This window comes from Pseudoalteromonas sp. SCSIO_11900, from assembly GCF_000576475.1.
In the GTDB taxonomy this organism is placed as follows: domain Bacteria; phylum Pseudomonadota; class Gammaproteobacteria; order Enterobacterales; family Alteromonadaceae; genus Pseudoalteromonas; species Pseudoalteromonas tetraodonis.
Genome location: NZ_KK070023.1, coordinates 1,096,663 through 1,154,333 on the forward strand (window position 1 = coordinate 1,096,663; position 57,671 = coordinate 1,154,333).

Genomic DNA, 57,671 nt, shown 5'->3' on the forward strand with positions numbered 1-57,671 from the left:
AGCTCTCTCATTGACCCTTTACGATTTCCATATGAAGAATTAACAGAGGTTTATACTCAACGCTGGGAAATTGAGCTGGCGTTTAGAGAAATAAAGCAGGGATTGAATCATAGCAAACACACGTTACGTAGTAAGAAACCAGACATGGTACGTCAAGAGCTATGGGGGTTATTACTCGCTTACAATTTAATACGTATCGTCATGCTTGATGCAACTAAAGATGAGGATATTTTGCCTACACAGCTAAGCTTTAGCCAATCTATGCGACAGGTTATCGCTTTCTTTATGTTTACGCCAATACATAGTGCAAGTAAGTTGCCTATTCATTACGATGAGTTACTGACAACACTTAGATTGTTTATCTTACCCGATAGGTTACCAGATAGGCATTATCCAAGGGTGATAAGAAAGAAGCCGAATAAGTACCCCTATAAAAGAAAATGCCAGTCAGTTCTTAACTGACTGGCATTACGCTTTGGCGGGTTTTTATTGTTCAAATAAAATATTAGATAGATAATGCTTAATTCGCTGCATGATTGTATTAACTTTCGTTAAATGTCGTCATTGATATGGTTAATAAAGCAAAAAATCCTCTCTATATGCATTAAAATCCTCGGCAATATTATCATTATTATAAGCAGGATTTTATGACTACATTAAACAACCAGAACCTTCTGCAACTTCGTTTTATTAACCAAGCAAATATTGATTTGGTTAAGCCTTCTTTTGATAACCTACCTGCAAATCCGTATGCAGATGGTGAATTTCGTAAGCGTCGTTACTCGGTAATTAAATTTCAAAATGGTGAGCTAAAACTTCAAGCTGCCAAAGCGTTTGTTCAAGACGATTCTATTAATACCTTTCAGGGTAATGTTGAGCGTACTTATGAAAACTTAGAGCAGAGCTTACTTGAGTCTCAAGGTATGAAAAGCATTGTAAGTGAGTTTTGTGAGCTTACCGGCATTGATGAAGACCGTGATATTGAAATACATCAATTTAGAATGCTTGCCATTGATAGCGATACGCCTGCAGCCCCAGAAGGTGTGCATCAAGATGGGTTTGAGCATGTTTGTGTATGTGGTGTTTCACACGAAAACCTTGAGGGCGGCGAACTGCTAGTATACGAAAACAAGCAAGCTGAACCGTGTTTTAAAATGGAAATTAAAGACGGTATGTTTGCACTAATTAATGACCGTCAGGTATGGCATAACGCCACGCCAATGAACAAAATTGATGCTAACAAACCAGGTTACCTGGATTGCTTTGTACTAACTGCTTAAGAGAAATAAAATGAATTTAATGCAATTGCGCGCGCAATTTCCTGCTTTAATGCAAACCGTTGATGGTAAGTCACCAATATTTTTAGATGGCCCAGGCGGCTCTCAAGTGCCGCAGTCTGTATTAAATGCAATGACTGCTTATTTAGGGTACTACAACTCAAACTTAGGCGGTGCGTTTTTTTCAAGTGATAAAACGGTTGAGCTGATGGCGAATGCGCGTCAAGCCGCGGCTGATTTGTTAAATGCGCCCAGTGCACAAAATATTGTGTTTGGCCCTAACATGACTAGCCTGACCTTTAGCTTTAGCCGTGCTATTTCACGCGATTGGCAAGCCGGTGATGAGATTATTGTGACCAATGCTGATCATTTTTCAAATGTGTCGTCATGGCAGCAAGCCGCAGAAGATAAAGGCGTTAAGGTTCAAACCGCTTTAATTAACGAGGCTGATTGCAGCTTAGATATGGCGCATTTTGAAAGCCTATTAAACAGTAATACTAAATTAGTTGCCGTTACGTATGCCTCAAACACCACGGGATCTATTAACGACATTAAACGTATTATAGAGCTTGCTCATAATGTGGATGCGTTGGTGTATGTTGATGCGGTGCATTATGCGCCACATGAACTGATTGATGTACAAGCGTTAGGTTGCGACTTTTTAGCTTGTTCTGCATATAAGTTTTTTGGCCCGCACTTAGGCATGGTTTATGGTAAAACTGAGCACTTAGAAGGGTTTACACCTTATAAAGTAGAGCCAGCAAAAGATGTTGCACCAGGTCGTTGGGAAACCGGCACGCAAAGTTTTGAGGCACTTGCAGGCTTTATTGCGGCGGTTGATTACATAGCGGCGATTAGCAAACTTGATGACAGTCACTCACGCCGAGAAAAATTACGTGTTGCGTTTGCTAAAACAAAACAACATGAAATGGCATTGAGTGAATACTTTTTAACGCGTTTAGTTAATTACCCGCGTATCAAGCTATTTGGCATTGATGATCTTGAGCGCTTAAATGAGCGTACGCCAACGTTTGCTTTAACCTTTGAAGGGCTAGATCCGCGTGAGGTGTCTGAGTTTTTAGGTAAACAGCATATTTGTGTGTGGGATGGTAATTTTTATGCACAAGGCTTATGCAAGCAGTTAGGCGTACTTGATAAAGGCGGCGTAGTGCGTATTGGCTGTATGCATTACAACACAACAGCTGAGCTAGATAAGTTATTTGATTTATTTGATGATTTACTAGGTTAAAGCCTTACCCATTCAGCACTTTAAAAGCCATAAGTAAAAAACTTGTGGCTTTTTTATTGTCTGATTACTTAGCTTTTTGGCGTTCCATAAATTTGCTCTGCTCGATTAAACAAAACCCATGAGGTTAAAATATACTTATCGTTTGATACTGGCTTATTGCCTCTATGTGTATGCGTAAAGTAGCCTGGGGCAACCACCATACTGCCCTTTTTAGGGGCTATTTTACGATTTTGATAATAAAACTCGGTTTCTCCGCCTTCTTCAACATCATTTAAATAAAACATAAATAACAACACTCGATGCAGTGCTTCATTATGCTGTAGCTGCGGATACACCTCACTGTGCCAATACGGATAACCGCCTTTATTTACTTCGTATTTTTGCGCTTGAATATTACCGAGTCTAAAAATTTGCTGCACCAATAAGGGGAGTTGTGGTTTACCTACCTCGTCATAGTTGGCGTGAGTTAAATCAACCGGTTGTCCTGTTTTTGGGTGGTATACCTTTAAACCAAATGCCCCAATCATCATAAAAATATGTTCTTCAATGTAGTTGAAAACATACTGTGCAGTGGTTTGTTGAATATGTTTTAATTGTTCTGCGTATTCAGGATGATTGTTTAGGTATAAGTCGTGGCTATCTTTTTTATTAAGATCAACACCGCCCGATGTCATCCCTTGTTTAATATGCGGGCTTTGAGAAAAGGTAGTGATAAAGTTATCGCAAAATTCATTACTGAGCGCGTTGTCATACACGCGGATAAAGTCCGTCATGAGTTACCTGTTTAATTATTATTGGATTATTATGTTTACTGAAAAAGTGATACCGCGTTTTAGCGAAACGGATGCACTCGGACACATCAACAATACCGTACTCCCCGTATGGTTTGAAGCGGCCCGAGTACCTATTTTTAAATTTTTTACGCCAGATCTAAATCCACACAACTGGAAGTTAATCATTGCTAAAGTTGAAGTGTCGTTTGTTGGCGAACTATTTTATGCCCATGAGGTGACAATTAACACTAGCATAGAGCAAATTGGCAATAGTTCATTTGTGATCCGCCAAGAAGCATGGCAGCAAGATAAGTGTTGCGCCATTGGTAAAACGGTGATGGTACGTTATGACTTTGCTAGCAAAACAAAGCAACCACTTTCGACTGATGAAAAAGCCGCATTAACACAGCACCTTGTAGCAGTTAGTTAATCGCAGCTTAACTATGACAAGCTGGATGTTTAGTTAAATATTGCCCCAAGGCAATGACTTGTTTTTCTGAAAAGCGCAGCCCAAGCTTTGTTCGTCGCCAAAGTATATCTGCGCTGGTTCTTGCCCATTCATGGTTTACTAAGTAATCAACTTCTTGCGCATACAGACCATGACCAAAGTGATAACCTAAATCACCGATTGATTGGCTGTTCCCCAGTAATTGATAACTAAGCGTGCCATAGCTGCGAACCATACGTTTTAATGTGTCGATTGCCAGCCAAGGGTAGCTACTTTCTAACTGAGCGGTAAGGTATGTTTGGTTACTAAAGTCGCCGCCTGGTAAAGGGGCATCTTTGGTCCAAGAGCCACTCATCTTTGGGTAAAAAGGCGCTAACTTATTAACGGCGTTTTCTGCAAGCTTTCGATAGATAGTAATTTTACCACCAAACACACTTAATAAAGCGGCATGATCGGTGTCGTTGTTTAATATCAGCTTGTAATCGCGGGTGACGGCTTGAGCATCTGTTGATTTGTCATCTAATAGTGGCCGCACCCCACTAAAGCTGTGCACAATATCGGCCGCGCTTATTGCGTTGTTAAAGTAATGGTTAGTGATACTGATGAGGTACTGTATTTCTTGCTCACTAATTTTTACATCAGTAATATCGCCGGTGTACTCTTCATCTGTGGTGCCAATCAGTGAGTAATCTTGCTCATAAGGAATGACAAATACAATGCGATTATCTTTATTTTGTAAAATATAGGCAGCTGGCTCATTGTGGAGTCGGGGCACTACAATATGACTGCCTTTCACAAGGCGAATAGTGTGCGGTGTGGGCTGGGTAAATACATCTTCAAATAATGACGCGACCCATGGGCCTGCGGCATTTACAACACTTTTTGCCTTTATATTTAGGTGCTGCTTGCTGGCTTGTTGCTGTAAAATCACATCCCAATAATCTGCGTTACGCGTTGCTTTAATGCAGCGGGTGCGTGTTACAATGGTGGCGCCTAAATTATGAGCAGCTTGGGCGTTTAAAATCACTAAACGCGCGTCATCAACCCAGCCATCGGCGTATTCAAAGCCATGGGTTATACTGTTGTTAAGGATACTATTGCTGTCAAATTTAATCGTTTTTGAGGCAGGTAAGGTGTCACGTTTCGCTAGGTGATCGTAAATAAATAACCCCACACGAATTATCCAAGAAGGACGTAAGTGTGCTTGGTGCGGTAGCCTAAAAGAAAGCGGCCACATAATATGCGGCGCTTTTTTTAATAGCACTTCACGCTCACGTAATGCCTCTCTTACCAATCTAAATTGATAATTCTCTAAATAGCGCAGCCCGCCATGAATAAGCTTACTGCTATTAGAGGAAGTAGCTGAGGCTAAATCGTTTTGTTCACACAATAATACTTTTAAACCGCGACCACTGGCATCGGCTGCTATTCCGGCGCCATTAATACCGCCGCCAATAATGAGTAAGTCATATTCGTTGTCGTGTGCGCTCATAGATTTTACTCACTCTCGCCGTCAGTGCTATTAGAAAGTCTTACTTGTGCAATGCAATGTAGCCACTTTGCGTATAAATCGTTGCGCTCTTCACTGCTCATGGTCGGTTCAAAACGACGATCGCTGTTCCACATGCTGGCAAGCTGCGCAGTTGATTCATAAAGCCCAGTTTGCAAACCGGCTAAGTAAGCAACCCCTAACGAAGTGGTTTCGGTTAGAGTAGGGCGCTCAACGCTTGCGCCTAAAATATTGGCTAAAAACGCCATTGCCCAATTATTATTTGCCATGCCGCCATCAACTCTTAGAATACTAGGGCGGAGTCCGTCACCTTCCATGGCTTTTTGTAGATCTTTGGTTTGATAACCCACCGACTGCAAGGCAGCTGCAACAATAGTGCTAATGCCAGAGTCTCGGGTTAGGCCCAAAATTGCGCCTCGGGCATTTGCATCCCAATAGGGCGCACCTAAGCCTGTAAACGAGGGAACCAAGAATACCCCATGATCCAAGGGAACATCTTTGACGAGGGCTTCACTTTCTCCCGCGTTTTCTAATAACTTTAAGCCTTCTACTATCCACTGCATGGTGGCACCAGCCATAAAAATACTCCCTTCAATCGCATAGGTGGGTTTGCCGTTGAGCCGATACGCAAGAGTGGTTAATAAACGATTATTTGATTTTAGTGCTTTATCACCTGTGTTAAGCATTAAAAAGCAGCCTGTTCCGTAAGTACTTTTTGCCATACCTTCTTCAAAACAAGCTTGACCAATTAAGGCGGCTTGTTGATCGCCTGCTATACCGCAAATTGGAATTTCACCACCAAATAGCTCGCTTGCAGTCACCCCAAAGTCAGCCGCTGAGTCCATTACCTCAGGTAGCATCGACGCTGGAATATTAAATAAAGCCAGTAACTCTTCATCCCAGCATTGCTGATGAATGTTAAACAGTAATGTACGAGAGGCATTGGTAGCATCGGTTTTGTGAGCTTTACCGTTAGTGAGTTGCCATAGCAAGTAGGTATCTATCGTACCAAATGCTAGTTCACCTGCGTGTGCTTGCTCTTTAGCGCCTTTGACGTTATCTAAAATCCAACGAATTTTGGTTGCAGAAAAGTAAGGATCGAGCACTAAACCGGTTTTATCATTCACCATTTGTGTATGCCCAGCATGACGTAAATTATCGCAATAATCACTGGTACGTCGGTCTTGCCACACAATCGCATTGTAGATAGGTTGCCCGGTTTTTTTATTCCACACTAAGGTGGTTTCTCGTTGGTTAGCAATGCCAATAGCAATAATGTCGGCGGCAGTGACTTGTTGCTGCGATAATACGTTTTTAACGCTGCTTAATACGGTTTGCCAAATATCTACAGGGTCATGTTCAACCCAACCATTTTTCACAAAGTGTTGAGGGAAGGTTTGTTGAGCCGTGTCAAAAACCTCGGCATCTTTAGTGTATAAAATAGCTCGAGAGCTTGTCGTTCCTTGGTCAATCGAGAGTATGTATTTAGACATAAAAAATAGTGTTGTTTAATTTAGATAAAGACAGCTTGTCTTTAAGCTAAACGAATAGCAATGCTTTTGCACCATAATGGTTAAAATTATAGATGAGCGAAAGGTAGGGGAGAGAGGTGAACACTCAATTCTGGCGCCTACAATTTAATAGGCGCCAAATAACAACAATTAATTAGCATCCGTTAATTGTTGATGTAGCCAATCTTTTAATACCATTCGGTCGTGTTTTAACTGCTGCATGGCTTCGTCATCTATGGGTGAGTCTTGTAGCTCAAGTACTCGAATTTCTTTATCGATTTCATTATATTGCTTTGCTTTGGTTGCAAAGTTTTCATCGTTTGCATTAAGTTTTGCAATAGTTTGCGTGTAATCAGGAAAATCTTTGGTTAATGAATGGTCTTCGCCTAACATAGGTTACTCCTTAAATGGCTGTTGCATAATGCACGTCACGTTATATAAAAATGATCAGTGACTTGGGGTGACCCCATACAACAGAGCTTGGGCTGATCTAAAATAAATCAACCGTTATTGGTTGTTAGTGTGTCTATTTATGTTTGTTGGGCTGCAAAACGCTGACACCTGCAAAGGCTTCAGTTAGAATATGCCTGCGACAGGCCCTAATTACTTTGAGTACTTTATTGCATGCTTTTAATGATCGATAACTACGACTCGTTCACCTATAACTTGGTACAGTATTTTCAGCGCTTAGATCAAGACGTGTTGGTAAAACGTAACGACCAAATAACGCTGAGTGAGATCAAACAGTTAAACCCAGATCATATTGTGATTTCTCCAGGGCCTAAAAACCCGACTGAAGCGGGAGTGTCGTTATCTGTGGTAGAGCAGTTTAAAGGAGTTTATCCTATATTAGGTATTTGTTTGGGGCACCAAACCATTGCTCAAGTGCTAGGTGGTAAAGTAGTGCGAGCTAAACAGGTTATGCATGGAAAAACATCGCCTATTTATCATCAGCATCAAGGTATGTTTAAAGGTTTACCTAACCCGCTGACAGTGTGCCGCTACCATTCTTTAATTGTTGAAGCACACTCATTGCCTAAAGAACTAGAAGTCACAGCGTGGACTCAAAGCAACACTGGGCAGCGTGATGAAATTATGGGATTATTACATAACGAGCTCGCGCTCGAAGGCGTGCAATTTCATCCTGAAGCAATTTTGACAGAGCAAGGCTTAGCTTTACTTGATAACTTTTTAACACGCTTCTAGGCTTATACCTGCAAGCTATTTACTTTTTCCCCTAAGATAGAGCTTATGACTGACACATTGCAGCAACAGCGTATTGTTAACGTGCTACATCAACGAGCGCATGATTTGCTACTGGGTCATAGTTTTGCCAACCAGCAAATAGGCTTTATTCATACCTTAGATCTCAATGATGGTAAACCGGTTAAAAATCGTACCTTATTAGAAGTTGAAGTGGCCGCTCAGCAAAAGCGTCAACAAAAAAGTACTTCACATCAAAAGTTACAGGCAAAAACCAGTCAAAAATTACATACGGTTATTGAAACCGTGATTGCTAAACGTCTTGAAGACATCGATTTTGTGATTAAAGACACCATTGGCATAGAAGATAACGTGTGCGCCATACTTGATATACTGGCTACTCGCGCCGCCTCGGTTGGCCGTTTAGAGCCGCTAGTTAACGATTTAAACTGGCTTGGACGAGAGCTGGTTACCTTAGTTAATTTACCTTTTTATCGTAAGCAACGCAGTAAAGGCACCTCAGTCAAAGTAGATACCCCAGCGTTGGCATTACGTTATTTGGGCTTAGATAACCTGCAACTTGTAGTGCCTACTTTTGCAGTACGCCATTGGATGCCACATAGCACAGAACCCTTCACGTTATTAAAGCGCAGGTTAAAAGACAACACCATGTCGTGTGCAATTGCAGCGCAAACGCTTGCCCAGCTTAACGGGGTAAACCCAATGCATGCGTTTACATTGGGCATGTTACTTAATGTAGGGCAAATTGCTTTAGTGCGCTTATACCTAAAAGTGTTTGATCAGGTATGGCAGCGCAAAGTACTGCGTGCTCGTGAAGAAGGTGATAAAAACTTACACACCGCGCTATTAGAGCTAAAACCAGATCCGTTATTTTTAACAACACTGCTACACGAAAAATCACTGCTTGTTAGCGCTAAGGTGATTGAGAGCATGTCATTTAAATATTTGCCGTTTGACAGTGTTATGCAGCAGTTAGTGAATGGAGTAGCAAAGGGCGATAGTTTATTTCCATTAGCGCAAGTAATTTTAAAAGCGCGTTGTTACTCTCAATACTTAAATTTAAAAGAGCACCAGCTTATTGAAGACGATGAATTACAAAGCTGGTTTAGCTATTATCAGTTCACTAAAAAAGAGTTAGATACCTTACAAACGGGTAATTTTACTAATTTGGTACTCCAAATCGATTAAATCTGTTAATTTTTTTGCGACTATTCATTCACTTTAATTCTACTTCTTCATGTGCTGTTGGTTTATAAGCGCCATGCCTTTTTCGTTGTAGAGGCGCTTACTAAGGTAAGCATGCGTTATTTTTAGCTGCCAAATAGTTATTCACTATCTATGAAATAATATCTTAAGCCCTTTATTTTAAAGGGGTACATGAAAGTTTTTGAAGAGACATAACTCCAAATTTCTGAAATAATGAGCGCCTGAAAATTGAACCACAACGTAGTTTCAGGCAAATATAATCGTATTAATTTTGCCCACCTATTTGGTTATTAACAATAATCACACCCCTATTCTACTGCTTTGTGATGCACACAATTAAGAGGAAATAAAATGACAGTCAATCGCGAATTATTTGATCACGTAATGGTTCCTAACTACGCACCTTCAAGCGTAATTCCAGTTCGAGGCGAAGGCTCTCGTGTATGGGATCAACAAGGACGAGAGTTTATCGACTTTGCTGGTGGTATTGCCGTTAACTGTCTTGGCCATTGCCATCCTGCATTAGTGGGCGCATTAAAAGAGCAGGGCGAAAAAATTTGGCATTTATCTAATGTAATGACCAATGAGCCAGCGCTTCGCTTAGCTAAGAAAATGGTTGATGCGACTTTTGCAGAAAAAGTTTACTTTGCAAACTCAGGCGCAGAAGCAAACGAAGCGGCACTTAAATTAGCGCGTCGTTTTGCGCTTGATAAATTTGGCGCGGAAAAGTCGCAAATTATCGCCTTTAATAAAGGTTTCCATGGTCGTACCTTCTTCACGGTTACTGTAGGCGGTCAAGCGGCTTACTCTGACGGTTTTGGTCCTAAGCCAGGCGACATTGTTCATTGTGACTACAATGACCTTGCCGCATTTGAAGCGTTGATTAGCGATAACACCTGTGCGGTAATGATGGAGCCAATTCAAGGCGAAGGCGGTATCATTTCGCCAACTGACGAATTTGCTCAAGGCGTTCGTGATTTATGTACTAAGCACAATGCATTGCTAATTTTTGATGAAGTGCAATCAGGTGTTGGCCGTACAGGTGAGCTATATGCATACCAAGGTTTAAACGTAGTGCCTGATATTTTAACTTCAGCAAAAGCTCTCGGTGGCGGTTTCCCAATTGGCGCTATGCTAACAACCACTGAAATTGCACAGCACCTCAAAGTAGGTACTCATGGTTCTACTTACGGCGGTAACCCATTAGCGTGTGCAGTTGCAGAAGCCGCATTTGATACTGTAAATAACCCAGAAGTTTTAGCGGGCGTTAAAGCAAAGTCGGCGTTATTTACTGAGCTATTAAATGCCATTAACGATAAGTACAACGTATTTAGTGAAATTCGTGGCCAAGGTTTATTAATTGGTGCTGTGGTAAACGAGCAATACAAAGGCCGTGCAAAAGAGTTTTTAGTTGCCGGTACTGAGCATGGCTTAATGTCATTGGTTGCTGGTGCTGATGTGGTTCGTTTCACTCCTTCTTTAGTCATACCTGAAGCGGATATTCGCGAAGGTATGGCACGCTTTGAAAAAGCAGTAGCCCACGTTGTAAATGCGTAATTGCTAATTCAACTGCTTTAGGGGCAAACGTAGTTTGCCTTGCAGTTCCTATTTACCGTTATATAAGGGAGTAAGCGGATTCATGATGATCCTTCGCCCAATCCAAAAAAGTGATTATGCAGCTTTAGTAACCATCGCCGACGAGTCGGGACATGGCTTTACTTCTTTGCCTAATAATGAAGAGTTATTACAAAAGAAGATAGCGCATTCAGTTAACTCATTTACAAAAACAACATCACAACCAGGTGATGAGGGTTACTTATTTGTTCTTGAAGATACTGAAACTGGTGAAGTAGTCGGTACTTCAGGTATTGAAGCCGCAGTTGGCTTAGATGACGCATTTTATCATTATCATTTGAGTAAAGTGATTCACTCTTCGCGCACGCTAGATGTGTATAAAGCGGTAGATATTCTCACCCTTTGTAATGACTACACTGGGGCGACAGAGCTGTGCACACTGTTTTTAAAAGACGGCTATCGTAAAAATTGTAACGGTAAGCTGCTTTCAAAAGCGCGTTTTATGTTTATAAAACAGCATCAACAGCGCTTTGCACAAACCGTTATTGCAGAAATGCGCGGTGTATCTGACGAAAACGGTAGTAGCCCATTTTGGCAGTGGCTTGAAGAGCACTTTTTCTCTATGGACTTCCCAACGGCAGATTATCTGACGGGAATAGGGCAAAAAGTATTTATTGCTGAGCTTATGCCTAAATACCCAATTTACGTCAACTTATTGAGTAAAGACGCGCAAGCGGTTATAGGTCAAGTGCATGACAATACGCGCCCTGCAATTCAACTATTAAAAAGTGAAGGTTTTACTTTTAATGGTTACGTTGACATTTTTGATGCGGGTCCAACCGTTGAAGCAAAAGTAGATAACATTGCGACAATTCGCAATGCACAAAACTTTAGCGTTGAAATTGGCGAAATGACAGGCGATACCATGGTGTTGTTAGCCAATGACAAACTTGAAGACTTTAGAGCAACAGTAGCGCCAATGGCATTTGACGAGCGCTCAAACAGCCTGGTATTAACACAGCAACTTGCTGATGCATTACATTTGAAATCGGGCGATTTTGTTACTGCTACCCCAGTTTAATTTAGGAGAAAGTATATGACTCATCCTGCACAATTTATTAATGGTCAATGGTCACCAGGCCAAGGAACAGAATTTAACTCAGTTAACCCTGCAAATAACGATGTTATTTGGCAGGCATCAGCTGCAAGCGCTGAGCAAGTAGATAGCGCGGTAGCCTCTGCGCGTGAAGCATTTTATAGCTGGGCTGATAAAAGCTTTGCGCAGCGCTTAGAAATTGTAAAAACCTTTGCTGCAACGTTAAAAGAGCATAGCGAAGAGTTGGCTGTGGCAATAGCTCAAGAAACAGGTAAGCCACTTTGGGAAACGCGTACTGAAGCGGGTGCCATGGTCGGAAAAATTGCCATTGCTGAAAAAGCATTTTTAGAGCGTACCGGCGACGTTGAAAACGCGATGCCGCAAGGCCGTGCGATGATCCGCCATAAGCCACACGGTGTTGTTGCTGTATTTGGTCCTTATAACTTCCCTGGGCATTTACCAAATGGCCACATTGTACCTGCACTTTTAGCTGGTAATACCGTGGTATTTAAACCGTCTGAACTAACACCTATGGTGGCTGAGCTAACCCTTAAACTATGGGAAAAAGCCGGTTTACCAGCAGGGGTTATTAACCTTGTACAAGGTGAAGTTGAAACAGGTAAAGCATTGGCATCACACAAAGGCATTGATGGTTTATTCTTTACTGGGTCTTCTCGTACGGGTCATATTTTACATGAGCAGTTTGCAGGTCAACCAGGTAAGATTTTAGCGCTTGAAATGGGGGGTAATAATCCGCTGATCGTTAAAGATGCAGAAGATACGCTTGCTGTTGTGCACGATATTGTGCAATCTGCGTTTATCTCAAGTGGCCAACGCTGTACGTGTGCGCGTAAATTGTTTTTACCAACAGGTGCTAAAGGCGATGAAATTTTAGCTCGCCTAATTACAGCGACTAAAGCAATCAAAGTTGGTAACTATGACGATGCTGACCAACCATTTATGGGCTCTATGATTTCAACGGCCGCTGCCGCTGGAATGGTTAAAGCACAAGATGAGTTAAAGGCCATGGGTGGCGAAGTGCTAGTTGAACTTGAGCACACAGCAAACACTGGTTTTGTTACACCGGGTATCATTGAGTGTACAAATATCAATGACTTCCCAGATGAAGAGCATTTTGGTCCGCTTCTAAAAGTATTCCGTTTTGATGACTTTGACCAAGCAATTGATAAAGCAAACGACACGAGCTTTGGTTTATCAGCAGGCCTACTCAGTGATAACCAAGCCGATTACGATCATTTCTTACGTCGTATCCGTGCAGGTATTGTTAACTGGAACCGTCCAATTACCGGTGCATCAAGTGCAGCGCCGTTTGGCGGTATTGGTGCCTCAGGTAACCACAGAGCAAGCGCTTATTATGCCGCTGACTACTGTGCATACCCTGTTGCGTCTGTGGAGCTTGAAAAAGTAACCATGCCAGCAACATTAAGCCCAGGTTTAAAAATCGATTAATCGATTTTTAAACTAGTAATAAATCACTAAAAAAGCAGCTTCGGCTGCTTTTTTAGTACTGCAATCTCACAAAGCTAGCAATTATCAGTGCTTTCTGCTTAAATTAAGCAACCAGTATTTTCAAGGTAAGTAGACAATGGTTTTAAACAGGCAAGGGTACGATGACTTAATAATGTACCTAACTCAGAACTTAGCGTTGTTTGAAAAACCAGGTGAAATAAAGCCAGGTGCACCAACGGTTATTGAGTTAATCGAAGATGTAATTGCCGAAAATGTCATACGCATTTGTCAACAACACCCCGATCTATCTACAGAGCAGCGTAGTCAAATTGTACGCGAAGTTGATGGCATTGTTTACGACTTACAAGAAGTACTCAGCAGTGTGACTTCTCACACCGCCACAGTTGAACAGCATGCTTTTATTGATGAGTTTGCAGGGCTAGTCAAAAACTTATTTGATAACGCTATTAGTTAATATTTCCCCCTTTAAAACCACGCTTTATTCGCTATTTAATTTTAAATGCGTGCGAGTGTCTGCGTGTAATGAATATAAATTATTGAGATGAAACAATGCAAGCAAATGTAAAATGGGTTGAAGGTAATACTTACATCGGTCGCTCTAATAGCAATCATAATGTCGTGTTTGATGCGGGCAGTGACGGAGCAGCACCTAGCCCAATGGAAATGGTATTGATGTCGGTTGGTGGTTGTTCATCGGTTGATGTGGTGAGTATTTTAAAAAAAACTAAGCAAGAGTTCTCATCAGTAGATGTGCAGTTAACCGCTGAACGAGCAGAAACAGCCCCGCGCGTGTTCACCAAAATTAATTTACACTTTGTTGTAACCGGTAATAATGTATCTGAAAAGCACCTAGAAAGAGCGGTTTCGCTTTCGGCAGAAAAGTATTGTTCAGTTGCATTAATGCTTGATAAAACAGTAGAAATTACCCACAGCCATGAAGTTGTTCAAGAACAGGCAAAATAACGCTTTTTCCGTGAGTAAAATTCGTATAAAATCCGCGAACTTTTCATTCTGCAGGTGCAGATTTCACTAATTTATAGGTTGGTTTATATGAACAAACCCTTCGATAAACTTAAACTTCATGGCTTTAATAATTTAACTAAAAGCCTAAGCTTTAGTATTTACGATATTTGCTATGCAAAAACAGAGCAACAACGTAAAGAATATATAGAATATATCGATGAGCAGTATAGTGCAGATAGACTAACCGACATTTTAGGTGATGTGGTTGATATTATTGGTGCCAATATTTTAAATATTGCACGTCAAGATTACGAGCCACAAGGTGCCAGCGTAACTATCTTGGTTTCAGAAGAGCCAGTAGAAGAGCAGCAAAATTATGATGCTGACGAAGCACCAGGGCCGTTACCTGACTCAGTGGTTGCACACCTTGATAAAAGTCACATTTGTGTTCACACGTACCCTGAAGCACACCCTGATGATGGTATTTGTACTTTCCGTGCTGATATTGAAGTATCAACCTGTGGCATTATTTCGCCGCTTAAAGCGTTAAACTTCTTAATCCATAGCCTTGAGTCTGATGTGGTAACGATTGATTACCGTGTGCGTGGTTTTACCCGTGATGTAAACGGCGTTAAACATTACATTGACCATGCAATTAATTCGATTCAAAACTTCATGACAGAAGATACCAAAGAAGCGTACCAAATGATGGACGTGAACGTGTATCAAGAAAACCTGTTCCATACCAAAATGATGCTAAAAGAGACCGATTTAAATACGTATTTATTTGGTTTATCTACTGATGATTTGTCAGATGACGAAGAAGAAGAGATTCGCTCAAAACTAACGCGTGAAATGCAAGAAATATTCTATGGCCGTAACCTGCCAGATACAGAATAATAGCAACGAATTAAATAAAAATGGCGCTCATTGAGCGCCATTTTTATTTGTCTGAGAAAGCTCAAGTAAATGAGCAGGGCTTTTGTAAAAAATACTTGCTTAGCTAAGCATGCTGTACAGTAACGCACACACAGCTAATGAACCGACAGCCAGTACAAATAAGGTACTTAAACGGTTACGGTATTTTTGTAAGCTAGGCACTTTGTAAACTGCAATCATTGGCATAATGAATAAAATCATCGCAATGATTGGGCCTGATAACTGATCCATCATATCTAGTATGCTTGGGTTTTTAACCGCGCAGAACCAAATAGCGAAAAACATCAGTACCGCACCCACTTTGTCAGCCACTTTAGGGCTCATGCTTGAGTGTTTAGTCACTAACCCAGTAAAGCTTTCGCGTGCCCCTAAAAAGTGACCTAAAAACGACGACATAATCGCAATAAAAGCAACCAAAGGTCCCAGCGTTGCAATGAATGAGTTTTCTGTAATATTAGCCAAGTAAGATAAAACAGAGACGTTTGCCGCTTTTGCTTCAGCCATTTGCTCACCTGTAAGCGATAACACGCATGAGAACACAAATAACAAAACAAAGGTGATCAGTAATAAGCTAGTACGCTTTAAAATCGCTTCTGACTTAGAGGTTGCTAGGTCACCGTAATGGCTACGTTGTTTATTAACAAAGCTTGAAATAGCCGCTGCATGGCTAAACGAAAACACAATAATAGGAATCGATAACCAAAGTGTTTTGCTAAAGCTACCTAGCCCAGGCAAAGTCGTATCGGGCATTTGCCAGCTTGGGATTAAATACAAAGACAAAAAGAATAAAATACCTACTAACGGGTAAACTAAAATAGCAAAGGCGCGCAGCATTAAGCGCTCACCGCCCATCATTAAGCCAATCATTAGCGCAACTAAAATACCCGATAAAGCAACGCGTGACGGCGACTCCATCCCTAATTGATTGACCATAAAGCTGTCTACCGTATTGGTTAAGCCCACACCGTAAATAAGCAAAATAGGGAAAATCGATAAAAAGTATAACAAGGAGATCAGTCGACCCGCATTTACTCCAAAGTGCTCTTCTACTACATCGGTAAAGTCAGCCTCTTTATTTTTTGACGATAATACAAAACGCGCCAAACCACGGTGCGCCAAAAAGGTCATTGGAAAGGCTAAGCTTGCTAGAATAATCAGCGGCCAAAACCCGCCTATACCAATATTGATAGGTAAAAATAAAATGCCCGCGCCCACTGCGGTACCAAAAAGGCTTAAAGTCCACTGCGTATCATGCAGGTTCCATTTTGATTTTGACGTGTGTGTGTCTTGTGATGATGCATTTGAAAGCGTTGCACCTTGAGATGTTGTCATGTGTGTGTATCCATTATTTATAATAATAATTGCGCCGAAGAATATAGTTTTTAGGCACTCATTTCATGTGTTTTTATGTCTTGGATATAAATTTGTTGTAGCGTATTAGTTACTGACTGTCACGAATACGAAACAGCGTTTAAAAGCTGCGCAATTAGTGTAGGAATATGCCGCGAAATGCGTGAATAATGTTCACTTTTTTGAGTTAAGAGTGTGGGGAATATATTTATATGTATTTGTTAAAGTGCTAAGTGCTTGTTGGGTTTCGTTCCACTCAACCCAACCTACGGTGTTTAAATTGCCATTGAGCTACTCACGACTCTAAGCCCGTAGCTCGCAACTCTTAGCTTTTATTCTTCCACCGCACTCACTACAAAATACGGGTTCAAATATTTATCTTTGGTGTTATATAAAAGCGGGCTGCCATCAAGTTGAGTTACTTTTGCACCGGCTATTTCGGCGATGGCGTGGCCTGCTCCGGTATCCCATTCACAAGTTGGGCCTAAGCGCGGGTAAATGTCGGCGCTGCCTTCGGCGACTAAACACAGTTTGAGTGAGCTGCCTTTTGACACCATTTCAACCTCATCAAAGCGTTTTACAAATTCAGCTAAATCAGGGGAAGGGTGCGAGCGGCTGCCGACTACACGAATAAGGCCTTTGTTAGGTTTGGTAGTGACTTTAAGCTCGATGCGCTCATCGCCTTTATCTTTAAAAGCACCAATGGCTTCGGCGGCTAAATAAGATACACCCAGTGCAGGGGCATCAACCACGGCTAAAACCGGTTTGCCATTTTCGATTAGGGCAATATTGAGGGTAAACTCGCCGTTCTTTTTTATAAATTCTTTGGTGCCATCGATTGGGTCAACCAGCCAGTAGCTTTTCCATGTTTGGCGTACATCCCAACCAATATCGGCACTTTCTTCACTAAGCACAGGGATATCGGGGGTGAGCTTTTTTAGTCCTGCACTAATGATTTTATGAGCTGCTAAGTCGGCGTCGGTTACAGGGCTTTCATCGGCTTTGTACTCAACGTTAAAGTCTTTATTGTAAATACCCATAATCGCGCTGCCCGCTTTGCGGGCGAGAATAAGGGTTTCTTCTAGCAGTTCAGTTTGGTTCATTACATGGGCCTATAGTATATGCTGATGTTTTAGATACGTTATCAGTTGAGCTACCGATTGGTCTAGGGTGTTTTTACTGGTATCTAAAATTATTTCAGGATTAACCGGCGGCTGATAGGTTGAATCAATCCCGGTAAAGTGTTTAATTTCACCGGCGCGTGCTTTTTTGTATAAGCCTTTTGGGTCGCGGCTTTCGCACACCTCAAGAGGGGTGTCGATAAAAACTTCGATAAATTCACCTTCATCTACTAACTCACGAACCATGTCACGCTCAGCTTTAAAAGGAGATATAAACGCAGTAAGGACTAACAAACCAGCGTCAACCATTAGCTTGGCTGTTTCGCCTACGCGGCGGATATTTTCAACGCGATCGGCATCACTAAAGCCCAAATCTTTACATAAACCATGGCGAACATTGTCGCCATCAAGTAGGTACGTGTGCGCACCTTGCTGATTGAGTGCCGCTTCTAGTGCATTAGCAACGGTGCTTTTACCTGAGCCAGAAAAACCAGTAAACCATATAATAGCGCTCTTATGCTTTTTTTGTTTGCTGCGCTGTACTTTAGTGGTGGCGTAATTATGCCAAACAATATTGTTATCCATTTGCTGTGTCTCTTTATGCTATAAGCGCGGGCATTAAAACGGAAATACCAGCGGGATCAAAGTTAGTACGGTAATTGAATAAATAATAGAAAGGGGTAGCCCCATCATTACATAGTCTTTTAGTCGGTAGTTACCCGCGCTATAAACCATTAAGTTAGTTTGATAACCAAAAGGTGAAATAAAGCTGGCTGAGGCGCCAAATGCAACCGCCATAATAAACGGCAAAGGTTCTACGTTAAAACCAATAGCCAATGAGTAGGCAACCGGAAACGACAGTGCCGCTGCGGCGTTATTAGTGATCAATTCAGTAAATAACACCGTCATTAAAAAGATAGCGATAAACGCGCCATAAGGGCCAAAGTCGCCTAGCACTACAAACATGGCGTCTGATATTTGCCCAGCCAGGCCTGTGCCTATCATCAGCTTAGCTAAACCTATGGCACTACCTACTACGGCAAGTAACTCAATAGGAAAGCGGCGTTTTATTTCGCTCAGCTTAATCGTGCCACACAGCATTAGGCCAATAAGTAACACTAACAAGCCTTTAACCAGGGGCACGGCGCCTAAAATACTTAACCCCAGCACACCTGCAAAACTTAACAATACAATGTTTGATTGTTTTGCATCGAGGTGGTTTTGTAAATCAAGCCCTGAAATATACACAAATTCGCGTTTTAAGTTCGTGAGGCTATAAAAGCTTTTTCCTGGTGCGAGGATTAATGAATCACCCGCTTGTAATCGCACTTGGCCAAGCCCACCTCGTAAGCGATCATGCCCACGTCGAATAGCAATAACGGCCGCATGAAACTGCTCTCGAAAGCGGGCTTCTTTTACTGTTTTGCCAATTAACTTAGACGACTGGCTAACCACAACTTCAACGAGGTGTTCTATGTCTTTTTCGTGTTTGTCGTGCACCACTTTTAAGCCATCAAAGCGAGTAAGCAAAGGTACCGATTTTATGTCGCCCACAAACAACAGAACGTCGTCTTGTTGAATAATATGTTGGGGGGTCACGGCGCAAATGCGATTGCCATCGCGAATAATTTCAGCCAAAAACAAGTCTTTTAAATCACGTAAACCGTTTTCTTCTACGGTGCGGTTTATTAGTTTAGAGCCGGTTTGTACTTTCCCTTCTAAATAAAAAGGCACCACTTCTTGGCTATTTTTACCGTTGTCGGGCAGGCATTTTAGCATCACCAAAATAGTGATTAAGCCAACACTGAGTGCGCCTAAACCCACTAATGTAAAATCAAAAAAGCCTAATGGTGCCATCCCCGCATCTACTGCAAAGCCATTTACGATTAAGTTAGTAGAGGTACCGATGAGTGTAATAGTACCGCCTAAAATTGCGGTGTACGACAAGGGTAGCAACAGCTTTGAAGGGGAGTGGTTTGGGTTATCTTTTATAGCGGTAATTAAAGAAGCAACCACCGCAGTATTGTTAGTAAAGGAAGACAAAAATGCCGTAGACAGCCCTAATTTAGTTACTGACTTAACTAAACTACCATTGGATAACGATTTGGCTAAACGCTGAATAAGCGTGGTTTTTTCTATCGCTATCGACACTAAAATTAATAACACTAAAGTAATTAATGATGAGTTAGTGTAATTAACCAGCATGCTTTCTAAATCTATTAACCCAGTTAGATAGCTTGTGCCTATGGCACTTACAAATAACCATGCAGGATTAATACGGGTGCCAAAAAGGCACCCGACTAAAAGCAACATAATGCCTGTTAAAATGAGCTGTTCTACCATGCTTTAAATGTTCCTAACAGGCGTTCATTAACGTTATAGCTTTGAAATATCAAGCGCTTGCCAATGCGGGAAGTGCTTGCGTACGAGGGCGTTAAATTCAACTTCAAAGTCGCTGTATTGTCCTGCGTTTTCTTCACTTTGCAGTACCTGTTCTATCATTCCTGCTGCAACCGTTAAGTTTGATAAGCGATCAATAAGAATAAACGAACCGGTTTCATGATTATGATGGTACTGGTCGGCTAAAATAGTCTCGGTCAGCTCCAGTGTCACAATCGCAATTTCGTTTAACTGCAATGAATCTGCACTGCCATGCTCTAGCGTGTTTACATCAATAGTGTGATCAATTTTTGTGACCGTGGCCGAGGTGTTTTTGCTGCCAAGTTTAAGGTTGTAGCTTTTACCAAGCACCAATGGCGACTCGTGCATCCACACAATCTTAGCCTGTAATTGGTTGGTTACTTGAGCTTGCGAATTCGCAGGTACAATAACGTCTCCTCGGCTAATATCTATTTCAGTATTAAGAGTAACCGTAATTGCTTGGCCAGCTTGTGCAGTATCTAGGTTGCCATCAAAAGTAACAATTTCTTTAATATGTGATGTTTTACCTGATGGCAGTACCTTTACTTCATCACCTACACGTAATTTACCCGATGTAAGCGTGCCTTGAAAACCACGGAAGTTTAGATTAGGGCGTACCACGTATTGCACCGGAAGACGCGCTTCAAAACCGGTGTCGATTTCAGCGGCTGGTGAATCTTCTAACAGCTCAAGCAACGGCTTGTCAGTGTAATAAGGAGTGTGCGCAGAGCGAGTTACTACGTTATCGCCTTTAAGCGCCGACATAGGCACAAACTTAATATTTGATACGTTAAGTTGCTCGGCAAATTTTAAATAATCGGCTTTAATTTTTTCATAAACGGTTTCGTCAAAATCAACAATATCCATTTTGTTAACCGCAACCACAAACTGTTTAATGCCTAATGAGTCACAAATAAAGCTATGGCGCTTAGTTTGTACCTGCACGCCATAACGTGCATCCACTAAAATAATGGCAACATCACTGGTTGATGCACCCGTTACCATGTTACGGGTGTACTGCTCATGCCCTGGGGTGTCGGCAATAATAAACTTACGCTTAGCGGTTGAAAAGTAACGGTACGCTACGTCAATTGTTATGCCTTGCTCACGCTCAGCTTGTAGGCCATCTACTAACAGTGCTAAATCAAGATCTTCACCGGCGTTACCCACTTTTTCGTTATCTTTATGAAGCGCGGCTAGCTGATCTTCATAAATTTGGTGACTGTCGTGTAATAGGCGACCAATGAGGGTTGATTTACCGTCATCCACACTGCCACAAGTCAGCATACGCAATAAGCTTTTATCTTGTTGACGTGCTAGGTAAGCGTCTATACCAATTTCTTTTACTTCATTAAATGTATCGTTATTTAGGTTAGACATTAGAAATACCCCTCACGTTTTTTCTTCTCCATAGAGCCTGCTGAATCATGATCAATCACTCGACCTTCACGTTCAGATGACGATGAAAGCAGCATTTCTTCAATAATTTCGGTTAGATTGCTGGCCGTTGATTCAACGGCGCCAGTGAGTGGATAACAGCCTAAGGTTCGAAAGCGAACCGACTTCATTTGCGGTACTTCACCTTCATTAAGTGGCATGCGATCGTCATCAACCATAATTAAAGTACCATCGCGCTCTACTACAGGGCGCTCTTTAGCAAGGTAAAGTGGCACCATTTCGATATTTTCTTGATATATGTATTGCCAAATATCTAGTTCAGTCCAGTTAGACAGCGGGAATACACGAATGCTTTCTCCTGGGTTCACTTGGCTGTTATAGGTATTCCAAAGCTCAGGACGTTGGTTTTTAGGATCCCAGCGATGGTGTTTATCACGAAATGAATACACGCGCTCTTTAGCCCGTGATTTCTCTTCATCACGGCGTGCGCCACCAAATGCTGCATCAAAACCGTACTTGTTGAGCGCTTGCTTTAGCCCTTGAGTTTTCATGATATCTGTATGTTTACCCGAACCATGGGTGAATGGGCCTACACCCATTTCGATGCCTTCAGGGTTTTTGTGTACGATTAAATCAAAGCCATACTCTTTGGCTAAACGGTCGCGAAACTCAATCATTTCACGAAACTTCCAGTTGGTGTCTACGTGTAATAACGGAAACGGAATTTTTGCAGGGTAAAATGCTTTACGAGCTAAGTGCAAAAGTACCGATGAGTCTTTACCGATTGAGTAAAGCATAACTGGGTTCTCAAACTCAGCGGCGACTTCGCGCATGATTTTGATACTTTCAGCTTCAAGTTGCTGAAGGTGAGTTAAAGCCATTGTTGGTCGTCCTACTAAAATGATTAAATTAAAATCTGTTAAATTACGCCACGTCTGTAAGCGGTTGAGCAAAGCTACTGATCTGCGCTTTTTCACCAAACCAGTGTAATTCTTGATGCAGCGAAGCTACTTCACCAATAATCAGTAACGCGGGTGAAATAATTTGATGCTGCTCAATGAGCTGCGCTAATTGGCCTAACTGTCCTGTGACAACACGTTGATTTTTGCGTGTACCGTTTTCAATTATGGCCACTGGTGTTGTTGCTGCTCGCCCATGTTTTAATAGCTCGGCTTGAATATGCGGCGATTTAATTACCCCCATATAAATAGCCAGTGTTTGGTTTTTTTGTGCAAGCGACTGCCAATTAAGCTCTTGGCCTTCTTTTTTACAGTGTCCGGTAACAAACTGAATAGCTTGGGCATGGTCGCGATGCGTTAAAGGAATACCTGCGTAGGCACTACATCCGGCGGCTGCCGTTATACCTGGCACTATTTGGTAATTTACGTTATTGGCTGCCAGTACTTGTACTTCTTCGCCACCACGGCCATAAATAAATGGGTCACCCCCTTTAATTCGGCACACTTTTTTACCTTGTTGTGCTAAATCAACCAACATCTTATTTGTATCTTCTTGAGCTACGCTGTGATTGCCTAAGCGCTTACCCACACAGATTAAATCGGCATCGCGACGCACTAATTCCATAATTTCATCGGATACCAAGTAATCATATACCACCACATCGGCTTGTTGCATTAGTTGCAGCGCTTTTAGGGTGAGTAGCTCCGGGTCGCCTGGGCCTGCACCGACTACGTATATTTCGCCTTCTGGTTCAACTTTGGCATCTAGCATTTGCTCTAGTTGTTGCTCAGCGCCATGGGTATCACCGGTTTGGACTTTGCTTACTACTGATGAATCAAACACGCCTTCCCAAAATTGGCGACGATCAGCAAAATGTTTAAAGCGTTGCTTTACTTTATGGCGAAAGCCACCGACCAAGTTAGCGAGTGGGCCGATATGCTGCGGGATTAGAGTTTCGAGCTTTTCACGTAAACGTCTTGCTAATACCGGTGCGGTACCTGCACTTGAAATCGCTATGGTAATTGGGTTGCGATCAACAATAGAGGGAAAAATAAAGGTACATTTAGGTTGATCATCCACCACGTTCACAAACACATTACGTGCATTGGCGAGTTCAAAAACCGTATTATTAACTTCATCATTGTCGGTGGCGGCAATAATCAAAATTTTGCCATCAAGATGTGACTCTTCAAAATAGGCATCTATTAAAGTAACTTCATTGTTGTGCGCATGTTCTTTTAATTCTTCGCAAAACCAAGGGGCAACTAGCGTTACATTGGCGCGTGCTTTTAAAAACGCACGGCATTTTCGCAAGGCAACCTCTCCACCGCCAACAACCAATACGGGTTTGTTGTCGAGTTTGGTAAAGATAGGTAAATATTGCACTGAATAACGCCCCTAAAAAATAATAAAGTGTTTAACTGAGAAGCAGAATATAGTGGCTATTGATAAGTAAAAAATAATTAAATCTTAGTTGTTATTCTTAAAAGTTATATCAATTATGTTTTTTAGGTCTAAATCGTATTTAGTAAGGGGTAGGGTGACGTTTAGTATAAAAACGCGCTTATAGTGTTTGGTTATGAACTATAGCAAGTTTAAGCTATGATGCTTATATAGTTTAAGGTCACACAATTTCATAGGCATAAAATGACAAACAATATTCAAAACGCCACGCTAGCCGTTAGCTTAATGGACTTAACCAGTTTAAACACTGATGATAGTCAAGCCAGTATTAACGCATTAGTAAACAGTATAAATCCTAAGCTAGGCACGCCTGCTGCGCTTTGTGTGTTTAGTGAATTTGTTGATGACGCTAAAATAGCACTTGCTAATCGCTTATTGAGCCATGTAAAGGTGGCCACCGTAACTAACTTTCCCTCTGGTGATGCGCCACTCAATGAAGTGCTTAATGAAACGCTAATAGCTTTAGAGCGGGGGGCCGATGAAATTGATCTAGTTATTCCTTATAAAGCACTTTTAAAAGGTGAAGTAGATACCGTGCTGGAATACGTGAGTGAGAGTAAAAAGGTATGCGGCAGCCGTGCTAAGCTCAAAGTGATCATTGAAACTGGCGAGCTAAAAACGGTAGCATTTATTACTCAAGCAACCGAACTTGCCATCCAAGGCGGGGCTGATTTTGTAAAAACCAGTACAGGAAAAGTCGCGGTGAATGCCACGCTTGAAGCAACTGAAATAATGCTTAAAACCATCAAAAAATCATCAAAGCGAGTAGGTTTTAAGGCTGCAGGTGGAATCAAAACAACAGTAGATGCAAATGCTTATTTGCACCTAGCAACCGAGATTATGGGGCATGATTATTTAGCACCAGATACATTTAGGTTTGGCGCCTCATCGCTGTTAAATGACGTTTATAAGGTGTTGAATGAAGCGCAGCAGTGATGCCGAAAAACAACAATTAGAGCACGATGCGGCCAAGTTGTTTTTGCGATGTTATGAACAACAAACGGGAATTTACATGCGCCATATTTGGCACAATGAACCGAATAGACCCGATGTAAGCTGTTATCAAGAAAATCAACAACTCGATATAGAGGTGGCGCATTTATATGCCAGTGAAACGGAAGCCATGGCCGTGTTAGGCCGGCCACTGTCGATACAAATGCAGCGTGATTTAGCCGACATGGCGCAACAACCAAGCGAACACCGGTTGCAATCAGCGTTGGAGCGCTTATTAAAACAAAAAGCGACTAAGCGTTATTATTCAAAGCGTACGTGGTTGTTAATTCGTAACGCTAGTACTATTTGGCATAAGAGCGACTTTGAAGCGGCAGTTAAAAAAGTATGTTTTCCAAATACCCATCAATTTGAACAAATATGGTTATTGTGTGATTTTTATCGCGGTGAGTTATTACGAGTGGATCATTAAAAAGTGATTTGACTAATACGTATTAAATATTTCTAAACGGATGAAAGCCACAGGATTAATTTGATTATCAGGCCTATAAACTTATTAACAGTGAAGATTTTATCAGATGACTATCTTTACTCTTGTGTTAATGAATTGCGTAAGTATAATAGGCATCCACTTTGCAGGGGCGTAGTTCCAATTGGTAGAACAGCGGTCTCCAAAACCGACGGTTGGGAGTTCGAATCTCTCCGCCCCTGCCAATTTTTACAAGTGAATAAAGTCTAGAACTAAAAATTGGTTTGAATAAGCTTGTTTTTAAGTTTAGATTTTAATGGATTAACCCTGTCGACGTGCAGGGTTGTTGTGTCTGTAGTTAAGGTAATAATATTATGAGCACGAATATAGAAACACCATCAAGTGGGATGGAGTCAGTAAAGTGGTTAGTAGCAATTGCGCTACTTGCAGGCGCAGTCGTTGGTAATCATATGTTTGCAGATCAGTCTGTATTACTACGTGCTATTGGCGTTGTGGTTGCAATAGCGGCGGGTTTAGCTATTGCTTCGCAAACTTTTAAGGGACGTACCTTCCTTGCTTTTGCTAAAGAAGCGCGTATTGAAGTACGCAAAGTAATTTGGCCAACGCGTCAAGAAACAATGCACACGACATTAATCGTAATGGTTGCAACAGTGATTATGGCACTTATCCTTTGGGGATTAGATGGCATTTTATTCCGCGCTGTAGGCTTTTTAACTGGATTGGAGATCTGATCCCATGTCGGATGAGAATAACGAAAAGAAACTACGTTGGTACGTAGTACAAGCTTTCTCAGGTTATGAGAAGCGTGTTGCTCAAACATTATTAGAGCACATTAAAATCAAAGGCCTAGAAGATAGCTTTGGTGAAGTATTAGTTCCTACTGAAGAAGTAGTTGAGATGCGTGCTGGTCAAAAGCGTAAGTCTGAGCGTAAATTCTTCCCAGGTTACGTACTAGTACAAATGGATATGAACGATGCAAGCTGGCACTTAGTAAATAGCACTGAACGTGTTATGGGCTTTATTGGTGGCACATCAGACCGTCCTGCACCAATTAGTTCTAAAGAAGCTGATCGCATTCTTAATCGCTTACAAGAAAACGCTGAAGCGCCTAAACCAGCAACATTATTTGAACCAGGTGAAGTGGTTCGTGTTACTGATGGTCCATTTGCTGACTTTAGTGGTGTGGTTGAAGAAGTTGACTACGAAAAGAGCCGCGTAAAAGTATCGGTACTTATTTTTGGTCGTTCTACGCCAGTTGAACTTGAGTTTGGTCAAGTTGAACAAGATAAGTAATTGATTTAAAGCGTTGTGTTAAAAGTTTCTTAATTTTTGGCACGAAGCTTGAAAAAGGCCGCTGATTAACTTATAATCAGCGGCCTTTTTGTATTCAGGGAAAGCGTTTGTTTAACTGTTTACTAAAAAGTGAGAAACCAATTTTTAAACTGGGAAGCCGCTAGAGTACGCGTCCTCGCGCGCACAAGGCTAAGACCCACCTAATGAGGTATTTATAATGGCTAAGAAAGTTGAAGCTCTAATCAAGCTACAAGTTGCTGCTGGTATGGCTAACCCTAGTCCTCCAGTAGGTCCAGCACTAGGTCAACACGGTGTAAACATCATGGAATTCTGTAAAGCGTTCAACGCACGTACAGAATCTATCGAAAAAGGCGCTCCAGTTCCTGTAGTGATCTCTGTTTACGGCGACCGTTCATTTACGTTCGACATGAAAACGCCACCGGCTGCTTACTTACTTAAGAAAGCTGCAGGTATCAAATCTGGTTCAGGCCGTCCTAACACTGAAAAAGTAGGCACAGTAACTCGTGCTCAACTTGAAGAAATCGTTGAGACAAAGAAACCAGACCTTACAGCTTCTGATTTAGAAGCTGCGGTTCGCACTATCGCAGGTTCTGCGCGTGCGATGGGCTTGAACGTAGAGGACTAAGATAATGGCTAAATTAACTAAACGTATGCGTACTATCCGCGAAAAAGTGGAAGTAACTAAAGATTACGAAATTAACGAAGCAGTTGCTCTTTTAAAAGAATTAGCGACAGCTAAATTCGTAGAAAGTGTTGACGTTGCTGTTAACCTTGGTATCGATGCTCGTAAATCTGATCAAAACGTTCGTGGTGCGACTGTACTACCTAACGGTACTGGTCGTGACGTTCGTGTTGCTGTATTCACTCAAGGCGCTAATGCAGAAGCTGCAAAAGAAGCCGGTGCTGAATTTGTAGGCATGGAAGATCTTGCTGATCTAGTTAAGAAAGGCGAGATGAATTTTGACGTTGTTGTTGCATCACCAGACGCTATGCGTGTTGTTGGTCAACTAGGTCAAATCTTAGGCCCACGTGGTCTAATGCCAAACCCTAAAACTGGTACTGTAACACCTAACGTTGCAGAAGCAGTTAAAAATGCGAAAGCAGGTCAAGTGCGTTACCGCAATGACAAAAATGGTATCATCCATACTACGATTGGTAAGGTTGATTTCACTGCTGAGCAGTTACAACAAAACCTTGAAGCTCTAATTGTTGCGCTTAAGAAGGCTAAACCTTCTCAAGCTAAAGGTGTTTACTTGAAGAAAGTAACTATCTCTACAACAATGGGCGCAGGTGTTTCTGTTGACCAAAGCACTTTAAGCACAGTTGTTGCTTAATTGAGTGTTTACATGGCGTGAAATTTGTACTATAATTTTGCGCCATTTTGCTGATTAATTTAGTTAATCACAAAGTAAAGAATTCGGGTTGAAGTCCATAATTTCGAAGCGCCTTAGGGCAACGCGATAAATTGGGCTTCCGTCCAAGACCGTAGGCGGCTTCGGCCTTAATATTACCTACGTAGACGGTGTGAATCCCCAGATAGATTTTTCCTAATCTTCTGGCTCTCGCCGTAAAAAGCATCTCCACCTTTATTGGTGGGGAAGAGTAAAACAGGGAAGCCGATGTACGGTAACCCATTAAACCAGGAGTAACACCCATGGCTTTAAATCTTCAAGGCAAAAAAGCAATTGTTGCTGAAGTCAACGAAGCAGCCACTGGTGCTCTATCTGCAGTAGTTGCAGATTCTCGTGGTGTAACAGTTGGTGCAATCACTGCCCTTCGTAAAGAAGCTCGTGCAAATGGTGTTTGGATGAAAGTTGTCCGTAACACTCTAGCTAAACGTGCTCTTGAAGGAACGGACTTTGAATGCCTATCTGATTCATTTGTTGGTCCAAGCTTAATTGCTTTCTCATCAGAGCACCCAGGTGCTGCTGCGCGTATCTTCTCAGATTTCGCGAAAAAGAATGAGAAATTTGAGCTTAAAACGGCCGCTTTTGAAGGTAATGTAGTAGACGCAGCTATGCTTGCAACTCTACCTACATACGACGAAGCTGTTGCACGCTTAATGAGCGCTATGAAAGAAGCGTCTGCTGGTAAATTGTGTAAAACAATTGAAGCAGTACGTGTACAGAAAGAAGAGCAAGCTGCTTAATTTTAAGCTGCTTAATCCCTTTCGGTGTAAATTTATTTGGACCTTAGAGTCCGTTAATTATTAGGAAATTTGTAATGTCTGTAACTAAAGACCAAATCCTTGACGCAATTGCTGAAATGTCAGTAATGGACGTTGTTGCTCTAGTTGAAGCAATGGAAGAAAAATTCGGCGTAACTGCTGCAGCTGCTATGGTAGCAGGTCCTGCTGCTGAAGCTGCTGAAGAGAAAACAGAATTTGACGTAATCCTTACTGGCGCTGGCGCTAATAAAGTTGCGGCAATCAAAGCTGTTCGTGGCGCAACTGGTCTTGGCTTAAAAGAAGCTAAAGCACTTGTTGAAGCTGCTCCAACTCCAGTTAAAGAAGGTGTTTCTAAGGAAGAAGCTGAAGCTCTTGCTAAAGAACTTACTGAAGCTGGTGCTGAAGTTGAGGTTAAGTAATCTAGCTTTTGCTAGGTTCGCTGCCTGAGAAATCAGGCAAGGGCTGGTGATTATTTAATCACCGGCCTTTTTGCGCTATAGAGCGACTATTCTTATAGCGCAAATAAAATCTGATTTATTCTTTAATTTCAACGCTTTATAGTTTGCTAGTGTTGAGATGGGATTAAGTTGGAACAACAGTTAAATGTTGTACATCTTGGCATAGATGCCAGTTAAGTCTGTTCTTACAAGAACAGGTCGGGTCAAAGATCAGCAAGCTGAGGAACCCCATGGCTTACTCTTATTCTGAAAAGAAACGTATCCGTAAGGATTTTGGTAAACGTCCACAAGTTTTGGATATACCTTTCTTACTGTCGACGCAGTTAGAATCGTTTAAAAAATTCTTAGTCCCGGACGCTGATGGCGATCATGGTTTGGAAGCTGCCTTCCGTTCTGTGTTCCCAATTAAAAGCTACTCGGGAAATTCTGAGCTTCAATACGTAAGTTATCGTATTGGTGAGCCAGTATTCGATGTAAAAGAATGTCAAATTCGCGGTGTGACTTATTCTGCTCCACTTCGCGTGAAACTGCGTCTTGTAGTAATGGACAAAGAAGCTCCAGGCACAGTTAAAGACATTAAAGAGCAAGAAGTTTACATGGGCGAAATTCCGCTCATGACCGATACCGGTACTTTTGTAATCAATGGTACAGAGCGTGTTATCGTTTCTCAGCTACACCGTAGCCCTGGTGTATTCTTTGATAACGACCGCGGTAAAACTCACTCGTCAGGTAAAGTGCTTTATAACGCACGCGTAATTCCTTACCGTGGTTCATGGTTAGACTTCGAATTTGATGCAAAAGATAACTTATATGTACGTATTGACCGTCGTCGTAAATTACCGGCGTCTATCATCTTACGTGCACTTGAGTACACGAGTGAAGAAATCCTAGATATCTTCTTCGATACTACTGCGTTTGAAATTGCTGACGGTAAAGTTCTTATGGAACTTGTGCCTTCACGTTTACGTGGTGAAACTGCCGCTTTTGATATCAAGAGCGAAGACGGTGAAGTCCTTGTTGAAAGCGGTCGTCGTGTTACGGCTCGCCACATCAAGAGCATCGAGAAAAAAGGCATTAATCAATTAGAAGTACCACATGAGTACATCATTGGCCGTGTATTAGCGAAGAACTATGTTGATGAGTCAACAGGTGAAATCATCGCGACTGCAAATGACGAGCTAACGCTTGAAATGATGGCTGAATTGGTTAAAGCAGGTCACACTACTATTGATACATTATATATCAATGAAGTGGACAGCGGCGCTTACATGTCAAATACATTAAACATTGACTCGTCAAGCAACCGTTTAGAAGCACTAGTAGAAATTTATCGCATGATGCGCCCAGGCGAGCCACCGACGAAAGACGCGGCTGAAGCCTTATTTGAGAACTTATTCTTCTCAGAAGAACGCTATGACTTATCAACAGTAGGTCGTATGAAGTTCAATAGCCGTGTTGGTTACGATTCAGACACAGGCCCTGGCACATTAAGCAAAGAAGACATCGTAGCGGTTATGAAAGTATTGATTGCTATTCGTAACGGTGTTGGCGATGTTGATGATATAGACCACTTAGGCAACCGTCGTATACGTAGTGTTGGCGAAATGGCTGAGAACCAATTCCGTGTAGGTTTAGTACGTGTAGAACGTGCTGTACGTGAGCGCTTAAGCTTAGGTGACCTAGACGCTGTAATGCCACAAGATCTTATTAACGCTAAGCCTATTTCGGCAGCAGTTAAAGAGTTCTTCGGCTCGTCTCAGTTATCACAGTTTATGGACCAAAATAACCCGCTATCAGAAGTAACGCACAAGCGTCGTATTTCTGCATTAGGTCCGGGCGGTCTAACTCGTGAGCGTGCTGGCTTTGAAGTACGTGACGTTCACGTAACTCACTACGGTCGTGTATGTCCAATCGAGACTCCTGAGGGTCCAAACATCGGTCTAATTAACTCATTGTCTACGTATGCACGTACCAATGACTACGGTTTCTTAGAAACACCTTACCGCAAAGTGGTAGACGGTGTAGTAACTGATGAAGTTGATTACCTATCAGCCATTGAAGAAGGTCAGTTTGTTATCGCACAGGCGAACTCAAACTTAACTGAAACCAATGAGTTTGTAGATGAACTTATTCCATGTCGTCACAAAGGTGAATCAACCTTTATGGGTCGTATGGACCAGCAATATATGGATGTATCACCACAACAGGTGATCTCTGTAGCGGCCGCACTTATCCCGTTCCTAGAACACGATGATGCTAACCGTGCATTGATGGGTTCAAACATGCAACGTCAAGCAGTACCAACATTGAAAGCGGACAAACCGTTAGTAGGTACAGGTATTGAGTTAACACTAGCAAAAGATTCTGGTGTAACGATTGTTGCTAAACGTGGCGGTGAAGTAATGTATGCCGACGCAAGTCGCATCGTTGTTAATGTACATGAAGAAGAGCGCATCCCTGGTGAAGCGGGCATCGACATCTACAACTTAACCAAGTACACACGTTCTAACCAAAATACATGTATTAACCAAAAGCCGACTTGTATGGTTGGTGAACCGGTTACTCGTGGCGATGTGTTAGCAGATGGTCCTTCGACTGACTTAGGTGACTTAGCCCTTGGTCAAAACCTTCGCGTGGCATTCATGCCATGGAACGGTTACAACTTCGAGGATTCAATCTTACTATCAGAGCGCGTAGTTGAAGAAGATCGTCTAACGACTATCCACATTCAAGAACTACAGTGTATCGCCCGTGATACTAAATTAGGCTCAGAAGAGATCACAGCAGATATCCCGAACGTGGGTGAATCTGCACTAGGCAAGCTTGATGAATCAGGCGTTGTATATATTGGTGCTGAAGTTAAAGGCGGCGATATCCTAGTAGGTAAAGTGACTCCGAAAGGCGAAACGCAATTAACACCAGAAGAGAAGCTACTACGTGCTATCTTCGGTGAAAAAGCGTCTGACGTTAAAGACAGCTCTTTACGTGTACCTAACTCTGTAACTGGTACTGTAATCGACGTACAAGTTTTCACCCGTGATGGTGTTGAAAAAGATAAGCGTGCGTTAGAAGTTGAAGACATGCAGCTTCGCGAAGCGAAGAAAGACTTCAACGAAGAGTTCCGTATTCTAGAAGCTGGTGTTTTAGAGCGTGCTCGCAAGTTACTTGTGGCAGCTGGCTTCGATGAAGACAACTTAACGTCACTGAATGCTGAAAAGTTACTAACTCAAAGTCTTGCTGAAGAAGACAAGCAAGCTGAACTTGAGCAACTAGCTGAACAGTACGATGAGCTTAAAGCTGAATACGATAAGAAGTTTGAAAACAAACGTCGTAAAATTACCCAAGGTGACGACTTAGCACCAGGTGTACTTAAAATTGTTAAAGTATACTTAGCTGTTAAACGTCGTATCCAACCGGGTGATAAAATGGCGGGTCGTCACGGTAACAAAGGTGTTATCTCGACTATCGTACCAGTAGAAGATATGCCATACGATGACAAAGGTCGTACGGTAGATATCGTACTAAATCCACTAGGTGTACCATCGCGAATGAACATCGGTCAGATCCTTGAAACACATATGGGTCTAGCTGCACGCGGTATTGGTGAGCGCTTAGAAGAAATGATGAAAGAGCAACGCGAGCTTCATGAGCTACGTGAATTCATCAAACAAGCTTATGAGATCGGTGAATCTCGTCAGGTTGTGGATATCGCTAGTTTCTCTGATGACGAAATTCGTCGTTTAGCTGAAAACTTGAAAGGTGGTTTACCGATTGCTACTCCTGCATTTGATGGCGCGAAAGAAGACGAAATCAAAGACATGCTAGAGCTAGGCGGCTACCCTAGAAGTGGTCAGGTTACACTTTATGATGGCCGTACTGGCGATCAGTTTGAACGCCAAGTAACTGTAGGTTACATGTACATGCTTAAACTTAACCACTTGGTTGATGATAAGATGCACGCGCGTTCTACTGGTTCTTACAGCCTTGTTACTCAGCAGCCGCTGGGTGGTAAAGCACAGTTCGGTGGCCAGCGTTTTGGTGAGATGGAAGTATGGGCACTTGAAGCTTACGGTGCTGCTTACACGCTACAAGAAATGCTAACAGTGAAATCGGATGACGTGAACGGTCGTACTAAGATGTATAAAAACATCGTTGATGGTAACCATAAAATGGAACCAGGTATGCCAGAATCGTTCAACGTATTGTTGAAAGAAATCCGCTCACTGGGTATCAACATCGAGTTGGAAGAAAATTAAGCCAATTAGTTGCTGCAGTGAACGCTGCAGCATCTGTTATGGCTGAATAGAATGTAGGGACGAGAACATCCGTCCTCAAGATTAACTCCGACAGGAGAGCTAAGGTGAAAGACTTACTTAAGTTTCTGAAGCAACAAAATAAGACCGAAGAATTCGATGCAATTCGCATTGGTCTTGCTTCACCAGACATGGTTCGTTCATGGTCATACGGTGAAGTAAAGAAACCTGAGACTATTAACTACCGTACTTTCAAGCCTGAGCGCGATGGCTTATTCTGTGCCCGTATTTTCGGCCCAGTGAAAGATTATGAGTGTTTATGTGGTAAATATAAACGCCTTAAACACCGTGGTGTGATCTGTGAAAAGTGTGGCGTTGAAGTAACACTCACTAAAGTGCGTCGTGACCGTATGGGTCATATAGAACTGGCAAGTCCAGTTGCGCATATATGGTTTTTAAAATCATTACCGTCACGTATCGGCTTAATGCTTGATATGACGCTTCGTGATATTGAACGTGTTCTTTACTTCGAATCATTCGTAGTAACTGAGCCTGGTATGACAACGCTTGAGCGTGGTCAGCTATTAGGTGAAGAAGAATACCTAGATGCACTTGAAGAGCATGGTGATGAGTTTGAAGCGAAGATGGGTGCTGAAGCAGTATTAGACTTGCTTCGTGAACTCGATCTTGCTCAATTAATTGCAGAGATGCGTGAAGAGTTACCCACAATTAACTCTGAAACTAAGCGTAAAAAGATCACTAAACGTCTTAAGTTAATGGAATCGTTCCACCAATCAGGTAATAACCCTGAGTGGATGATCATGACAGTACTTCCAGTATTGCCACCTGACTTACGTCCATTAGTACCACTAGACGGTGGCCGCTTTGCGACATCTGATCTAAATGACCTTTACCGTCGTGTTATTAACCGTAATAACCGTCTTAAGCGTCTACTAGATTTAGCTGCACCAGATATTATCGTACGCAACGAAAAACGTATGTTACAAGAAGCGGTTGATGCGCTACTTGATAACGGTCGTCGTGGTCGTGCAATTACAGGTTCTAACAAACGTCCACTTAAATCGCTTGCTGATATGATCAAAGGTAAGCAAGGTCGTTTCCGTCAGAACTTACTTGGTAAGCGTGTAGATTACTCTGGCCGTTCTGTAATCACGGTTGGTCCTACACTTAAGCTTCATCAGTGTGGTCTTCCTAAGAAGATGGCATTAGAGCTTTTCAAACCATTCATCTATGGCAAATTAGAACGTCGCGGCATGGCTACGACAATCAAAGCAGCTAAAAAGATGGTTGAGCGTGAAGTAGCGGAAGTATGGGATGTACTAGATGAAGTAATTCGTGAACATCCAGTATTACTTAACCGTGCACCAACACTTCACCGTTTGGGTATCCAAGCGTTTGAACCTGTGCTTATCGAAGGTAAAGCAATTCATTTGCATCCATTAGTATGTGCGGCTTACAACGCCGACTTCGATGGTGACCAAATGGCGGTACACGTACCGCTAACAATTGAAGCTCAGCTAGAAGCTCGTGCGTTAATGATGTCTACAAACAACATCTTATCGCCTGCTAATGGTGAGCCAATCATCGTTCCTTCACAGGACGTTGTATTAGGTCTTTATTACATGACGCGTGACCGCATTAACGCCAAAGGCGAAGGCACCGTATTTAAAGATCCTAAAGAAGCAGAAAAAGCATACCGTAGTGGTAATGCCGACCTTCACGCAAAAGTGAAAGTACGTATTAGCCAATCAGTAGCGAATGAAGATGGTGTTGTAGAAGATACAATTACTATCATTGATACTACAGTGGGTCGTGCAATTCTGTCTCTTATTTTACCTAAAGGTATGCCGTTTGAGTCAATCAACCAAGCCCTAGGTAAAAAGCAGATTTCTAGCTTACTAAATGAGTGTTACCGTCGTCTTGGTTTAAAAGACACAGTAGTTTTTGCTGACCAAGTTATGTACACCGGTTTCCACTACGCAATGAAGTCAGGTGTTTCAATTGGTATAGATGACTTAGTTATCCCACCAGTGAAAGCATCAATCATTGAAGCAGCAGAAGCTGAAGTAACTGAAATCAACCAACAGTTCCAATCAGGTCTTGTTACGGCTGGTGAAAAGTACAACAAAGTTATCGATATCTGGTCACGTGTAAATGAAAACCTATCACGTGAAATGATGGCTAACTTGTCAAAAGACACCGTAGTGAATGCGCAAGGTGAAGAAGAAGAGCAACCGTCATTTAACTCAGTGTTTATGATGGCCGACTCAGGTGCTCGTGGTAGTGCCGCTCAGATCCGTCAGCTAGCAGGTATGCGTGGTCTAATGGCACGTCCAGATGGTTCAATCATCGAGACGCCAATCACGGCTAACTTCCGTGAAGGTCTAAACGTACTTCAGTACTTCATCTCAACGCACGGTGCGCGTAAAGGTCTTGCCGATACTGCACTGAAAACAGCAAACTCGGGTTACCTAACGCGTCGTCTAGTAGACGTTGCACAAGATTTGGTAATCAACGAAGACGATTGTGGCACAGAAGATGGCTTAACAATGAAACCGCTAATTGAAGGTGGTGACGTTGTAGAAGCACTTCGCGAACGTGTACTAGGTCGTGTTGTTGCTGAAGATGTTGTAATACCAGGTACTAATACAGTACTTGTTGAACGTAACATCATGCTTGACGAAAAACTGTGTGACCTTTTAGAAGAGCACTCAGTAGATGAAGTGCGTGTACGTTCAGTTATCACCTGTGATAACGACTTTGGTGTATGTGCTAAGTGTTATGGTCGTGACCTTGCACGTGGTCATATCATCAACGCGGGTGAATCAGTAGGTGTTATCGCAGCTCAATCAATCGGTGAGCCGGGTACACAGCTTACGATGCGTACTTTCCACATCGGTGGTGCGGCATCAAGAGCGTCTGCTGAGAATAATGTACAAGTTAAAACAAACGGTACATTAAAACTTCACAACGCTAAATATGTATTAAATACAGACGGTAAGATTGTTATTACCTCTCGTTCTACCGAGATCACTATCATTGATAGCTATGGTCGTGAGAAAGAGCGTTATAAAGTACCTTACGGTGCGGTATTAACAGTGCATGACAATGCAGAAGTTCAAGGTAACGACATCGTTGCTACTTGGGACCCGCATAGTCACCCAATCGTTCTTGAGCATAAATCAAAAGTATCGTTCAGCGATATCGATGATTCAAACACTGAAGCACAGACTGACGAACTAACGGGTTTAACTCGTGTAGTTGTTAAAGATCTTGCTAAAGCGAATGCGAAAGAGCCAAAGCTTATCATTGAAAGTGATGAGCGTGGATTGCAAGAAACGCGTCTTCCTTCATTCACTACGATTGAAGTAACAGACGGCGCGACTGCAAACCCAGGTGACGTATTAGCACGTATTCCGCAAGAAGGTTCGAAAACTCGTGATATCACGGGTGGTCTACCACGCGTAGCCGACTTATTTGAAGCACGTAAACCAAAAGATCCTGCAATCCTTGCAGAAATCACCGGTACTATTAGCTTCGGTAAAGAGACTAAAGGTAAGAAACGTTTAGTTATTACACCAGCTGAAGGCGATCATTACGAAGAAATGATTCCTAAGTGGCGTCAGCTTAACGTGTTTGAAGGTGAACAAGTGTCTAAAGGTGAAGTTATCGCCGATGGTCCAGAATCACCGCATGACATCTTACGCCTTCGTGGTGTGACTCATGTTGCTAATTACATTGTTAACGAAGTGCAAGAGGTTTATCGTTTGCAGGGCGTTAAGATCAATGATAAGCACATTGAAACTATTATTCGTCAAATGCTACGTAAATGTATCATTCTAGACGGTGGTGATACTGAGTTCTTAGCCGGTGAGCAAATTGAAGTGGCACGCGTTAATATCGCAAACCGCGACCTTGAAGCTCAAGGTAAGATCCCAGCTAAGTTTGAAATCCAGTTAATGGGTATCACAAAAGCATCACTAGCGACAGAATCTTTCATCTCAGCAGCCTCGTTCCAGGAGACAACTCGTGTCCTAACAGAAGCCGCTGTAAATGGTAAGAGCGATGAACTACGCGGTCTGAAAGAAAACGTAATTGTGGGTCGATTGATCCCAGCCGGTACCGGTTTTGCGTATCATCAAGAGCGTATGGCTCGTCGTAAGCAAAAAGACGTTGTTGAAGAGCAAACGGTAAGTGCGGAAGAGGCAACTCAAGCACTCACTGATGCTTTAAACGCGGATTTATCTGGAAATCAATAAACCGAATCTAATCAATAGATTAGAGTTTCACAAGGCAGTTATCTACTGCCTTGTGAGCGGTTTAGGTTGACAGGTCAATCTTTGCTCATTAAAATTCCGCCACCCATTTACTTGCACGTTTAAAACATGCTGGTAAAACAAGGGCGGATTTTTTATTTTTTTCAGTAGTAATTTTAATTTCAGGAGCTATTTAAATGGCAACTATTAACCAGCTAGTGCGTAAGCCACGTCGTAGCAAGGTTACTAAAAGTAACTCAGCTGCGCTTAAAGCGTGTCCGCAAAAGCGTGGTGTATGTACTCGCGTATATACAACTACACCTAAGAAACCAAACTCGGCGTTACGTAAAGTAGCTCGTGTACGTTTAACTAACGGTTTCGAAGTAACTTCATACATCGGTGGTGAAGGTCATAACCTTCAAGAGCACAGTGTAATCCTAATCCGTGGTGGTCGTGTTAAAGATTTACCAGGTGTGCGTTTTCACACTGTACGTGGTGCACTTGACTGTGCAGGCGTTAGCGACCGTCGTCAAGCTCGTTCTAAATACGGTGCAAAACGCCCTAAAGGCTAATTGTTTTCCGTTAGTAAGGCCAAGCACTAAATATTATTAATTATTGTTTTGGGTGATTGACTCGAAAGAGCAAACCTGAATAAACCGGAGATACAAAATGCCTAGAAGACGCGTAATAGGTCAACGTAAAATTCTTCCAGATCCTAAGTTCGGATCGGAACTTCTTGCTAAGTTCGTTAACATCGTAATGTTAGACGGCAAGAAATCTACTGCTGAAAAAATCGTTTATGGTGCGCTAGACGTGGCTGCTGAGAAATCAGGCAAGTCGCACCTAGAAATCTTTGAAACTGCACTTGATAATATCCGTCCACAGGTAGAGGTTAAATCTCGCCGTGTTGGTGGTTCAACTTATCAAGTACCAGTTGAAGTACGTCCAGTACGTCGCAACGCATTAGGTATGCGTTGGTTAGTAGACGCTGCACGTAAGCGTGGCGAAAAATCTATGGGCTTACGTTTAGCTCAAGAAATCGTTGACGCTGCTGACAACAAAGGCACTGCGGTTAAGAAACGTGAAGACGTTCACCGTATGGCTGAAGCGAATAAAGCATTCGCTCATTACCGTTGGTAATCTGTCCTTAACCTTTAAGAGGATTTTATGGCACGTACAACTCCACTTGAGCGTTACCGCAATATCGGTATTTGTGCTCACGTAGATGCAGGCAAAACCACCACAACAGAACGTGTTCTGTTCTACACAGGTCTTTCTCATAAGATCGGTGAAGTACATGATGGCGCCGCAACTATGGATTGGATGGAGCAGGAACAAGAGCGTGGTATCACAATCACTTCTGCTGCAACAACGTGTTTCTGGAAAGGGATGGACGCGCAATATGACGACCATCGCATCAATATCATTGATACCCCAGGACACGTAGATTTCACTATCGAAGTAGAGCGTTCTTTACGTGTACTAGATGGTGCGGTAGTTGTTCTTTGTGCTTCATCGGGTGTACAGCCGCAAACTGAGACAGTTTGGCGTCAAGCGAACAAATACGAAGTTCCGAGAATGATCTTCGTAAATAAAATGGATCGCACAGGCGCTGACTTCTTAACGGTTGTCGGCCAGGTGAAATCTCGTCTTGGAGCAACGCCTGTTCCAGTCCAGTTGCCAATTGGCGCTGAAGACGACTTTAAAGGTGTTATTGACCTTATTAAAATGAAAGCTATTAACTGGAATGATGAAGACCAGGGTATGACTTTCTCTTATGAGGCAATACCGACAGAACTTCAGGATTTAGCTGAAGAATGGCGCTCTCATTTAGTTGAAAGCGCTGCTGAAGCCTCTGAAGAATTAATGGATAAATACTTAGAAGGTGAAGAGTTAAGCGAAGCAGAAATTAAAAATGCTTTGCGTCAACGCACATTAGCGAACGAAATTGTTCCCATGACCTGTGGTAGTGCATTTAAAAACAAAGGTGTTCAAGCTGTGCTTGATTGCGTTGTTGAATATATGCCATCACCAACACAAGTGAAACAAATCCAAGGTATCCTCGAAGATGGTACCGAGGAAGAGCGTCCTGCTGATGATAAAGCGCCGTTTGCTGCACTTGCTTTTAAGATTGCAACAGACCCGTTTGTTGGCACCTTGACCTTTTTCCGTGTTTACTCTGGTACTGTTAAACAGGGTGACGCGGTATATAACCCAGTAAAAAGTAAGCGTGAGCGTCTTGGTCGTATCGTTCAGATGCATTCAAACTCACGTGAAGAGATCAAAGAAGTCTACGCAGGCGACATCGCGGCGGCTATTGGTCTCAAAGACGTAACAACAGGCGAGACACTGTGTGATCCGAATTCTATTATTACGCTAGAGCGTATGGAGTTCCCAGAACCAGTTATCTCTGTTGCGGTTGAGCCTCGCACAATTGCTGACCAGGATAAAATGGGTATCGCGCTAGGTAAACTAGCGGCAGAAGATCCATCTTTCCGCGTACAAACTGACGAAGAATCAGGCCAGACGATTATCTCTGGCATGGGTGAACTTCACCTTGATATCATTGTCGACCGTATGAAACGTGAATTCAGTGTTGAATGTAACGTTGGTAAGCCGCAGGTTGCATACCGAGAAGCTATTCGTTCAACTGTTGAAGTTGAAGGGAAGTTTATACGTCAATCAGGTGGTCGTGGTCAATATGGTCACGTCTGGCTTAAACTTGAACCGATGGATATTTCGGATGATGAAGCCCCAATTTACGAGTTCGTTAACGAAACCGTAGGTGGGTCAGTTCCGAAAGAATACATCCCTGCGGTAGACAAAGGTATCCAAGAGCAAATGGCTCAAGGTGTACTGGCAGGCTACCCATTACTTGGCGTGAAAGCGACTTTATATGATGGTTCATTCCATGATGTAGATTCGAATGAAATGGCATTTAAAATAGCAGGTTCACTCGCTATGAAGCAAGGTGCGCTAGATGCAAACCCTGCTTTATTAGAGCCAGTAATGAAGGTTGAAGTACTCACTCCTGAAGCAAACATGGGTGATGTAGTTGGCGACCTAAACCGTCGTCGCGGCATGATCGAAGGCATGGAAGATGCACTTGGTGGACTTAAGCAAATTAATGCTCAGGTTCCGTTATCTGAAATGTTTGGTTATGCGACTGCTTTACGATCTGCAACACAGGGCCGTGCCTCATACTCTATGGAGTTTTTGAAGTACGCTGAAGCCTCTAAGCAGGTTGCAGATACAATAATTTCAGCTCGCGCTGTTATATGATTTTAGCTTGTCTGGCTCAATACTGAGTCAGGCTTTAATTTCTTTATTAGGAATTTTTTAAGATGGCAAAAGAAAAGTTTGAACGCGTAAAACCGCACGTAAACGTTGGTACAATTGGCCACGTTGACCACGGTAAAACTACACTAACTGCAGCAATCACTAATGTACTTGCAAAAGTATACGGCGGTGTTGCTAAAGATTTCGCATCAATCGATAACGCTCCAGAAGAGCGCGAGCGTGGTATCACAATCTCAACTTCACACGTTGAATACGATACGCCTACTCGTCACTACGCACACGTAGACTGTCCTGGACACGCCGATTATGTTAAAAACATGATCACTGGTGCTGCTCAAATGGATGGCGCTATCTTAGTAGTAGCTGCGACTGATGGTCCTATGCCACAAACTCGTGAGCACATCCTACTTTCTCGCCAAGTTGGCGTTCCTTACATCGTTGTGTTCATGAACAAATGTGACATGGTTGATGATGAAGAACTACTTGAGCTAGTAGAAATGGAAGTTCGTGAACTTCTTTCTGAATACGACTTCCCAGGTGATGACTTACCACTAATTCAAGGTTCTGCACTTAAAGCACTTGAAGGCGAAGAGCAATGGGAAGCTAAAATCGTAGAGCTTGCAGAAGCACTAGATTCTTACATTCCAGAGCCAGAGCGTGACATCGATAAGCCATTCATCATGCCTATCGAAGACGTTTTCTCAATCCAAGGTCGTGGTACTGTTGTAACTGGCCGTGTTGAAGCTGGTATCATCAACGTGAACGACGAAGTTGAAATCGTTGGTATCAAAGAGACGACTAAGTCTACTTGTACTGGTGTTGAGATGTTCCGTAAGCTTCTTGACGAAGGTCGTGCTGGTGAGAACATTGGTGCACTTTTACGTGGTACTAAGCGTGAAGACGTTGAACGTGGTCAAGTACTAGCTAAGCCTGGTTCAATCAAGCCACACACTACATTCACTTCAGAAGTATACGTACTTTCGAAAGATGAAGGTGGTCGTCATACTCCATTCTTCAAAGGTTACCGTCCACAGTTCTACTTCCGTACAACTGACGTAACAGGTGACGTACAGTTACCAGAAGGCGTAGAAATGGTAATGCCTGGTGATAACGTTAAGATGACAGTAACGCTAATCGCGCCAATCGCGATGGACGAAGGGCTTCGTTTCGCTATCCGTGAAGGTGGCCGTACTGTAGGTGCTGGTGTTGTAGCAACTATCGTAGAGTAATAATTAGCCTAGCTAATTAATACGAAAAACCCGAGCTTAGCCTCGGGTTTTTTAATGTCTGCAATTTGCTTCATGTGAAGGTGGCGCTCTTACCTTAGGGGTAGGTGCTTTGTAGCAACTATCGTAGAGTAATAATTAACGTTTAAGTTAATTGTTAGAAAAAGGTCACTTAGGTGGCCTTTTTTAATGGCTGCGATTTACATCATGTGAAGGTGGCGCAGTTACCTTAGGCGTAGGTGCTTTGTAGCAACAATCGTAGAGTAATAATTAACGTTTAAGTTAATTGTTAGAAAAAGGTCACTTAGGTGGCCTTTTTTAATGGCTGCGATTTACATCATGTGAAGGTGGCGCAGTTACCTTAGGCGTAGGTGCTTTGTAGCAACTATCGTAGAGTAATAATTAGCCTAGCTAATTAATACGAAAAAAACCGAGCTTAGCCTCGGGTTTTTTATGCCTGCAATAAAATAAAGGTTTCAGGTGCAAGGTGTTAGGTAAAGCAGCTCGGTGTTAATTTTAACACTGTCACTTGGGTTGAGTTTTATCGAACTTAGAGGGTAAAGCATGAAGGTTCTGCAATTACCTTGGGCATCGGTGCTTTGTAGCAACGATCGTTGAGTTCTCAATTACTGTAATGCTGCAGGTTTCAGGTTTTAGTGAGTGAAGTTTGGCGTTCCTGTTGTTGTCGTAACGAAGTTTAAAGCAGCATTGATACCGCTGCTTAAAAAATTAACGAAACTATTTTAAGGCTTGTTTATCGTTATTTAAGTTGGAACGTTGTTATAATAGGTAATAATTAAATAGTCAGTAGCGCAGAGAGTCCAATGGAACTTCAACAAGATAGCAATTTAACCCTTCCTTTATTTATTCTAGATGAAACACTAAGTACCCGTGACTTAGCGCAGCCTGACTTGGAAATTTCAGTTATTTTAAGTGATGAGCTACTTACTCAACTATGCCAGAACCCCAGTGCTGACAGTAGTATAGGCATTAGCATTGCAGACTATGAGTTGAATATCATCAATTCAAGCTTTGCTACCGTAGCGCATAGCGAGCATGATGCTCAATTAACCATAACACAGGGGCCTCTATTAAGCGCTGTGGTGACTACTGTTGAAAACCTAACATTCGTATCACCGCAAATCGATATGATGCCTACGTTCGATTTAGGTGATGAGACAGAATAATGAAAAAAAATATTATAGGTACTTTTGTACTGATTATCTTAAGTGGTTGTGCTTACTTAGGTAATGCACATTACAATGAATTATTCGGTCCTGAGCAAACACAAGATCGTATAGTTGCTCATAATAGCGGTGCTGGGGCTGAGTTTTTACAGCAAGTAAAGCCTGTACTCGATAACCGCTGCGTGGTTTGTCATGGCTGTTATGATGCGCCTTGCCAATTAAAACTCTCTTCTCCTGAAGGTATCGACAGAGGTCTCAGTAAAGAGCTGGTTTACGATGGTACTCGGTTGTTAGCCTCAACGCCGAGCCGATTATTATTTGATGCAACCACGACTGAGCAATGGCGAGATAAAGAATTTAGCCCGGTATTAAACGAGCGAGCACAAACTGAAGAAGCCAATTTAGCGGGTAGTGTGTTATTTAATACGCTGGTATTAAAGCAAAGTTCACCCTTGCCAGAAGATGAAGTATTAGATGAACGTTTTGATTTTTCGCTTAGCCGCCACCAAAGTTGTGCGACGATGGGTGAGTTTGACCAATTAGCGGATGAGCAACCGCATGCGGGTATGCCTTATGGCTTGCCTGGAGTGACTACTGCTGAATTTCAGCACTTACAAAACTGGATCAAAAAAGGCGGGAAAATGGCGCACATCAAGCCGCCATCAGCTGCTGAGCTTGCGCAAGTAAAAAACTGGGAAGCATTTTTAAATCAAGATGGTTTGAAGTACCAATTATCAGCGCGCTATATTTATGAGCATTGGTTTTTAGCACACATCTACTTTAGTGATGCACAATCACCTAACTTTTTTAAGTTGGTACGCTCAAGTACTCCCCCTGGTGAAGACATTAAATTAATAAGTTCTCGTCGCCCTTACGATAACCCAAACGTTGAGCGTGTTTATTATCGACTGCTTCACGACCGTTCTACTATTTTATCAAAAACGCATTTACCGCTTAAACTTAATGATGAAAAGTTGGCACGTATTTACCAGCAATTTATTGCGCCAAATTACACTGTATCTAGTTTACCAAGCTATGAGCCTACCCTTGCATCAAACCCGTTTAAAACGTTTGAAGCACTGCCTATAGATGCAAAATATCAATTTATGCTCGATGAAGCTGAGCTAATTATTATGGGCTTTATTAAAGGCCCTGTTTGTCGTGGTCAAATAGCACTCAATGTGATTAATGATCATTTTTGGGTGGCGTTTGCTGATCCTAAAAAGGTAGCGACTCCGGCGGTAGGTAAAATGCTGGTACAACATGAGGATGCATTAGAGTTGCCCGCAGCAGAGGAAAGTAATGCGTTACCGATTTCTAATTGGGTAAAATACTCGGTTCGCGAAAAACGTTACTTAAAAGCCAAGGTAGAGCTTGCTAATAATCTGTTCAAAAACGGCGAGCATTTAACCACTGACTTATTGTGGAAAGGGGATGGGCACAATCAAAATGCGGCACTGACTATTTTTCGACACTTTGATAGTGCAACTGTAGTTAAAGGCTTTATTGGCCAACAACCTAAAACTATGTGGGTGCTTGATTACGCGCTGTTTGAGCGTATTCATTACTTGTTAGTTGCGGGCTTTGATGTGTATGGCAATATTGGTCATCAATTAATAACGCGCTTATACATGGACTTTTTACGTTTAGAGGGTGAGCACAACTTTTTAGCTTTGTTACCTGAAACTCAGCGAGAGACAATTAAACAGAGTTGGTATCGAAAATCACCACCTAGTTTGTCGACCTTTTTTGAAAACAATCGTGAGTTTAGTCAACCCAGCGGTATTAACTATCAAACAGATGAACCGCAATCAGAGCTATATGGCTTAATTAAAGAGGCATTAGAGCCCGTTTTAAGTCCTCGTTATGACTATAAAAAAGTACCCGCACCATTAAGTGCGATTAATACCATGCCTGCTAAAGCAGTTAACTTACTGCCACAGCTATCTTATGTGCTAGTGAAAGAGCAGGATGGCCACACAGGCTATACGATTATTCACCATAACGCGCACTATAATATTTCGAGCCTACTAAACGAAGATGGACAGCGCGCCTATGAAGAAGATACGGTGACAATAGTTCCGGGCTTTATTGGTGATTACCCTTCTGCAATTTGGTATTTAAATAACGCCCAACAGGTTTCGGCCTTTGCAGAACAGTTACCGCTAATGCAAGTGGAAGCTGATTATCGCGCTTTAAAGTCTAAGTTTGCGATTCGTCGAACTCACCCGCAATTTTGGCAATACAGCGATATTTTACATCAGGTTGCCCGCCAGTACCGAGGGGTTGAATTTGGCATGTTTGATTATAATCGACTAGAAAATCGTTAGGTACACGCTAAACGGTTACAAGAGCCCAGCTTAACTAGCTGGGTTTTTTGTATTTAATAACTTAGTAATTGGTTTGCTAAGCTTAGGCTACAATTAAAACAAAAAAGTAACCTAGTTTAGGTTCAACATTGTTAAGAGTATTCGCAAACGTTATCGTTGGGCTTTAGTTGCTATTGCCTTGCTGGTCAGCGTATCTGCATTACTGATGCAATACTTCTTTTCAGTGCAAAAATTATCAATATAGCTGGCAAGCAACGTATGCTTTCGCAAAAAATAGCTTGGCATAGCAATGCATTAATTAATCAAACGGATAATCACGCACAACATCTTCAATCGTTAAAACACTCCCTTGAGTTATTTGAACAAGCCCATGAATATTTACTCACTAAAGATGAGCAAGGTAACGCAGTTTATCTAAATACACCTTTATTTGATTTATATTATGCCTCCCCAAGCAACTTAGATGCAGAAGTGTTGGCCTTTATAACGCAAGCTAAAAATTTGGTTTCTCAAAAGGAGCCTATTAATTTGGCTTCGTATTCTGTGGGCAAAGTTGAAGCATTACTTAAAAAATTAGACACTGCGGTGAGCTTATTTGAGCAACAAGCGGTAAAAAAGGTTGATTGGATCTCTAGTATTGAACTGCTTTGTTGGTTTTTTACTCTGGCATTATTGTTTTTAGAACTTAGATTTGTGTTTATGCCGATGGAAAAACGAGTTCTGCAGACCTTACAAAAGTATCAACAACAAAAAGAGTTTGCAGAGCAGGTAAGTAATAACAAAGAACACTTTATTGCACGAGCCAGTCATGAATTTAGAACTCCATTACAGGGGTTAATTACCTCGAACGATGAGCTAAAAATTCCCACTTCACAGCAGGATATACAACGCCAAGCTCGGTATTGCTCGGCGAGGTTGTTGGCGATGTTAGATGAATTACAAGATTTACAAGCGCTGAGTTTAAATCGTTGGTCGTTAAACTCGACCTCTGACAACTTACTAATCACCATAAATAAAGTGTTAGTTGTGTATGAATATGGTTGTACTGAAAAAGGGTTAAAGTTAATCAGAGAGTTAGCAGCGAGCTTAGACTGCGCGGTGATTGTAGATCATGCGCGCTTACAACAAATAGTTAATGAGCTACTTAGTAATGCATTAAAGTTTACAGAGCAAGGAGAGGTGAAAGTCATCGCTACGCTCAACAATAACCAACTATCGTTGAGCGTCGAGGATACTGGCTGTGGCTTTGATCACCTTATCGAGCAATTAGAATTAGACAGCACTGAGCAATGTAACCATTTTCAAGGACTCAGAACAGGCCTTACCCGTGTACAATATATTGTTAAGGCCTTAAAGGGTGAAATTCGTTTTGAAAATAATCATCAGCAAGGGGCATCTGTATTTTTAACATTACCATTAGAGATGGATACTACTTTAAGCAAGTCATCGTCAATTCCTGATAACTTACATTGTTTAGTCGTTGAAGATAACCCACTTAATATGCTGGTACTCACTAAGCTATTAACCGCATTGAACATACACGCAGAATGCGCTGAGAATGGCAAAATAGCGTGTGAAATGGTCGCCAAAAAATCTTATGACGTCATCTTTATGGATTTAAATATGCCGGTTATGGATGGGTTTGAAGCCACTAAAATCTTGCGTGATAACGATAAAACACTGCCGATTATTGTGGTTACCGCAAACACCTCTGATAGTGATCTTGCTCGCGCTAAAGCTTGTGGAGCAATAGGTCATATTCATAAACCCATAGATCAGCAAAGCATAATCGCGGCGCTAAACGATGCTTTTCTACCTGAGGTTGATTAAATCTCACTTGCCTAATTATTCCTTATTACGTTAATTTGAGTTTTTAAGCTTTGTTTTGGGATCTAATGTGCGCTCAATTTTACTACAGCAATTTAGTGGTTATTTATCTACCGATGACAGTACTCGGTATTGTATCGACGATTTAACTTGGCAAGTAAAGCGGGGTGAACATTGGGTATTACTCGGGGGGAATGGTGCTGGAAAATCAGCACTCGCAGCAGCGTTAATTGGTGAAGCAAAACAACAAAGCGGGCAACGTCATAGTACCTTTAACAAACTACAATTAGTGTCAAGTGATCTACAAAAGCAGTTACTTAACACGCATCGTAAAAGTGAAAAGCCACAAAAAGTAACGGACATACTCTTTGCTGAGCCTGAAATAAATAGCGATTTATGCCAACAGTTAATCACCGCTTTTAATTTTGATGCCTTACTTAATCGTGATTTTACTGATTTATCTACTGGCGAAACGCGTAAATTATTATTAATTAAAGCGCTATCTGCTAACTGTGATTTAGTTGTGCTTGATGAACCATTTGATGGCTTAGACTCTGAATCGGTTGGGCAGCTAAACCATCTATTACAGCAGTTGAGCGCACAAACCTGCTTTGTGTTTGTGCTAAACCGTGTTGACGAAATTCCAGCGTTTGTTGATCACTTTGCTTATGTGAGCAATGGTCGTTTACAACATAGCTTGGCAAAACCGTGTGCAGCAAAACGAGCGGATTTATTCAAATTACTTCATTTAGAGCATACATCATTAAGTATTCCCGATGCGCCTGAATGCTGTTTTAAATCAGCGACAAACACGCCACTCGTTAAGCTCACTAATGCCCATGTGCGTTACAGCGAACAAGCAATTTTTGAAAATTTAAACTGGACGATTAACCAATATCAGCACTGGCAACTCACCGGGAAAAATGGCTCAGGTAAAACCTGTTTATTAAATTTAATTACAGGTGATAACCCTCAGTGCTATAACAATGAGATTGAGGTGTTTGGTTTTAAGCGTGGCACAGGGGAGAGTATTTGGGATATAAAACAGCACATTGGTTATATTTCAAATACGCTACATTTGCAGTATCGAGTGAGTATTTCGGCGCTTAATGCTATTATTTCAGGGTTTTTCGATAGCATTGGTTTATATCAACAAGCCAGTGAGTTACAAACGCGTTTAGCTAAAGAGTGGTTGGCACTAATAGGGTTAAGTGACAAAGCAAATAGCGCTTTTACCCAGCTATCGTATGGCGATCAGCGACTATTACTGATTGTGCGCGCAATGGTTAAACATCCTGCTTTGCTTATTTTAGATGAGCCATGTTTAGGGCTTGATGAGGCAAATCGTCAACGCGTTTTACTGCTGATAGAAAAGGTGTGTGCTGCAAAAACGAGTACCGTTATTTATGTAAACCATCATGCAGCAGATACCATTAAAGGGATTGAACACACCTTAAAAATGGAAGATTTTAAACCGGCTCACTATGGGCAACAAGCTGCTCATAGTGAGACGCTTATATAAGCTTGTTTATAACTGAGTAACCTTAAACCCTTGGTCGCGAAGTTGTTTAATTAAACCATGCTGCTCAACTAAGTGCAGAGCACCTACCGCAATAAACACCTTACCTTGTTCAAGTTTAGGCGTGAGCTGAGTGACCCAATTATTATTGCGCTCAATCAGCATCACTTGCTCGCTTTGTTGACCGTATTGGCTGTCATCAAAACTGGTGTGGTAATAGCTGGTTAGGGTTTGCATATCGCCCTTTTTCCATGCATCCACTAGGGTGATAAAGTAGGTATTAATATCGCTTAGTTGCTCAAAAGTTTCTGCCATCATGGCATTGCTTAATGACTCTAAGCCATTAAACATTTGTAGTTGTTGCTCTAAGGTTTCAAGCTCCGCAATGTTAATACTGTGCTTTTGCGCGTACTCGAGTATTTGCTTATCGATACCGTTTTTATCTGAATAGCCCGCGTTTTGAAACTCAATTTGCATCATGGTCAACATGACAGCCCAAGGTTTAAAACTATTGAACATGGCAATATCAATCGATTTTTTAGCAAAGTAGTTTTTGAGGAGTTGATAATTTTTTTCTGAAAGCTCGCTCTGTAGCGTACGCCCGTTAGTAAGCAACATAAACGGCATAGAACGTTGCTGCATTTGTAATGGTGATAGTTTACTAATATCTACTTCAACAACAACTTGATTACTGTTATCCAGTGCGTGAGTCACTTTTTGTGGTAGCCCTTTCATGCTGGCATCACCCACATGCACGGTGCCAAATAAATACGAGCTAGCGCCTTGTTTTTCTATTTTGAATAGAGCCGGTGCTGCATAGCCATTGACGCTAAAGGCTAAAAGTAATAACACCATAAATAACTGACTAATACGTAATGACACGTTCATAAAATCCTATCCAAGTTTAAGTTGTTTTATAAATACTAACTTAGTTTACTTTATAGGTAACGTAAAAATGCCTGATTAATCAATCAGGCATTTTTCGGTGTTATTGATACCAATTATTGCTGTAGGCCATGTTGCCATAATTAGCCAGCGCACGAGCTTGCTTGATGAGTGCGCTATCGTTATGCTTGGGGTGTAATTGCTTATTTTTATAAATATAGGTGGTTGCCGGTTTATCTGGCTGCAAAATAACAACTTTATCGTTTTGCATGTAAGCAAAGTTTTTATCGTACTGCATCATTGCACGCTGCTTGTTTTTGGCAACAGGGCGAGTGAGATCATGACCAATCATTGGGTGTTCACCGCTGGCGCCAATAAGCGACAGTAAGGTGGTAGGAATATCTAGTTGACTGGCTAATTGATGATCGCGTTTGGGCTTAATACCGTTTCCAAAAATAACCGCAGGAATTCTAAAGTGATCAATAGGTACAAGGCTGGAACCAGACACGCGTGAGTCGTGATCAGCAATCACTATAAACACAGTATCGTCCCAGTAGGATGATTTTTTCGCCTTTTCAATGAATGTGCCAAGGGCATAATCTGCATATTTAGCTGCGTTATTACGGCTTTGCTTTGGTTGCTCAAACAGGGCTATTTTACCGTCCGGAAATTCATAAGGGCTATGATTAGAACTACTAAAAATCAGACTAAAAAATGGCTTTTGCTGTTGTTGTAATTTATTCAGCTCTTTATCTGCTTGAGTGAATAAATCTTCGTCAGATGCGCCCCATGAACCATTAAAGTTAATGTTATCGAAGCTTTCACTATCAACAATATCACTAAAGCCGTTACCCAAAAAGAAGCTACGCATGTTGTCAAAGTGACTTTCTCCACCATAAATAAACTGAGTATGGTAGTCCTGCTTTGCTAAAAAACTAGCCAAGGTAAAAAAGTCACGTTGTGATTTATCGAGTTTTACAACCGCGCGTGAGGGAGTCGGTGTAAAACCGGTTATAACTGCTTCAATACCGCGTACAGAGCGAGTGCCGGTAGCGTATAAGTTATCAAATCCCCAGCCCTGTTGATAAAGTGTATCTATATTAGGCGTTAAGGGTAAGCCACCTAAGGTACCTACATAACGAGCGCCCAAGCTTTCTTGCAGAATAATAACCAGGTTTTTCTTTTTACCTTGGTAGCTTGCCTGATGAAAAGTGCGGGTAGGGGCATTTGGATTATTAAATATTGCTTGAGGATTTTGCATGGTACTGCGTACTGTGGCGAGTAACTCCTCTTGAGGGACCTTGCCATAATATGCCTGACTTGATTGCTCATTGGAGAGCTGTTTTAACGCAAATGCTACGCTATATGATGAATTAAGCGTGAGGTCATTCAGCAAGTGGTCGGTCGAAAATGCCACCATAGCGGGGTTTAATGGACGATGGCCTAATGAATTTCGAGCGCCTAACAGTGTTAGGCTACATATAATAACAGCTAACAGTGATAGTTTTATTGCCCCTAGGGACGAGCGGTTTTGCCATTTCTGAGTAAGAATTTTGTTAGCAAATTTAATGGTGAAAACGAGCGCTAAAACAGCGAAGAGGACTTCGAGTTTGTAACCTGAAAAAATCATTTTAGAGACTTCTTTAGGATAAATAAGGTATTCAATAAATAGGCGATTAGGGCGTAAGTCGTACTCGTTAATAAACGTGGGTGTAATAACCTCAAAAAACACTAACATTGCAGCCATTATTACTAAATACCACTTTACGACAACTCGAATATAAGCAGTTAATTTGAGAGCATGTGCTGCAAGTGTTAGTAACAAAACGGGGGTTATGATGTAGCATAATGTTGCTATATCAACACGTAAACCGCCTACAAAAACAAAGTGCCAGGCGCCTTCGGTAAATACACGGCCACTTTGCCACAAACTTAAACCTAATCGCGCAAAAGTTAGCAAGCATAGGAGTGCGAAAAAAAATACCGCTAAAACCCACAATGGCCCCAGTACTTTTTTAGTGCTACTGATTAAGTCCATAGCACAGACCACCAAACTAAAATAGCAATAAGCATGGCGATAAAGACACTGGCGGATGCAATATCTTTAGCTAGGCCTGATAGTTCATGATATTCGCTACCGATGCGATCAACCACCACTTCGACTGCGGTATTGACCAACTCAGCAAATAACACAAACAATAAGCTGGCAATCAAGATTAATTTGCTACTTAAAGTAATTTCTTGCAAGCAGGCAAATACGCCTAGCAAACTAAATAAAACCAACTCTTGCTGAAAAGCAGCCTCAAATCGGCTCATCCATTTTAGGCCGTTAAATGTATGGCTTAAGGTAAAAATTAGGCGCATTAGGCCTTGGCGTTTTATAACGGTTTTATTATTCATATTTTAGTTTCGCTATGGTTAATCGTTTGACATGACGCGAGTAAATCTTCAGAGGTTTGGTAGGTTTTACTCGCAACACCGGTTAAGCTTAAAAGGGTATGAAAAATAGCGTCGTGTGATTGCGCTAAAGTGCTATTTAAGTTGTTTAGACACTTGGCTGTAATGCGCTGATTATGCTCATCAGCCCAGATGTAAAGAGGCACATGGGTTTGAGCTGTTGGTGCAAATGCATAGGGAAAGCCATGTAAGTATGCGCCATTTTCACCGAGCGACTCGCCATGGTCAGACACATACAGTAATTGCTTATCAATATTAGCTGGCAGTGCCTTTAACTGTTCAATAACTTGAGCGTTGATAAAATCACTATAAGCAATTGTATTATCGTAGGTGTTAACCAGCTCTTCAGCGCTACAGTTTTGAATATCGCTGCGGTCGCAGGTTGGACTAAACTGTTTAAATTTTTCAGGGTAGCGCTTAAAGTAAGTAGGGCCATGTGAACCCATCATATGCAGCACTATAACCGTATTAGCCTGACTCAAATTGGCAAGCTTGTGCTTTAAAGGGGCTAGTAACGCTTCATCAAAACAGTATTTACCATCACATAGTTCAGATGCTTTGGTATCAATATTAATGGTAGGTACGCGCGTGCAGACGTTTTTACAGCCACTGTTATTATCAACCCATAAGACATCTGCGCCTGCTTGTTGTATCAAATCAATTACGTTTTGCTGGTTATCACTGTCTAAACGAGAAAAATTGGCATGAGTTTGCAGTGAAAACATACATGGTACTGACACTGCTGTGGCCGTGCCACACGACGATACGTTATCGAAATAAGTGACATTATGTTTTTGCGTGTATTGGTTGGTATTACGCTCATAGCCTTGGTAGGCAAAATTTTCAGCTCGAGCGGTTTCACCTACCACGATGACAGTAACTCGTGTTGTACTTGGCGATGCTAAAGTTGGCGTGGTATCAATATTTTTAAATTCAATATCGCTATAAAGTAACTGGTCACGGGCGTATTTGTAGCCACTAGAGAGATATTGAAATGGAATAATTTCTTTTTTAAGAATACGGTTATTACGACCCGTTGCCGCGTAATCGGCGTAAAAGTTAACGACCACTAATGCAATCAGTGCAAAGCTTGCTAAAAGCAGTTTAAGACGACTAATAACTTCTTTGTATGGGCGGGCGCAGTTTATTTTTATTCTACTCAAAATAAAGACAGGTAATGCGGCAAAAAGCAGTAAAAAGCCAACGAGTTGCAGGTTTAAATAGCTTAACGCTTCACTAGAGTCAGTTTCGACGGTGTTTTGTATCATGGAATAATCAAACACCACACCATAGTTCAATGAGCCATATAACGCCGCACTCGAGAGCACTAGCAGCAAGTAGTTAATGGGTTTTAGTATTCCCCGAATAGAAACCACTGAAAAGAATATGATTAACAAACAAATCAGTAGTAACGGCACAGAAAACAAAAATAGCCATGAAAATGTGTGCAACGAGGTAATAGCGCTAAACGCACCATGCATAAATGGAATATTAATAACTAAGCCGTAATAACAAGCCATAAAAATAATGAATGCATTAGCACTGCAATTAAAATAAAAGCGTTTTTTAGTATTTTCTTGCGGTTGCTTACTGAGTTTGAAAGTTGGGTTCATAACACGCCTCTTTTTCGTGAACGTTGTTATGCTAGGCTGCCAGGCTTAAGAAACTCTTAAGAAATCGATTTATTTTAATTTTGTTAGATAAAAATGAGGTGGCTTACTAAAAATTAATCAAACCAGAATTCAGTGTTATAAGAATAGTGAATTTCCTGAGTTGAAATGAAGGGATAAAAAATCTATTTAACCTCGCTTAATTGAATTTTAAAACCTGAGTAAGTGTATTTTTATAATTATTTTGAATTGAATTTGGTGTTGACTTACCGCCCTGAGCGCGGTACTAATATAAAAAGACAGCGAAACAAGATGTTCGCAGTGACTAAATCTTAAATGGTACTGAATTTTATGCTTAAAAATGCACTTAACCTAGTCCTGATTATTATCGTGGTGATTATTCCCGCGAGGGCTTCGTAGTGCTTTAAAAAACTAAGCATTGAAAAGCCCTCCGCACTTAACCGTCCGGGGGGCTTTTTAGTTTTAGAGTTAAATTTTTAATGGGTTGTCAAACAGGAATGAGGATTTACTAATGACAGGCGCAGAACTAACAATAGATTTACTCGCCAAACACGGCGTAGATGAAGTATTTGGCTACCCAGGTGGTGCTATTATGCCCATTTACGATGCCTTGTATGGTGCGCCTGTAAAACATTATCTTACTCGTCATGAGCAAGGTGCAGGGTTTGCCGCCGTGGGCTATGCACGCAGTACTGGACGTTTAGGTGTGTGCTTGGCAACATCAGGCCCTGGAGCTACTAATTTAATTACCGCATTGGCAGATGCCATGATGGACTCAGTGCCTTTACTTGCTATTACAGGGCAAGTACCAACCGCCGCCATTGGCTCTGATGCTTTTCAGGAAATTGACGTGCTTGGCATGTCGCTTTCATGTACTAAACACAGTTACATGGTTGAGCGAGCAGAAGATTTAGCCGAAATATTACAAGAAGCGATGCATTTAGCACAAAGCGGCCGTCCTGGCCCCGTTTTAGTTGATATTCCCAAAGACATTCAAATGGCGCAGGTGCCTTTTAAACCTTGGTTGGCGGCAGATGAATACTTACCGCAACTTGATTTAAACCAAGTTGCTATCGCCAATCAATTACTCAGTGAAGCCAAGCAACCCGTAGCGTATGTTGGTGGGGGCGTTCATGCCGCTGATGCGCAAGCGCAGTTAATGCAATTTTTAAATAAAACGCAAATGCCTGCGGTTTCAACTCTTAAAGCATTGGGCAGTGTATTACCTGATTACGAATATGATTTAGGGATGCTAGGTATGCATGGCGGTCAAGCGGCTAATTTAGCCGTGCAAGAATGTGATGTATTAGTGTGTATTGGCGCTCGCTTTGATGACCGTGTAACAGGCAATTTAGCTAAGTTTGCTGCAAAAGCAAACGTAATTCATTTAGACATAGATGCAGCCGAGGTCGGTAAACGTAAACCCGCAAAAGCGTCATTAATTGCAGATTTAAAAACTTCACTTCCCGCCCTTGAGTGCGTGGTTACACCAAAAGCGTGGTGCGATCATAATAAACAAATGATGGTTAAGCATGCATGGCGCTACGACTATCCTGGCGAAAAAGTATTTGCCCCTTATTTACTTAATCAACTAAGCCAGCGTATGCCAAGCACCAGTGTTGTTTGCTGCGATGTGGGCCAGCACCAAATGTGGGTAGCTCAGCACATGAAGTTTAGCCACCCTTGCAACCATTTGAGCAGTGGTGGTGCAGGCACTATGGGATTTGGTTTACCCGCGGCTATAGGTGCACAGATAGCGCGTAAAGATGACTTTGTCATCACCGTTTCAGGTGATGGTTCAATCATGATGAACATTCAAGAGCTTGCCACTATTCGCCGTAATAATTTACCAGTAAAAATACTGATACTTGATAACCAGCGTTTAGGCATGGTGCGCCAATGGCAGGAGTTATTTTTTGAAGGGCGCTTTAGCGAAACTAACTTGTCAGATAACCCTGACTTTGTACAGCTAGCGGCTGTTTTTGGTATTCCTGGGCAAACGATTACCCATGCCAATCAAGTGGATGATGCAATTACAGCCTTATTAAATAGCGATGGGCCTTACATTGTTCATGCTTGTATTGATGATAAAGAAAACGTATGGCCACTTGTTCCACCTGGGGCTGCTAACGATGAAATGATGACGGAGAAAGCACAATGAAACACAACTTAACAATTGCCTTAAAAAGTCAAAGTGTCGCAATCGAGCGCTTTTTACGTGTCGTACGTCATCGTGGTTTTGACTTGACTCACTTGCAGCTCAATATGGACGATGGTCAATATAATATGGCCATGACGGTTGATAGTGATAAACCAATTTATTTGCTTACCAGTCAACTAAATAAATTGGTTGATGTGAAACATGTGACGCTACAAAGCTTACAGCAACAGGCTGTATAAAATAAATTTAACGAATTTTACGAATAACCGGTTATTTGGTTATTCATCAATTTTTAGAATGAGGAATGCCCGCATTAACTGCGGCAAACACTGAGGTAACTATGGCTAAATTAAGAAGTGCAACCACCACTGAAGGGCGTAAACGCGCAGGCGCAAGAGCATTATGGCGTGCAACAGGCATGACCGATACCGACTTTGGTAAGCCAATTATTGCTGTTGTGAACTCATTTACGCAATTTGTTCCGGGGCACGTGCATCTTAATCAGCTTAGTGAACTGATGGCTGAAACCATTACTCAGGCCGGTGGTGTACCAAAAGAATTTAATACCATCGCCATAGATGACGGTATTGCCATGGGTCACGGCGGTATGCTTTATTCACTGCCATCGCGCGATTTAATTGCCGACTCGGTGGAGTACATGGTGAACGGCCATTGTGCCGATGCGATGATTTGTATTTCTAACTGCGATAAAATCACCCCTGGGATGATGTTAGCTGCGCTGCGTTTAAATATACCGGTTATTTTTGTATCGGGTGGCCCTATGGAAGCGGGTAAAACTAAATTAGCCAATATCGATATTAAACTCGATTTAGTAGATGCCATGGTTAAAGGTGCCGATGAATCGGTAAGTGATGCCGACTCAGAGCAAGTTGAACGCTCTGCATGTCCTACCTGTGGCTCGTGTTCAGGGATGTTTACTGCCAACTCAATGAACTGTTTATTAGAAGCAATAGGCCTTGCGCTACCTGGTAACGGTACCACGCTTGCAACTCACAAAGACCGTAAGCAATTGTATGTCGAAGCAGGTGCTCGCATCGTTGATTTATGCCGCGAGTACTACCAAAAAGATAACCAAGACGTACTGCCTCGTGCCATCGCTAATAAAACCGCATTTATGAACTCTATGGTGGTTGATATTGCCATGGGCGGCTCATCAAATACGGTATTACATTTACTCGCAGCGGCACAAGAAGCCGGTGTAGATTTTGATATGTCACACATTGATGAGCTTTCACGTAAAA

The 57,671-nt window shown here is 41.9% G+C and carries 47 protein-coding genes, 1 tRNA gene and 1 pseudogene (1 of these 49 running past the window's edge); 34 read left to right on the forward strand and 15 right to left on the reverse strand.

Annotated elements, in window-relative coordinates:
* From BG00_RS05110 to BG00_RS05120, 3 genes are all read left to right on the forward strand, one after another.
* Positions 1-462 (forward strand): transposase (locus BG00_RS05110; RefSeq protein ID WP_036980966.1); only part of this gene is annotated, 462 nt, incomplete at its 5' end.
* Between the two features lie 185 nt (positions 463-647).
* On the forward strand, positions 648-1,280 hold the full coding sequence (locus BG00_RS05115) for a 2OG-Fe dioxygenase family protein (RefSeq protein WP_036980968.1): 633 nt from the start codon (positions 648-650) through the stop codon (positions 1,278-1,280).
* A gap of 10 nt (positions 1,281-1,290) precedes the next feature.
* Positions 1,291-2,526: a cysteine desulfurase-like protein gene (locus BG00_RS05120; RefSeq protein ID WP_036980970.1), complete on the forward strand. Its 1,236-nt coding sequence runs from the start codon at positions 1,291-1,293 to the stop codon at positions 2,524-2,526.
* A gap of 68 nt (positions 2,527-2,594) precedes the next feature.
* Here the strand turns inward: BG00_RS05120 and BG00_RS05125 are convergent, their stop codons facing one another.
* On the reverse strand, positions 2,595-3,299 hold the full coding sequence (locus tag BG00_RS05125; RefSeq protein ID WP_036980972.1) for a 2OG-Fe(II) oxygenase: 705 nt from the start codon (positions 3,297-3,299) through the stop codon (positions 2,595-2,597).
* 31 nt (positions 3,300-3,330) lie between these two features.
* Here BG00_RS05125 and BG00_RS05130 point away from each other — a divergent pair, with 31 nt between their 5' ends.
* A complete protein-coding gene (locus tag BG00_RS05130) occupies positions 3,331-3,729 on the forward strand; it encodes an acyl-CoA thioesterase (protein WP_036983357.1) in 399 nt (132 codons plus the stop codon).
* A 7-nt stretch (positions 3,730-3,736) separates the two neighbouring features.
* On the opposite strand, the gene glpD is transcribed toward BG00_RS05130, so the two are convergent.
* The 3 genes from glpD to BG00_RS05145 form a co-directional block, all read right to left on the reverse strand.
* The gene (glpD, locus tag BG00_RS05135; RefSeq protein ID WP_036980974.1) at positions 3,737-5,239 is read right to left on the reverse strand and encodes a glycerol-3-phosphate dehydrogenase; all 1,503 of its coding nucleotides are present in this window, start codon (positions 5,237-5,239) and stop codon (positions 3,737-3,739) included.
* A 5-nt stretch (positions 5,240-5,244) separates the two neighbouring features.
* A complete protein-coding gene (gene glpK, locus BG00_RS05140; RefSeq protein ID WP_036980976.1) occupies positions 5,245-6,750 on the reverse strand; it encodes a glycerol kinase GlpK in 1,506 nt (501 codons plus the stop codon).
* A gap of 168 nt (positions 6,751-6,918) precedes the next feature.
* Positions 6,919-7,161, reverse strand: coding sequence for an HP1242/YdcH family protein (locus BG00_RS05145; protein WP_013463823.1), 243 nt, complete (start codon positions 7,159-7,161; stop codon positions 6,919-6,921).
* A 231-nt stretch (positions 7,162-7,392) separates the two neighbouring features.
* On the opposite strand from BG00_RS05145, the gene BG00_RS05150 reads away from it, so the two are divergent.
* From BG00_RS05150 to speD, 8 genes are all read left to right on the forward strand, one after another.
* Positions 7,393-7,974: an anthranilate synthase component II gene (locus BG00_RS05150; protein WP_036980977.1), complete on the forward strand. Its 582-nt coding sequence runs from the start codon at positions 7,393-7,395 to the stop codon at positions 7,972-7,974.
* Positions 7,975-8,019: 45 nt separating this feature from the next.
* Entirely contained in the window at positions 8,020-9,180 is a 1,161-nt protein-coding gene (locus tag BG00_RS05155; RefSeq protein ID WP_036980979.1) for an HDOD domain-containing protein, read from the forward strand.
* Positions 9,181-9,549: 369 nt separating this feature from the next.
* Positions 9,550-10,755: an aspartate aminotransferase family protein gene (locus BG00_RS05160; protein WP_013463826.1), complete on the forward strand. Its 1,206-nt coding sequence runs from the start codon at positions 9,550-9,552 to the stop codon at positions 10,753-10,755.
* Positions 10,756-10,837: 82 nt separating this feature from the next.
* Positions 10,838-11,854 (forward strand): arginine N-succinyltransferase, encoded by a 1,017-nt coding sequence (astA, locus tag BG00_RS05165; RefSeq protein ID WP_036980981.1) that lies wholly within the window; start codon positions 10,838-10,840, stop codon positions 11,852-11,854.
* Positions 11,855-11,869: 15 nt separating this feature from the next.
* A complete protein-coding gene (gene astD, locus BG00_RS05170) occupies positions 11,870-13,339 on the forward strand; it encodes a succinylglutamate-semialdehyde dehydrogenase (protein ID WP_024602227.1) in 1,470 nt (489 codons plus the stop codon).
* 136 nt (positions 13,340-13,475) lie between these two features.
* On the forward strand, positions 13,476-13,814 hold the full coding sequence (locus tag BG00_RS05175) for a DUF3802 family protein (RefSeq protein ID WP_036980984.1): 339 nt from the start codon (positions 13,476-13,478) through the stop codon (positions 13,812-13,814).
* Between the two features lie 95 nt (positions 13,815-13,909).
* Complete coding sequence (locus tag BG00_RS05180) at positions 13,910-14,323, forward strand: OsmC family protein (RefSeq protein WP_036980986.1); 414 nt, start codon at positions 13,910-13,912, stop codon at positions 14,321-14,323.
* Between the two features lie 87 nt (positions 14,324-14,410).
* A complete protein-coding gene (gene speD, locus BG00_RS05185; protein WP_036980988.1) occupies positions 14,411-15,223 on the forward strand; it encodes an adenosylmethionine decarboxylase in 813 nt (270 codons plus the stop codon).
* Between the two features lie 99 nt (positions 15,224-15,322).
* On the opposite strand, the gene BG00_RS05190 is transcribed toward speD, so the two are convergent.
* From BG00_RS05190 to cysG, 7 genes are all read right to left on the reverse strand, one after another.
* Entirely contained in the window at positions 15,323-16,594 is a 1,272-nt protein-coding gene (locus tag BG00_RS05190) for an aromatic amino acid transport family protein (RefSeq protein ID WP_036980991.1), read from the reverse strand.
* A gap of 350 nt (positions 16,595-16,944) precedes the next feature.
* Positions 16,945-17,715: a 3'(2'),5'-bisphosphate nucleotidase CysQ gene (gene cysQ / locus BG00_RS05195; protein ID WP_036980993.1), complete on the reverse strand. Its 771-nt coding sequence runs from the start codon at positions 17,713-17,715 to the stop codon at positions 16,945-16,947.
* A 9-nt stretch (positions 17,716-17,724) separates the two neighbouring features.
* Entirely contained in the window at positions 17,725-18,318 is a 594-nt protein-coding gene (gene cysC / locus BG00_RS05200; protein ID WP_036980995.1) for an adenylyl-sulfate kinase, read from the reverse strand.
* A gap of 33 nt (positions 18,319-18,351) precedes the next feature.
* On the reverse strand, positions 18,352-20,076 hold the full coding sequence (locus tag BG00_RS05205; protein ID WP_036980997.1) for an SLC13 family permease: 1,725 nt from the start codon (positions 20,074-20,076) through the stop codon (positions 18,352-18,354).
* A gap of 33 nt (positions 20,077-20,109) precedes the next feature.
* Positions 20,110-21,534, reverse strand: a complete 1,425-nt coding sequence (gene cysN, locus BG00_RS05210; RefSeq protein WP_010392104.1) for a sulfate adenylyltransferase subunit CysN — start codon at positions 21,532-21,534, stop codon at positions 20,110-20,112.
* Positions 21,534-22,433 (reverse strand): sulfate adenylyltransferase subunit CysD, encoded by a 900-nt coding sequence (gene cysD, locus BG00_RS05215; RefSeq protein ID WP_008108450.1) that lies wholly within the window; start codon positions 22,431-22,433, stop codon positions 21,534-21,536. The genes cysN and cysD overlap by 1 nt, the downstream gene beginning before the upstream one ends.
* 43 nt (positions 22,434-22,476) lie before the next feature.
* Complete coding sequence (gene cysG / locus BG00_RS05220) at positions 22,477-23,898, reverse strand: siroheme synthase CysG (protein ID WP_036981000.1); 1,422 nt, start codon at positions 23,896-23,898, stop codon at positions 22,477-22,479.
* Positions 23,899-24,159: 261 nt separating this feature from the next.
* Between cysG and deoC the strand changes: the two genes are divergently transcribed.
* The 19 genes and pseudogenes from deoC to modF all read left to right on the forward strand — a co-directional run bounded on the left by deoC (position 24,160) and on the right by modF (position 49,278).
* Positions 24,160-24,912, forward strand: coding sequence for a deoxyribose-phosphate aldolase (gene deoC, locus BG00_RS05225; RefSeq protein ID WP_036981003.1), 753 nt, complete (start codon positions 24,160-24,162; stop codon positions 24,910-24,912).
* The gene (locus BG00_RS05230) at positions 24,896-25,399 is read left to right on the forward strand and encodes a hypothetical protein (RefSeq protein WP_036981006.1); all 504 of its coding nucleotides are present in this window, start codon (positions 24,896-24,898) and stop codon (positions 25,397-25,399) included. The genes deoC and BG00_RS05230 overlap by 17 nt, the downstream gene beginning before the upstream one ends.
* Positions 25,400-25,564: 165 nt before the next feature.
* Positions 25,565-25,641: transfer RNA gene (locus BG00_RS05235), tRNA-Trp, on the forward strand.
* A 129-nt stretch (positions 25,642-25,770) separates the two neighbouring features.
* Positions 25,771-26,148, forward strand: coding sequence for a preprotein translocase subunit SecE (secE, locus tag BG00_RS05240; protein ID WP_036981008.1), 378 nt, complete (start codon positions 25,771-25,773; stop codon positions 26,146-26,148).
* Between the two features lie 4 nt (positions 26,149-26,152).
* On the forward strand, positions 26,153-26,710 hold the full coding sequence (nusG, locus tag BG00_RS05245) for a transcription termination/antitermination protein NusG (RefSeq protein WP_013463844.1): 558 nt from the start codon (positions 26,153-26,155) through the stop codon (positions 26,708-26,710).
* Positions 26,711-26,927: 217 nt separating this feature from the next.
* On the forward strand, positions 26,928-27,356 hold the full coding sequence (rplK, locus tag BG00_RS05250; RefSeq protein ID WP_008108462.1) for a 50S ribosomal protein L11: 429 nt from the start codon (positions 26,928-26,930) through the stop codon (positions 27,354-27,356).
* A gap of 4 nt (positions 27,357-27,360) precedes the next feature.
* Entirely contained in the window at positions 27,361-28,065 is a 705-nt protein-coding gene (gene rplA / locus BG00_RS05255) for a 50S ribosomal protein L1 (RefSeq protein ID WP_036981010.1), read from the forward strand.
* A 320-nt stretch (positions 28,066-28,385) separates the two neighbouring features.
* Positions 28,386-28,880 (forward strand): 50S ribosomal protein L10, encoded by a 495-nt coding sequence (rplJ, locus tag BG00_RS05265; RefSeq protein ID WP_036981014.1) that lies wholly within the window; start codon positions 28,386-28,388, stop codon positions 28,878-28,880.
* Between the two features lie 74 nt (positions 28,881-28,954).
* Positions 28,955-29,317 carry a 50S ribosomal protein L7/L12 gene (gene rplL, locus BG00_RS05270; RefSeq protein ID WP_016710549.1) on the forward strand — a complete coding sequence of 121 codons (363 nt, stop codon included), beginning with the start codon at positions 28,955-28,957 and terminating at the stop codon, positions 29,315-29,317.
* Between the two features lie 269 nt (positions 29,318-29,586).
* Positions 29,587-33,612 (forward strand): DNA-directed RNA polymerase subunit beta, encoded by a 4,026-nt coding sequence (gene rpoB / locus BG00_RS05275; protein WP_036981020.1) that lies wholly within the window; start codon positions 29,587-29,589, stop codon positions 33,610-33,612.
* Between the two features lie 104 nt (positions 33,613-33,716).
* The gene (rpoC, locus tag BG00_RS05280; protein WP_036981021.1) at positions 33,717-37,889 is read left to right on the forward strand and encodes a DNA-directed RNA polymerase subunit beta'; all 4,173 of its coding nucleotides are present in this window, start codon (positions 33,717-33,719) and stop codon (positions 37,887-37,889) included.
* Positions 37,890-38,083: 194 nt separating this feature from the next.
* Positions 38,084-38,458 (forward strand): 30S ribosomal protein S12, encoded by a 375-nt coding sequence (gene rpsL / locus BG00_RS05285; protein ID WP_002958885.1) that lies wholly within the window; start codon positions 38,084-38,086, stop codon positions 38,456-38,458.
* A 97-nt stretch (positions 38,459-38,555) separates the two neighbouring features.
* Entirely contained in the window at positions 38,556-39,026 is a 471-nt protein-coding gene (gene rpsG, locus BG00_RS05290) for a 30S ribosomal protein S7 (RefSeq protein WP_010392135.1), read from the forward strand.
* Between the two features lie 27 nt (positions 39,027-39,053).
* Entirely contained in the window at positions 39,054-41,168 is a 2,115-nt protein-coding gene (gene fusA / locus BG00_RS05295) for an elongation factor G (protein WP_036981024.1), read from the forward strand.
* Between the two features lie 62 nt (positions 41,169-41,230).
* Complete coding sequence (gene tuf / locus BG00_RS05300) at positions 41,231-42,415, forward strand: elongation factor Tu (protein ID WP_036980581.1); 1,185 nt, start codon at positions 41,231-41,233, stop codon at positions 42,413-42,415.
* Positions 42,416-43,236: 821 nt separating this feature from the next.
* A complete protein-coding gene (locus BG00_RS05305; protein WP_036981026.1) occupies positions 43,237-43,599 on the forward strand; it encodes a hypothetical protein in 363 nt (120 codons plus the stop codon).
* Positions 43,599-45,929: a fatty acid cis/trans isomerase gene (locus tag BG00_RS05310; RefSeq protein WP_036981029.1), complete on the forward strand. Its 2,331-nt coding sequence runs from the start codon at positions 43,599-43,601 to the stop codon at positions 45,927-45,929. The genes BG00_RS05305 and BG00_RS05310 overlap by 1 nt, the downstream gene beginning before the upstream one ends.
* Positions 45,930-46,056: 127 nt before the next feature.
* Positions 46,057-47,759 (forward strand): annotated as a pseudogene (locus tag BG00_RS05315) (response regulator).
* 67 nt (positions 47,760-47,826) lie between these two features.
* The gene (modF, locus tag BG00_RS05320) at positions 47,827-49,278 is read left to right on the forward strand and encodes a molybdate ABC transporter ATP-binding protein ModF (RefSeq protein ID WP_036981032.1); all 1,452 of its coding nucleotides are present in this window, start codon (positions 47,827-47,829) and stop codon (positions 49,276-49,278) included.
* 6 nt (positions 49,279-49,284) lie between these two features.
* Here the strand turns inward: modF and BG00_RS05325 are convergent, their stop codons facing one another.
* The 4 genes from BG00_RS05325 to BG00_RS05340 all read right to left on the reverse strand — a co-directional run bounded on the left by BG00_RS05325 (position 49,285) and on the right by BG00_RS05340 (position 54,230).
* Entirely contained in the window at positions 49,285-50,163 is an 879-nt protein-coding gene (locus BG00_RS05325; RefSeq protein ID WP_036981034.1) for a TraB/GumN family protein, read from the reverse strand.
* A gap of 100 nt (positions 50,164-50,263) precedes the next feature.
* Positions 50,264-52,198 (reverse strand): LTA synthase family protein, encoded by a 1,935-nt coding sequence (locus BG00_RS05330; RefSeq protein ID WP_036981035.1) that lies wholly within the window; start codon positions 52,196-52,198, stop codon positions 50,264-50,266.
* A complete protein-coding gene (locus BG00_RS05335) occupies positions 52,189-52,560 on the reverse strand; it encodes a diacylglycerol kinase (RefSeq protein ID WP_008112748.1) in 372 nt (123 codons plus the stop codon). The genes BG00_RS05330 and BG00_RS05335 overlap by 10 nt, the downstream gene beginning before the upstream one ends.
* Positions 52,557-54,230: a phosphoethanolamine transferase gene (locus BG00_RS05340; protein ID WP_036981038.1), complete on the reverse strand. Its 1,674-nt coding sequence runs from the start codon at positions 54,228-54,230 to the stop codon at positions 52,557-52,559. Before BG00_RS05340 ends, BG00_RS05335 begins: the two co-directional genes overlap by 4 nt.
* Before the next feature lie 529 nt (positions 54,231-54,759).
* Here BG00_RS05340 and ilvG point away from each other — a divergent pair.
* The 3 genes from ilvG to ilvD all read left to right on the forward strand — a co-directional run.
* Positions 54,760-56,409, forward strand: coding sequence for an acetolactate synthase 2 catalytic subunit (ilvG, locus tag BG00_RS05345; protein WP_036981041.1), 1,650 nt, complete (start codon positions 54,760-54,762; stop codon positions 56,407-56,409).
* Positions 56,406-56,648, forward strand: a complete 243-nt coding sequence (gene ilvM / locus BG00_RS05350; protein ID WP_008112745.1) for an acetolactate synthase 2 small subunit — start codon at positions 56,406-56,408, stop codon at positions 56,646-56,648. The genes ilvG and ilvM overlap by 4 nt, the downstream gene beginning before the upstream one ends.
* Before the next feature lie 101 nt (positions 56,649-56,749).
* A protein-coding gene (gene ilvD, locus BG00_RS05355; protein ID WP_036983358.1) for a dihydroxy-acid dehydratase crosses the window boundary here: on the forward strand, positions 56,750-57,671 show its 5' end (the start). The gene runs 935 nt beyond the window's last position; 922 of the gene's 1,857 nt are visible here — the first part of the coding sequence; its start codon is at positions 56,750-56,752; its stop codon lies off the right edge, out of view.

Bases quoted from the DNA above. Each gene is read 5' to 3' on its own strand.
- BG00_RS05175 (WP_036980984.1), top strand. From the start codon at position 13,476: ATGGTTTTAAACAGGCAAGGGTACGATGACTTAATAATGTACCTAACT.
- cysD (WP_008108450.1), bottom strand. From the start codon at position 22,433: ATGGCTTTAACTCACCTTCAGCAACTTGAAGCTGAAAGTATCAAAATC.
- BG00_RS05145 (WP_013463823.1), bottom strand. From the start codon at position 7,161: ATGTTAGGCGAAGACCATTCATTAACCAAAGATTTTCCTGATTACACG.
- BG00_RS05180 (WP_036980986.1), top strand. From the start codon at position 13,910: ATGCAAGCAAATGTAAAATGGGTTGAAGGTAATACTTACATCGGTCGC.
- rpsL (WP_002958885.1), top strand. From the start codon at position 38,084: ATGGCAACTATTAACCAGCTAGTGCGTAAGCCACGTCGTAGCAAGGTT.
- glpK (WP_036980976.1), bottom strand. From the start codon at position 6,750: ATGTCTAAATACATACTCTCGATTGACCAAGGAACGACAAGCTCTCGA.
- BG00_RS05150 (WP_036980977.1), top strand. From the start codon at position 7,393: ATGCTTTTAATGATCGATAACTACGACTCGTTCACCTATAACTTGGTA.
- BG00_RS05190 (WP_036980991.1), bottom strand. From the start codon at position 16,594: ATGACAACATCTCAAGGTGCAACGCTTTCAAATGCATCATCACAAGAC.
- BG00_RS05340 (WP_036981038.1), bottom strand. From the start codon at position 54,230: ATGAACCCAACTTTCAAACTCAGTAAGCAACCGCAAGAAAATACTAAA.
- ilvM (WP_008112745.1), top strand. From the start codon at position 56,406: ATGAAACACAACTTAACAATTGCCTTAAAAAGTCAAAGTGTCGCAATC.
- BG00_RS05230 (WP_036981006.1), top strand. From the start codon at position 24,896: ATGAAGCGCAGCAGTGATGCCGAAAAACAACAATTAGAGCACGATGCG.
- rplL (WP_016710549.1), top strand. From the start codon at position 28,955: ATGTCTGTAACTAAAGACCAAATCCTTGACGCAATTGCTGAAATGTCA.
- BG00_RS05160 (WP_013463826.1), top strand. From the start codon at position 9,550: ATGACAGTCAATCGCGAATTATTTGATCACGTAATGGTTCCTAACTAC.
- BG00_RS05330 (WP_036981035.1), bottom strand. From the start codon at position 52,198: ATGGACTTAATCAGTAGCACTAAAAAAGTACTGGGGCCATTGTGGGTT.
- BG00_RS05325 (WP_036981034.1), bottom strand. From the start codon at position 50,163: ATGAACGTGTCATTACGTATTAGTCAGTTATTTATGGTGTTATTACTT.
- rpoB (WP_036981020.1), top strand. From the start codon at position 29,587: ATGGCTTACTCTTATTCTGAAAAGAAACGTATCCGTAAGGATTTTGGT.
- BG00_RS05155 (WP_036980979.1), top strand. From the start codon at position 8,020: ATGACTGACACATTGCAGCAACAGCGTATTGTTAACGTGCTACATCAA.
- cysN (WP_010392104.1), bottom strand. From the start codon at position 21,534: ATGTCTAACCTAAATAACGATACATTTAATGAAGTAAAAGAAATTGGT.
- fusA (WP_036981024.1), top strand. From the start codon at position 39,054: ATGGCACGTACAACTCCACTTGAGCGTTACCGCAATATCGGTATTTGT.
- tuf (WP_036980581.1), top strand. From the start codon at position 41,231: ATGGCAAAAGAAAAGTTTGAACGCGTAAAACCGCACGTAAACGTTGGT.
- rpsG (WP_010392135.1), top strand. From the start codon at position 38,556: ATGCCTAGAAGACGCGTAATAGGTCAACGTAAAATTCTTCCAGATCCT.
- BG00_RS05130 (WP_036983357.1), top strand. From the start codon at position 3,331: ATGTTTACTGAAAAAGTGATACCGCGTTTTAGCGAAACGGATGCACTC.
- BG00_RS05310 (WP_036981029.1), top strand. From the start codon at position 43,599: ATGAAAAAAAATATTATAGGTACTTTTGTACTGATTATCTTAAGTGGT.
- rplJ (WP_036981014.1), top strand. From the start codon at position 28,386: ATGGCTTTAAATCTTCAAGGCAAAAAAGCAATTGTTGCTGAAGTCAAC.
- BG00_RS05115 (WP_036980968.1), top strand. From the start codon at position 648: ATGACTACATTAAACAACCAGAACCTTCTGCAACTTCGTTTTATTAAC.
- ilvG (WP_036981041.1), top strand. From the start codon at position 54,760: ATGACAGGCGCAGAACTAACAATAGATTTACTCGCCAAACACGGCGTA.
- astA (WP_036980981.1), top strand. From the start codon at position 10,838: ATGATGATCCTTCGCCCAATCCAAAAAAGTGATTATGCAGCTTTAGTA.
- BG00_RS05335 (WP_008112748.1), bottom strand. From the start codon at position 52,560: ATGAATAATAAAACCGTTATAAAACGCCAAGGCCTAATGCGCCTAATT.
- BG00_RS05205 (WP_036980997.1), bottom strand. From the start codon at position 20,076: ATGGTAGAACAGCTCATTTTAACAGGCATTATGTTGCTTTTAGTCGGG.
- rplA (WP_036981010.1), top strand. From the start codon at position 27,361: ATGGCTAAATTAACTAAACGTATGCGTACTATCCGCGAAAAAGTGGAA.
- BG00_RS05120 (WP_036980970.1), top strand. From the start codon at position 1,291: ATGAATTTAATGCAATTGCGCGCGCAATTTCCTGCTTTAATGCAAACC.
- cysC (WP_036980995.1), bottom strand. From the start codon at position 18,318: ATGGATAACAATATTGTTTGGCATAATTACGCCACCACTAAAGTACAG.
- deoC (WP_036981003.1), top strand. From the start codon at position 24,160: ATGACAAACAATATTCAAAACGCCACGCTAGCCGTTAGCTTAATGGAC.
- astD (WP_024602227.1), top strand. From the start codon at position 11,870: ATGACTCATCCTGCACAATTTATTAATGGTCAATGGTCACCAGGCCAA.
- BG00_RS05305 (WP_036981026.1), top strand. From the start codon at position 43,237: ATGGAACTTCAACAAGATAGCAATTTAACCCTTCCTTTATTTATTCTA.
- rplK (WP_008108462.1), top strand. From the start codon at position 26,928: ATGGCTAAGAAAGTTGAAGCTCTAATCAAGCTACAAGTTGCTGCTGGT.
- speD (WP_036980988.1), top strand. From the start codon at position 14,411: ATGAACAAACCCTTCGATAAACTTAAACTTCATGGCTTTAATAATTTA.
- glpD (WP_036980974.1), bottom strand. From the start codon at position 5,239: ATGAGCGCACACGACAACGAATATGACTTACTCATTATTGGCGGCGGT.
- nusG (WP_013463844.1), top strand. From the start codon at position 26,153: ATGTCGGATGAGAATAACGAAAAGAAACTACGTTGGTACGTAGTACAA.
- secE (WP_036981008.1), top strand. From the start codon at position 25,771: ATGAGCACGAATATAGAAACACCATCAAGTGGGATGGAGTCAGTAAAG.
- cysQ (WP_036980993.1), bottom strand. From the start codon at position 17,715: ATGAACCAAACTGAACTGCTAGAAGAAACCCTTATTCTCGCCCGCAAA.
- BG00_RS05125 (WP_036980972.1), bottom strand. From the start codon at position 3,299: ATGACGGACTTTATCCGCGTGTATGACAACGCGCTCAGTAATGAATTT.